Source organism: Paenarthrobacter sp. 10L420, assembly GCF_056395385.1.
In genome coordinates, this window is record NZ_JBFTJK010000020.1 from 1 (window position 1) to 56,722 (window position 56,722).

Consider the following 56,722-nt stretch of genomic DNA (forward strand, 5'->3'; position numbering starts at 1 on the left):
TTGTTCTGCGAGGGCCTGGGCCCGTTCCGCTGGGTTGCCCTGTCGGGGGATCCGGAAGATATCGCCGTGACGGACAAGGCCATCAAGGAGCTCTTCCCGGAGAACACGCACCTGCACAAGTGGCTGGACGCCGCGGCGGAGCGGGTGGAATTCGAGGGCCTGCCGGCCCGTATTTGCTGGCTCGGGTACGGCGAACGCGCCAAGGCCGGGCTGTTGTTCAACCAGCTGGTGAAGGAGGGCAAGGTCAAGGCCCCGATCGTGATCGGCCGTGATCACCTGGACTCGGGTTCGGTTGCGTCCCCGTACCGGGAGACCGAGGCCATGGCCGACGGCTCCGACGCTATTGCTGACTGGCCGTTGCTGAACGCCCTGCTGAACACCTCCTCGGGCGCTACCTGGGTGTCGATCCATCACGGCGGCGGTGTCGGTATCGGCCGGTCCCTGCACGCCGGGCAGGTCTCCGTGGCTGATGGCACTGACCTCGCAGCCGAGAAGCTCGAACGGCTCCTGACCAACGACCCCGGCATGGGCGTCATCCGCCACGTCGACGCCGGCTACGACCGCGCCGTCGAAGTCGCCAACGAACGCGGCGTCCGCATCCCCATGAATGAAGGCAAGTAGGCAAGAACCACAAAAGGAATGGCAGGTGGTCCACGGACTACCTGCCATTCCCCTGTCGAACGACTGAACCGTCTAAAAGTCCAGCAGTTCCTCAGGACTTAGTGGGCCGGGACAGATTCCTTGGCTGCTGCCTTCGGGTCCATGAGCTTCTTGTTAGGCAACGCGAAGCTGATGAGGAAGGCGACGAGCATCAGGCCAGCTGCCGTGAGCATCACAGTGTCAATTGACTGCGCGAAGCCCTCGGTGATGGGCCTGGTGAGGGTGCTGTTGGCTGCGTGAAGCCAGCTGGTGTCGTTCAGGGAATCGTTGTTGGCGCCATTCTTGAAGAAATCGAAGAGCTTGGCATTCGCGGGATCTGCCGCCACGGCCGGATCCTTCATCACCGCTTGGTAGTCCGGGCTGGAAGCAGCGGTCTTCATGCCATCGGCGATCTTGTCCGCGGCCAGGCTGAACAGCATGGAGATGAACACAGCCGTGCCCACAGCTCCACCCATGGAACGGAAGAATGCCGCCGTGGAGGTTCCGACGCCCATGTCCTTCGGGGGCACCGATACCTGCATGGCGAGTGTCAGCGGCTGCATGCAGAAGCCCAGGCCGACACCGAAGAACACGGCAATGAGTCCGGGAACCCAGAGACCCGTGTCCACGCCGAGCACCAGGCCCATGACGAGTGCGGCTCCAGTCAGGGTTGCCGTACCCAGGATGGGGAAGATCCGGTAAACGCCCGACGAGGAGATGGTGCGCCCGGCGCTGATCGAACCGAACAGGATGCCCACGGTGAACGTGATCATCATGAGCCCGGCTTCGGTGGGGGTGAGCCCCTTCACCAGCTGCAAGTACATGGGGAGCATGGCGATGGCGCCGAACATGCCGATGCCGATGATGAAGTTCAGCAGGGATGACAAACCGAAGGTTGCGTTCTTAAAGAGACGCAAGGGGATCAGCGCGTAGTCCCCGGCCCGCATCTCGGCGAACAAGAAGGCCACGATGCCAACGACGCCAAGGCCGTAGCAGATCCAGGATGAACCCGATGCCCAGCCCCAGGACCGGCCTTGCTCGGCGACAAGAAGGAGCGGAACGATTGCCAGGGTGATGGCTGCCGCGCCCCAATAGTCGATCTTTTGTTTCACGTGCCGTGCAGGGAGGTGAAGGAACATAAAGACCACGGTGAGTGCGGCCAGGCCAATGGGAAGGTTGATGAAGAATACCCAGCGCCAGCCGTCGAAGCCCAGGATGGTCGATGTTCCCGCGAAGGCGCCGCCGATGACAGGGCCAAGGACGGAGGAGATGCCGAATACGGACATGAAGTAGCCCTGGTACTTGGCCCGGTCCTTCAAAGCAACGATGTCGCCGATGATGGTCAGTGCCAGCGCCAAAAGGCCACCTGCGCCAAGGCCCTGAACGCCACGGGCGATTGCAAGCTCCGTCATGGAATGGACCGACCCGGCATAGAGGGATCCGGCCAGGAAGATCAGGATGGCTGCCAAGTACAGCGGACGGCGCCCGAAGATGTCGCTGAGCTTGCCGTAGAGCGGCGTACTCACAGTAGAAGTGATGAGGTACGCGGTGGTGGCCCAGGCCTGGAGTGACAAGCCGTCGAGGTCGTTGGCGATGGTGTAGATGGACGTCGACACAATGGTCTGGTCCAGTGAGGACAGGAACATGCCGAGCATGAGTCCCACCATGACGGTGAGCGTCTGACGATGGGTCAGGACCTCGCCGGCGGCCCGGACGGGCGCAGATTTGGACATATCTTCTCCAGAGGTGGCAGAAAAGTGGATTTAAGCAGGATAGTTGCTTTCAGTAACTATCCTAATGCCTGTTTGATTCCCGGAAGAAGAATGTTTCTTGAACAACCTTCGTAAGTCGGCCAGTCCCCGGGGTCAGCGCTCCACAAGAATGCCATCCGGATCGCTGTAGATCATGACACCGGGTTGGATCCTCACACGGTCAATCACCAGCTGGACATCAACCTCACCTACGCCCGTCTTAGCGCTCTTCTTCGGGTTGCTGCCCAGCGCCTTGATGCCCAGCGGCAGGCGGGCAAGGGCTTCGCGATCCCTGACGGCTCCGTTAATAATCACGCCTGACCAGCCATTGGCCACAGCACTTTCAGCGATCATGTCTCCCATGAGGGCAGTCCTCAATGATCCCTGTCCATCAACCACCAGAACGGCTCCTTCGCCGGGCGTCCCAAGGACGGTCTTCACCAGCGCGTTGTCCTCGAAGCACCTGATGGTGCGTACCTGTCCGCTGAAGTGCGTGTGACCGCCCAGGTTCTGGAACTGGACTGCAACCGACTCCAATTCCTCGCCTCGATCGTCATAGAGATCAGCCGTATTAATCTGCTCGCTCATGTCCTTCTCCTCCATACGTTTGAGGCCACACTAACGCGTGCGCCACGTGAGCGGCACGGGCACGTCGTGGGCTATGTGGATAACTGAGGTGAACTTCGGTTCCATGCCCTTCACCCGCGCTAATCTGAATCCAGACGTTCAATCTAGGGGGAACCTGCCATGAGCCTGTCCGACCTGCCCGGTCCTGTACCGGACCCCGCCATAGTCCGGGGCGGCACGGCCACAGCTCTCGCCGAACCAGTGGACCGGGTCCGCACCCTGTGGATTACTGGCGTCGTGCTCATCAACGTGGGCATCAATGCCGCATTCTTCGGCCCCATCCAGGTGCTCCTTGGGCAGCAGGCGGCGCACTTTGACGAAGCCCAAAAAGAAGCGATCCTCGCTCTGGTCACGGGCTGCGGCGCAGCCGTCTCCTTGGTGGCCAACCCCTTGTTCGGCGCTTTCAGTGACAGGACTGTGTCCCGCTTCGGACGCCGCGTTCCGTGGGTCCTCGTGGGAGCGATCCTAGGGGCAGTGGCACTCGTAGGACTGGCGGGAGCGCCGAACGTCGCAGTCATGACGGTGCTGTGGTGCTTGGTGCAGACCGGGTGCAACGGCGCTTACGCTGCCATCACGGCAGCGATTCCAGACCGCGTTCCAGTGCCCCAACGCGGCACTGTCGGTGGTTTGGCAGCCATGGGACAAACAGTTGGCATCCTGGCAGGCGCGGTGATTGCCGCCGTCGTGGCTGGAAACTTTGCCGCAGGCTACCTGGTGTGTGCAGCGGCGCTGCTGGCCGGCGTCGTGCTTTATCTGTTCAAGAATGACGACCAGCCGCTTCCAGCCCAGGCGCGTCCACCGTTCAGTCTTGTGCGTTTTTTCCAAGGCTTCTGGGTCTCCCCGAAACGCTACCCGGATTTCGCCTGGGCATGGCTCACGCGCTTGCTGGTGAATATTGGCAACCACATGGTCACGCTCTATCTGCTGTTCTTCCTCAGCGATGCCGTGCACGTGAAGGAAACCGAGGGCATCGAACCTGCATTCGGAGTGCTTATCCTGACCGGTCTGTATGCGGTCATGGTGATTATCACCAGCGTGATCGGGGGAACATTGAGCGACCGGATGGGCAAGCGGAAGCCTTTGGTGATCGCGTCGTCCGTGATCATCGCTATAGCGTCATTGATCCTCGGGTTTGCACCGACGTGGGCCGGCGCCATTACGGGCGCCATTGTCCTGGGCATCGGTTTTGGTGCCTATCTGGCCGTTGATTTCGCACTGATCACTCAGGTCGTGCCAACGGCGCTGGACCGTGGCAGGGACCTGGGTGTGATCAATGTGGCGAACTCGCTGCCGCAGGTGGTTGCCCCGCTGATTGCTTTCCCGTTTGTCACGTACTGGGGCGGCTACGTCTCGCTGTACGTAGCCGCCGCAGTCATCGGATTGCTGGGCGCCGTGTTCGTGGTGAAGATTAAGAGCGTTGTCTAGAAGACGGCGGTGAAGTTGCCCCAGCCCCAACCGACGACGGAGGACCCACTCCATCCACCCGCGCCGTTTCCGTAGTACATGTGCATTCGACCGGAATAGTCGATCCCATAAACATCCTGATGACCGTCTGCGTTGAAATCGCCGGCCGCTCCAACTCTGGCCATCACCTGCCACCCAACCCCTATGACCTGGCGTTGATCGATGGTGGAGCCATCGACTTGGTAGCTATAGAGCAGCCCGGAGGGAGTTCGGCCCATCAAGTCCTCGACGCCGTCGCCGTTGAAGTCGCCGGCTGGGAAGACCGTGTTGAACATGTTCCAACCAGTTCCGATCGGGTATCCACCGTAGGTCAGGCCACCACCGCTGTAGCTGGCGAATTGCCACAAGGTTCCGTTGGCGTCGCGGCCGTAAATGGCGCTATGGCCACCGTCGATGTTCGTACTGGTTGCTGAAAAGATGGTGTTGAAGACATTCCAGCCTGTGCCGATTTGCCGCGGTTGGAGCCATCCGCCTTGGCCGTCTCCCGGATAGAGGAAGAGGCGGCCCTCGGTATCCCGGGCCACGACATCGTTCTTGGCATCGCGGTCAAGATCGCCTGTCTTGAAGATGGACGTCATCCCAGACCATCCCTGCCCGACAGCGCGGGGCGCCTGCCACCCGCCCTGTGCTGACGTGGGATACATGCTAAGGATGCCGGACCGGTCGCGGGCCAGGAAATCCGTTGTTCCATCGCCATCGAATCCACTGGACCAGTGGGAATCCTTGATATTTTCCTTCCATTCGCTGGTCACAACCCGCAAAGTGTCCCAGCCGGACGAAACGGTGACCTCAGCCGCGACAAAGTGCTCGGAGTAGGCATGAGCCTGGTCCTGCGGAGTCGGACGATAGGTTGCACCGCTCGGTCGCTCCGCATAGGGAGGTCCGACCCAGCGGTACTTGACAATTGGGCTTGCCCCGGGCGGAATGGATACCTCGGAAAGGCTGAAGTCAGTTCGCAGAATGGAGCCAACAGCTCCTTCACCCAATACCTTGGGGCGACGAGGCTGAATAACGGGGCCTGCCGATTTCGAGACGACCATCGTGGGCAGAAATCCAGGTGAATAGACCTTCGCTCTGAAGGAAACCATCGAGCCTACGGCAAAAGAGGACAGGTAATAGTCATAGGACTTGTACTCGAGGTCCACCCCGTCAAGCATCCACTGGTAGTCAGCATGGGATACTCCGCCTTTCCACGTTCCAAGGTTGGTTCTCGCCCAAATCCCGGTTTCAGGCGGCCCCTCAATGTAGGCAGGCGTCAGGTTAACGTTTGGCTGAAGTTTTATAGCCGGGTTACTGACGGTGAACGTAGCCTGCGGAAAGTCATCCGTCACAGACGAAGCCCCGCTGTATTTTCGGGGGTCTATTGTCGCGGATGAACCGTCAGCAAAGCGAACCCTGGCCTGTCTGAGTGTGTATTTTCCGGTTGCCTCGCTTGCCTGCACGGTGCGAACTGCTGTCCCGTTAAGTTGTGGCTGGGCATCAGGAGAGAGTTTCCAGAACATGAAGCTCTCCGTTGCCCCGGATTCATCCAGCATTACAAAATCTACCGAGGTTGCAGGTCGTGCAACCGTGAAATTCAATCGGAGCTCACCACCCACGGGAACGGTTGCCGTGCTTGCTGCGCTGATGCTCAAGAACGCCGGATCCGGCGGCCATACGTAGGACTTCACGGCTGACGAACGAGCGCCTATTGGCGCTGCCTCAGCAGTTGGGGTGTGCAGAAGAAGACTCGCCAGCATGACCGTTGACACTAGTGCCAGGATACGCAGATGGCGGCCTGAGAATCGGGTCGAACAATTCGTCATGTCCAAGTCTCCTAAAGAGAAGCTGCGTTGCCAAAGGGCGGAAGAATGCGCCTAGAAGACGGCGGTGAAGCTACCCCAGCCCCAACCGACGACGGGTGAACCCTTCCACCGATAGCCGTAGATGCCGGAGTGGCGTATGCCCGAGGTATCGCCCAGATACATTGTCAGGCGGCCGGCGTTGTCGATTCCGTAGACATCGGAGTCTCCGTCCCCGTTGAAGTCGCCGGCTACGCCGATGCGTGCCAGTGATTCCCAGCCCCACCCGATGGAGCCGGCAAAACCTCCAGGCAGGCCATATTCTTCGAACCACCCGTTTCGTTGCGTGGTTCGCACTTCCAGGTTTCCCCAGAAAGGGCGGGTGAGAACAACAAGGTCCGAAGTGCCAAGGAAATGTCCGGCACCGACGACATAGTAGCTTTCCCACCCCGGCCCGATCTTGTATGGGGAGAGCCATCCACCCCGGCCGTTCCCTGGATAGAGGAACAGATTGCCCGCGTTGTCCTTTGCCAGGATGTCGTTTGTACCGTCACCGTTGAAGTCGCCGGGCGCCACAAGGTCCTTGAATCCCTGCCATCCCTGGCCGATCTGGAAGGCCTTCTTCCACCCTCCAGAACCATTTCCTTGGTAGAGGAAGAGACGTCCCTGGGGGTCCCGGGCTATGACGTCGACTGTGCCGTCGCCGTCGAAATCACCGGGAGAGACCAACAGGTCGAAGTTGTTCCAACCCCAACCGATCACTTGGGTTGCCTGCCAATTGCCGTGCCCGTCCGTGGGGTAGAGCAACAAACGGCCGGAGGAGTCACGGGCGAAGATATCAAGTGTGCCGTCGCCATTGAATCCGCGGGCGCGCGCCGCTGCTGCAACCCGCAACGGGTTGGCCGCCTGGACCGTGAGTTGCGAGTCGGCGTCGTAGACGATGGTAACGCTCGCAGCTATTACGCGTCCCAAGTCAGCTGATGTTGCGCGATACGTTAGGCCACTTGCGCCCGGAATCTCCACTCCATCCCTGGTCCAGGAGTAAGAAACGGACGGAGCTCCTCCCTCAGGTGAAACATGGGCAAACGTCTGCGAGATGTCCACCTTTAGCAAACCGCCGACGGTTGGATCGCCGCCCAGTTGGGGTGTGCCGTTGATATATACCAAGCGGGAAGGCACTCCAAGCGCCGGTACGGAACCATGTGCAGGCAGGGCCGGAGCCACAAGAAGACCCGCCACCAGGGACGCGGTCAGGATTGACAGTAAACGGCGCAGCCGTGGCGCGACGCTGGGTGAAGGAGTACAGGGCTCCAAGGGATCCTCCAAGGGAAGGGTTGGGCGAGATCCAACCGGCGGTAGTAAGGGTCATGCAGTGCTAAAGCAGGGACCCCGCCCAATCAATCCGGTCGGGGCCCCTTCCAACGAGATAAAGCCCTAGAAGACAGCGTTGAAGCCGCCCCAGCCCCAGCCAACTACAGCGGAGCCCTTCCAGCCGCCTGAGCCGTTGCCGTAGTACATGCGCATCTGACCCGAAGTGTCGATGCCCCAGACGTCGTTGGCGCCATCGCCGTCGAAGTCGCCGGCGCCGCCGAGCTTGGTGATGGCGTTCCAGCCCTGGCCGATCACACGGCTGGTGGTCCAGCCGCCATGACCATTGCCACCGTAGAAGACGAGGTTTCCGGCGCCGTCACGGGCCAGCACATCAGGCTTGTGGTCGCCGTCGAAATCACCCGGGGAGAACAGCGAAGTCATGCCGCCCCAGCCCCAGCCAATCGTCGAAGCAGCCAGGAATCCGCCTTGGCCGTTGCCCGGGTACAGCACGAGCTCACCGGAAGACTTGCGGGCAAGGAGGTCGTTGTTGCCGTCCCCACTAAAGTCGCCTGCCGCGAAGATGGTGCTGAAGATTCCCCAACCCCAACCGATCTGTTGTCTCGGGTACCAACCGCCGTGCCAGCCGGCTGGATAGAGGAAGAGCGAGCCGGCGCTGTCACGGGCGATCACGTCATTCTCGCCGTCGTTGTTGAAGTCGCCGGCAGCGAACATCGTGTTGAAGATATTCCACCCCGAGCCGACTTCATATGCCTGCTGCCACGTGCCATTTCCACCGGTGGGGAACAAGCCGAGGCGGCCCCAGGAGTCCCGGACGAACAGGCTCATCGTGTACGAATCCCAATACTCTGCGCGGTAGAAGCCAGACGTGTGGGGACGATCGATGTCTACGGGAGTCACGTAGTTGAAGTCCAAGGCATCCAAGGCCACAGCCGCAGTTCCGGACGAGGGGAGGTTGCCGGGGTTGTGGATCAAGGAACCGTCGCGCCAGTAGCCAACTTCCTGACCAGCGGCGGTTTGAATCTGCATGTACTGGGCAAGGTATGTTCCCGGCGGTGTCCCCTGTGCAAAGAAGACGTCGAACGAGTACGTCGAATCAGCGGAGCTGTACGAGCCCTGCGTCATCGTCGTGTGGAGTTTACCCGTTGCTGTATTCCGGAACAGGACGTACACGTCGGTAATCGGACCGGATGCCTGGAAGGTAACGTGTGATGTTGCCTGCCCTCCAGTGCTGATCGCGTCTGGCGTCGTGGAGACCGCTACAGGTACCGGTGCGAACGTGTCATCGGCATGGGCTGCGGGTGCCAAACCCAGACCGCCGACCAAAATAACGCTGCCCATAAATGCGGCCAGCCAACTGCGCACGCGGCGCAGAGGAGTGCTCCCCATGTTTCCCCCAAATCAGACCGGTCGCAGATGGCCAGCGCGTGTAAGTGACTTGAGAGTACATGGAGACGCGGACAGTCTGGGAATTTGCTGGCAAAAATTCAAGCAAAAGACAAGTCAAACCCAAAACGCAACCAAAATCGGCTTAGAAAACCGCCGTGAACCCGCCCCAGCCCCAGCCAACAACGCCGGCGCCTTTCCATCCTCCGATGCCGCTGCCGTAGTACATGTTCAGTTGGCCGGCGGTGTCGATGGCCCAGACGTCGTTGAAGCCATCTCCGTTGAAATCGCCGGCCCCACCAATGCGGGACATGACGTTCCAGCCTGTGCCAATGGACCGGGCGGTTGTCCATCCGCCGTTGCCGTTGCCACCGTAGAGCCGCAGGTTTCCGGTGCTGTCGCGGCCCAGGACGTCAGGGTTGCCGTCGCCGTCGAAGTCCCCGGGCGAGAAGACCTGGCTGAGGGCGTCCCACCCTTGGCCCACGGCGCCGGGGGCTTTGAAGCCGCCCGTCCCGTTGCCTGGGTACAGCACCAAGGCGCCCAAGGGAGTGCGGGCGAGGACATCGTTGTTGCCGTCGCCGGAGAAGTCGCCTGCGGCGATGATGGAATCGAAGACGTCCCAGCCCCAGCCGATTTGCTTGCGTGGAAGCCAGCCGCCAGTCCCGTTGCCCGGGTACAGGAACAAGGCCCCGTCGTGGTCCCTGGCGATGACGTCATTGAAACCGTCTCCGTCAAAGTCGCCCGCGTTGAAGACGATATCGAACACGTCCCAACCAAAGCCGATAGTCCGGGGAGTTTGCCAGTGGCCAGCGCCGTCAGTGGGGTAGAGGAGCAGGTTCGCCGCAGCATTCCGCGCGAACAGGTCCATGGAGGCCCCGGCGTCGAAACCTGCTGTGTGCGGCTTGTTCCGAATCACGGTGCGGCCGAAAACCGTAAACGGGCGGGTGGCCGTCACTGGATTACCCGCCTGGACTACTGCCCGGAAACCAACGACGGCGCCACGATCCGCTGCCTGTAGCGTGTAAGTCTTCGTCGTCGCACCGCTGATCAACGTACCGTTGCGCACCCATTCATACCTGACGCTTACGGGCCCGCCGGCTGTCCCACTGGAAACACTGCCTTCGTTGAAGACGCCGGTGAGCTTCTCGCCCACGATCAGCTTGCCCTGGAGGGTAGGAGCGGTTGCTGTGATGGGTGACGTGGGAGTCAGTGGGAGCGAGGATGCCGACACAGCCCGGTAGCCTGCCCGCGTGGCCGTGACCCGTACTGACAGCGTCTGGTCCAGGTCTGCTTCTGCAATGCGGTAAGTGTTGAGCGTGGCTCCAGGGATCGGCTGGCCATTGCGCAGCCACTGGTAGGCGAAGCCGGTGGGCGTTTGGGTCCAAGAGCCGTTGTCCGTCGTCAACACTTGGTCGTAGCGGGCTACGCCGGTGATGGTTGGCGGCTTGGTATTTGGATTGTCCACCAGCGGGAAATTGGGATTGTTGACGGCGAAGTCGACGCCGTCCAAGGCCCCCGGCCGCTGGGTTGGTGCTTCCAGCCCCTGCGAAAGGAAGAGGATGTTGCCGTCGCGGCCGTAGCGGACAACCCCCTGGCCCACGGGGAGCAGGATGTTGACGCTGAGGAGTTTGTAGCGCCCGGTTCGCTGGAAGGCGCTCCCGTCCACGGGCACTTTGGCTTGCGCACTGTAGGGCCCGGACAGCTGGCTGGTAGGTCCGTAGAGGGTGGCCTGCTCCAAGGTGTCCTCATTGACGTAGGTGAAACCTACTTCCTTCGCGGGACCGCTCAGGGTGAAGGACAAAGAGATAACACTCCCGGGACCCACCGTGGCTGGCGAAGTACGGGTGACCACTGTGGGAAGAGGCACGTTTGGTCCCGCAGCCGTAGCGCTGGGAGGCGGGACTGCAATTGCCAGCGCAGAGCACAGGAGGATGGCTAGAAGGATGTGAAAACCCGTCCGTACTGAATGCACAAAAGCTGAATGCACAAAAGCCCCTGGCCGCACAGATGAAAAAGTCGTCATGGTATCCCCCAATCCCTAGAACAAGGCGTTAAACCCGCCCCAACCCCAGCCAATGGTTTGGGCGCCGTTCCAGCCGCCGTCGCCGTCGCCGTAGTAGGCCAGCAGCTGGCCGGATCCGTCCACTGCATAGACGTCTACATTGCCGTTACCGTCGATGTCACCGGCGGCGCCAATAGCCGCCATGCCGTTCCAACCTTGCCCGATCACGGCCATGCCTGCCCAGCCGCCAGCTCCGTTGCCCTTGTACAGGCGCAGGGCACCTGAGGTGTCGCGAGCCAGGATGTCCACGTTGTGGTCGCCGTCAAAGTCGCCGGGCGTGACGATCTTGTTGACCACGTTCCAGCCGCTGCCAACAAGAGATCGGCTGAGCCAGCCGCCGTCGCCGTTTCCGGGGTAGAGGTAGAGCAGGCCGCCGGAGTCGCGGGCGAGGATGTCGTTGTTGCCGTCCCCATTGAAGTCGCCAGGGGAGACTATCGAGTTAAAGCCATTCCATCCCGAGCCTATTTGGCGGCCTGCGGAGAACCGGCCATCTCCGGTTCCTGCGTAGAGGAAGAGGTTCCCGGCCGAGTCCTTGGCGAGAATGTCGTTGTTGCCGTCCCCAGTGAAGTCGCCGGGGGAGAGGACGGTCCCGAAACCATTCCAGCCCGGACCCACGGTTCGGGCGGATTCCCAGGCGCCGCCAACGCGGGGATACAGCATGAGGGTGCCGTCTGCGCGGCGGGCAAGCAATTCGAAGGTGCCACGCCCGGTAAAGCCGTTGGCCCGGTTGGAGGCGGAGATCTCTACAGTCTCGGCGCTGCCAACTTCCATGGGGTCACAAGGATAGTTCGAGGCGACGTAAGCGGCGATGGTCTTGCCGCGGTCCTCTTCGGTGAGCCTGTAGTTCCACCACTCCGTGTGGTCGTCAGCGTGCTCGCCGTCACGGGTCCAGTAGATGTGGTAGTCGGGGCCAGCGGCCTGGCCGCAGCCCCGGTAGGAAGCAGGATCGATCTCCACGCTGAGCGTGGAGCCAACAAACGGCGCACCGTGAACCACGGGATCTGTGGGGTCCATGGTTGCCATGGCAGGTGCCGGGGCGAAAGCGACGGCGGCAATAAGCGCGGCCGCAATCCCGGCTACCGCTCGGCGCACGCCTGATGCACGGCATGATAGAGCGTTCATTGTGTCCTCCCCAGACTTATGCGCCTAATCTTACCGCGGCTGGGACTCCGCTAGAAGATTGCTGTGAAACCGCCCCAGCCATTGCCGACGACCTGGGATGTGCGCCATCCCGTCCGACCATCGCTGTAATAGATCACCAGGCGGCCCTGCTGGTCCACGCCGTAAACGTCCGGGAAGCCATCATTGTCGAAATCACCGGCAGCACCAGCGGCTTTGAGGACATTCCAGCCGACGCCGACCAGCCACGACCGCGTCCAGCCGCCCGCCCCGTTCCCGCCGTAGAAGTACAGGTAGCCGTTGCGGTCACGCGCCAACACGTCCACCTTGCCATCGCCGTTGAAATCGCCGGGCGTCAGCAGGGTGTCCATCACTTGCCAGCCCTGCCCGACGGCGGTCCTCGCCAGCCAGCCTCCGGAACCATTGCCCGGGTACAAATAGAGGGCGCCGCCGGGTTCCCTGGCCAGGATGTCGTTGTTGCCGTCCCCATTGAAGTCGCCGGGACTGACGATTGAGTCGAAAATGTTCCAGCCCTTGCCGATGGTCTGGGCCGGCTTCCAACCCCCGGTTCCGTCACCGGCATAGAGATAAAGAGTGCCTGCTGAATCCCGTGCGATCACGTCGCCCTTGCCGTCACCGTTGAAGTCTCCGGGGGAAAGGACAAGGTTGAAGACGTTCCACCCCCAGCCCACGGTGCGGGCGGCATCCCACGCGGCGCCCGTCCTCCCGTACAGCATCAACGAGCCGTCGCTTCCACGCGTCAGGAGTTCGAAGCTGCGGCCCGTGAATCCGTTGGCCCGGTTGGGTGCAGCGACGGGTCCGGTCTCGTCGCTGTGGAGGGTTTCGCCTCCGCAGGCGGTTTTGCTGGCGGTCAGGTGCACGGCCATCCGCGCGCCCGTGTCATCCTGCTGCAGGAGGTAGCTGCGCCCGGTTTCGCCCGCCACAAGGAAGCCGTCCCTTGTCCAGTAAACGGTGAAGTCCGGGCCCTTTCCGCCGCCGCAGCCATAGAAGGTGTACGGGCCGATTTCCGTTGTTAGCGTCTTTCCAACAAACGCATCGCCGATGACTACGGGGTCCGGTCCGTTGCTGGATGCGCCCGACGCCGGCAGGGGGCTCAGTGCCACCGCCGCCACAGCGGCGGTCAGCAGCGCTGCTGCCATCCGACGTCGAAAATTCCCCATAGTGGTCTTCCTCCCGCGCGTGCCAACCCAACTGAGTCGCCGTTGATGCCGTTTTGAGCGCCCAGAACGAGCTGATCTGCGACTCAGTTGTTTGTCCGTAATCTTCCTGCAGTGTATGTGTGGCACCCGCCCTTTCCCGGGAGCGGCATGGGATGCGTTCAAAGCGGGGCGCTCTCAGGAAACGGTCATTTTGCTCACGTATCATTGATGCGATCGGCCTGCCGCGGGTCTTGTGACCCAAGCCGGCCGTTTCCTTGCCAGCCTGCCAAGAGATCGCCGGAAATGCCCGAACCGTTTTCCCTGGAACCGTACTCCCTTGATCTGACGACGGGGTTGCCCCGTATGGCTGCCGCACCGACCACGCCGCGGCAGCAGCTGCGCTATGCCCGCATCCTGAAGACAGCGGCGGGCTTTGCCCAACGTCAGTTCGACACCTTGAGTTTGTCGGACGTTGCCGCCAAAGCGGACGTCCCGCTGGGCACGCTTTACCGCTACTTCCCCTCCACAGCGCACCTGATGTTGGCCGTCTACCGGCAGCAGTTGCGCGAGCTTCGCGACGGCGTGCGCCAGAGGAAGGGCAAGGGCCATGCTTTGTCAGGTCTGATGATGGAGATCTTCCACCTGAGGGTCATGCAGCCCGGCGTGGAGCACTGCCTCATCCGGCCTGCCGGGAAAGATAGCGATACCGCCCAGCTGCTGCGCGAGATTGATCTCTTGTCCGAAGAAGTTGTGGGTTCCTTGAGTAAAGAGCCCGGAAATGACGCCCCGAAGGCCAGGATTCTGTTGCATCTGGTCAGTGGTCTGGTCCAGGCCGTCCGGTGTCGTCGCTTGTCGCTCTTTGAAGCCGAAAAAGACCTCAAGAAGGCGTGCAGCCTGCTGACCGGAGAATGACGATATAGGTCTTCCGGTCTAGACCACCGGCTCTTAAGAATGCGTTTTTTCGCGTGAGCTGGATCACTTTTGAATCTGCCCAAACGTTTTACTCTCGAATCGTCTCTCTTGGTATTGAATCTTGTACCCTCCATGCTTCCCTACGCTGGAAGTACCGAAGCGGCTAGCAGCCCATACCTGCAGATGCACCTTCCGGGCCAGCCACCCTTGGTCCGAACCAGCAGTTCTGTTCCTGCCCGAATCATGCCGTGGGTCCACGGCTAGCCTGAGGAGACAAAGACGTGTCCATTGAGACAATCGCTACTGACAATGACGCCTTGGTACTGAGCGAAGAAGAGATCTTCGCAGCACACGAGGGCGGCAAGCTCACGATTTCCAGCACCGTTCCCCTGAACAACAAGCGTGACCTTTCCATCGCGTACACCCCGGGCGTCGCCCAGGTCAGCCGCGCGATCCACGCCAACCCCGAGCTCGCCCGCACCCACACCTGGGCTGAGCGCCTGGTTGTTGTTGTCAGCGACGGCACCGCCGTACTGGGCCTGGGCAACATCGGCCCCAGCGCTTCCCTCCCGGTCATGGAAGGAAAGTCTGCCCTCTTCAAGTCCTTCGGCGACCTCGACTCCATCCCGCTGGTTCTCAACACCACCAACGTGGACGAGATCATCGAGACCTTGGTCCGCCTCCGCCCGAGCTTCGGTGCAGTGAACCTTGAGGACATCTCCGCTCCACGTTGCTTCGAACTCGAAGAGCGCCTCATCGAAGCACTCGACTGCCCCGTCATGCACGACGACCAGCACGGCACCGCCGTCGTGGTTCTCGCTGCCCTGACCAACGCTGCCAAGGTGACCAAGCGCGAACTTTCGGGGCTCAAAGTCGTTGTCTCCGGCGCAGGTGCCGCCGGTATTGCGATTGCCGAGATTCTTCTGGCTGTTGGCATCAAGGACGTCATCCTGCTCGACTCCAAGGGCGTAGTCAACGCTGAGCGTGCCGATCTTGTGGCCGATCCCGGCAGCGTCAAGGCCCGCATGACTCAGCGCACCAACCCCCGCGGCATCACAGGTGGTCCGGGCGAGGGCCTGACCGGAGCCGATGTGTTCGTAGGCGTTTCCTCCTCCAAGCTGGATGAAGAACACCTGAAGCTCATGAACGATCAGTCGATCGTGTTCGCCCTGTCCAACCCGGACCCTGAAGTTCTCCCCGAGGTTGCCCAGAAGTACGCGGCCGTAGTTGCCACGGGCCGCAGCGACTTCCCGAACCAGATCAACAACGTGCTGGCCTTCCCAGGCATCTTCCGTGGCGCACTGGACGCCAAGGCCCGCCGCATCACGCCCGCAATGAAGATCGCCGCTGCACGCGCAATCGCTGAGCTGGCCGAGGAAGACCTCTCCGCTGACTACATCGTGCCGAGCCCGCTGGACGCCCGAGTGGCACCGGCAGTCACCGCGGCTGTTGCCGCAGCAGTGACCGAATAGCGGTTACGACTAACCAACCGACGACGGCGACGCCTCCCATGCTGGGGAGCGTCGCCGTCGTTGTTCGTTAAGGAGCAACGCGGGGTCACTTGTGGCCCATGTTGGCCTCCCAAAGGGGCCAGAAGTGACCCCGGGTTGCTGGCCCATAGACTTGGGGCCATGAATGCCGAACTCGTCGTGACTATCCTGTGCGGCCTGGCCATTGCGGTTGGGGTTGCCGGGACCATCATCCCTGTCCTTCCGGGAAGCATCCTCATTGGTGCGAGCCTCCTCGCGTGGGCAATTTGGGGCGGCGCCGGAACGCTCGGCTGGGTGATCTTCGCCATCGGCGTGGTGTTCGTAGTGGCCGGAATGGCTGCCAGTGCTGTGCTCACAGGGCGAAAGCTGAAACAGCACGGGATTCCCAACAGGTCCGTTGTGATTGGGATAGTTCTCGGCGTGGTGGGAATGTTCGTGATTCCGGTGGTCGGACTCGTGGTGGGGTTCGCCGTCGGGCTCCTGCTGAGCGAGGTCCAGCGGACCCGTGACTTCCGCACCGCTGTCCGTACGAGCGGCGCCGCGCTCAAGGCGACCGGCATCGGGATTCTCGTGGAGTTCGGTCTTGCTTGTGCCGCCGCGAGCACCTGGATCATTGGGGTTTGGATCAACGCCGTAAGCGCTTAAGGACCTCCGCCGAGATGGCAGCAGACCCCCATGTGCAGCCAGAACATGGGGGCGTGCTGCCATCTCGGCGAAGTGTTAGCTGAGGGTGGGTACCCGTACCTGGGCCGGGCGGAAGGAAGCACCGGCTCCTGGGAACAAGGGGACGTCGATCCGGGCGTGGGTGTGGATTTCCTGAACCGTATCCTTCGTGTGCTGTGCGATCTCGGCAAGAGTGGTGACCCACATGCCCTCAAGTCCCTTGACCCGTTCGATCAGCTGCTCCAAGGCGACGGCCCTGGACGGCCGACCGGAGATGAACGGGTGGTTGGTCAGGACGAAGCAGCTGCCCTGGGCATGGTGCGCCTGGGCGTCAAGAGTCCACATTTCCAAGGCCTTGGCCGGGCTTTCGATGACGCCGCTGCCCGTGATGCCGGGGTAGAACGCGTACTGCTCCCAGTCATCCAAGGCCCAGTCAACGGGAATCTCCACGATGTCCCGGGGGTCGTCCTCGGCCACTGACATACGGTAGGGGGCATCGCCGTCGAGCAGGCTTGAGTCGTAAAGGAAGCCTCGGTCCGCGAGCAGCGCGGGCGACTGCCAGTTCAACTCCCACCACGGAGCCCGGTAGCCCACTGGCCGAACACCGGCAACGTTGGCCAGTGCTTCCAAACCCCGGTCCAGGTAACTGGCCTCGGTTGCGGCGTCGATGGCCTGCATTGGCTCGTGAAGGTAGCCATGGTGGGCTATTTCGTGCCCACCGTCAGCGATCCTGCGCACTACATCCGGGTAGCTCTCCGCAGTAAATCCAGGGATGAAGAACGTTCCCTTGATGTCCTGGCGATCCAGGATCTGCAGGAGCCGCGGGACGGCGATTTTGGGACCATACGACTGGTGGCTCATGAGGGACATGCGCCGGGTGCTGGAGGGATCGTGGGCGATGGTGCAGGACTCGGCGTCGACGTCGAAGGTGAAGGACGCTGCGGCTTTGAAGCCCTCTGGCCAGGTGATCGGGTGGAGGGAGTCCGCGAAGGCGGGCTGGCTCATGCTGTGGTCCTTTCGGAAGCTACGGGAACTGCCGGAGCGCCCGGGGCAGCTTGAGTGACGGAGACGTGATTCGAATCAGCAAGGACAAACTTTCGGTGTGCCCGCGGCCCGAGGATTGCGTAGGCTGCGGCGCTGGTAAGTCCGCCGGCCAGCCATGAGAGATCCCAGCCGCCAAGTGCCACCGCGATGGGGCCTTGCATCACTGGTATCAGCCCGTACATGAACAGCCAGGTGCAGAAGATGCCAACCAGCAGGGAGACGATACCGGCCCAGTTGATCACAGGGAGGCGCTTGGTGCCGACCCCGTCGAAGAGCCGTTCAACCTTTCCGGGCCAGCGCTTCTCCAGCCAGAAGTAGTGCACCAACATGACGCCGCCCCATGCAGCTACCCACGCAACGAGGCCGATCAGCCAGGCGTCGAGCACCGAGGCGAAGTCCTCCTGGAAGATGAAGAACACCACGGCGAGCAGCGAGAAGACGCCGACGAACAGGTTGAGCTTGCGACGATTGATATTGATGTCCAGGGCCTGTGTGGCCACTGAGAAGGTGTAGATGTTCAGGATGTTGGTGGCAATGGGGCCGTGCAACACCATGAGGAGGACAGGAAGGGCAAGGACTCCGAAGTTCTGAACGATCAGTTTGCCGGGGTCGATCTCGCCGCTGTTGGTCGCAAGGCTCGCGCCGAGGACGCCGAGCCAAACCACGGGAATGAACTGGCCAAGGACCGAAGCCAGGTAGACCTTGCGCTTGGGAACGGAGGTGCTGACGAAGCGCGAGTAGTCCGCGGCGTACGTGAACCAGGTGATGCCCCAGCCGATGCCAATGGCGGTCATTACGGCGCTCATTGCAGCGATCCGCTCGGATCCCTCAAGGATGTGGCCAGCTGGACCGGCGTAACCCCAATCGATCTTCATGCCGATCCATGCAACGGCGGACATGACGGCCAGGATGATGATGGTGGGCGGAACAGTCCACTTTTCGAAAGCAGCGATCGCCTTGTAGCCGAACCAGGCAATGGCAACCTGGGCGGCCATGATGACGGTGGCGACGCCGATCTTCCAGACGTAGTTCTTTGCGGTGGGATCCACCCAGCCCAGCGTTCCGAAGAGAGCCATGACAAGGTCCAGAATGATCCACGTATTGACCGCGCACCACCCGATGACCAGGAGTGCCTGGATTGCGGCGGGGAGGTAGTTGCCGCGCCGGCCGAAGGCGGCCCGGGCCAGGACCATGCCTGTGGCGCCGGTCTTTTGGCCAAGGAGGACGAAGCAGCCAAACAGCAGCATGCCGATCAGGTTGCCCAGGACGAGGACAAAGACGGTGTCGGCAAAGCCGAGGCCGAGGTGGATTCCGAGTGCGCCCAGCACCCAGTTGATGGGAGCGAGGTTGGCGCCGGCCCAGATCCAGAACTGGCCTGAGACCTTGCGCGTACGGTCTGACTCGGGGATGGGCTGCAGCCAGGCTTCGCTGTCATGGGCCGGCGCCGTTGCCGGACCTGACTGCGCTGAGCCTGGCCGCGCTGAAGCAGGCTGCTGTGACGCAGGCTGCGATGACGCAGGGGAGAGGTTGTCTTGCATGAGGGAGATCCTCCGTGTGTGAAAGGGACTCCTTCAGCGTATGTGCCACACATCACAGCAACAAGATACGATGTGTCTAAAGAAACTGTATTCCACCTTACGGAGTGTCATGTCAATCCTTCTGGGCCAAGCCTTGGAACGTGAAAGCCTCAAAGCCGCCGAGCCCCGTCTCCTTAACTCAGTGGCGGATGCCCTGACCCGGCCCGTCCGTTGGGTGCACTCCAGCGAGGTTTTGGACATCGCTCCGCTCCTCAGCGGTGGCGAACTGCTCCTCAGCGGCGGCCAGGCGCTTGCCCTTGAGAGCGCCGAACGGCAAGCCCAATACGTCCGGGCGCTAGCGGCCCGTGGCATAGCTGCACTGGCACTCGAAACCGGATCGACACTGCCCGAAGTTCCCGGTCCCATGCTGGAGGCTGCCGAAGCCGCAGGCCTGCCCGTTATTGAATTGCGTCACGTTGTTCCTTTCGTTGCCGTCATGCAGGAGATCAACTCGCTCCTGGTCAGCGAGTCCGTCGAACAGCTTCAACGCGGCGATCAAACCAGCCACGCGATGGCCGCCGAACTCGCCCATGGCGGCGGACTTGACCAACTTCTGGCTGTTTTGGCAGAAAGGACAGGTTCCAGCGCGCGGTTGGTATCGCCGTCGGGCCTCACCCTGGGTTCCGCGGCGAGCTCGGCAGCAGGGTCTGCAGCGGGTCCAGCGGCCGGCTCGGATTCGCTGGCGGAGGACAGTGGGCTCATCACGGTTGATGTGCCGGTGCGTGGCGTCCTCGCCGCCCGCTTGGAGCTGCACGTGCCCGACGACGGCGATAGTGGCCTCGCGCGCGTGGCGGGAGAGCGGTCCGTGGACATCCTTGGCCTGGCCCTGTTGCAGCGGATGCCGCCAGGATTGAAGGAGTTGGCGGGCATTGAACTGATGCGTGCCATCAATTCCGGGAGCCAATCGTGGCAGCTCCAGCAGCTTGGGCCGGCGTCGGGCTTTCCCGTGAACGGCCAGGTTGCTGCGCTGGTGATCCGCTCCACCGGTGCAGGGCATCTTCGCTCGGCCCTTGATGCACTGCTGCGTATACACGTGCCGCACAGTGCCAGCTATGCGGATAATGCGGAGCTGATCGCGCTCGCTTCCCTTGGGGATGGCGCAGCAACCCGGGCAGCCCTGATGGATGCTCTCCGGGCCTTGGAGACGCCAGCCGGATCTGCGATAGCGCTTGGCCCCGTGGGCAAGGGGATCGATGAGGCTCCCTGGTCGCTGGCCGAGGCGCGACGGACGCTGGACCTGGATTTAGTGGGTGGTGGAGTGGTGGATGCTGAAGCCTTCGCCGTGGAACGCCTCGCTGAGGAACATCTCGACCCAGCCACCCGGGAAGGGTTCGTGCAGCGGCAGTTGGGTGCCGTCGTCGAGCATGACCGGCTGCGGCGATCCCAGCTTCTGCGGACGCTGACCGTCTGGCTGGACACTGGCTGCAACACAGCCCAGGCTGCGCGCGAACTGCACCTGGAACGGCAGTCCATGCACCACCGGCTGCAGCGGATCTTCGAGCTGTGCGGGGGAGACCCAAGGGGAACGGGCAGGCTCGCCGCCCTGCATTTGGCGGCGCGGCTGGCCCGTTTGCAGCTCCTTTAAACGCCAATTCGATGGTTCCCTGCACACACCGCCGTTCGCAACAGCGTCTGTGCAGGGAACCATCGAAATGGGGCGCGCAAGGCCTTACTTCAGCACAATCGTCCTGTTCCCATTCAGGATGATCCGCCCCTCGCAGTGCCAACGAACGGCGTTGCTGAGGGCCTTGCACTCCGTGTCCCGACCGGCGGCTACGAGATCGTCCGGTCCGAACGTGTGATCCACCTCAACCACCTGCTGGGAGATGATCGGGCCCTCGTCCAGCTCGCCGTTGACGTAGTGGGCGGTGGCACCCACGGTCTTCACTCCGCGGGCGTAGGCCTGGTGGTACGGCTTGGCACCCTTGAAGCTCGGCAGGAATGAGTGGTGGATGTTGATGGCGCGCCCGTCGAGCTTGCGGGCGAGATCGTCGCTGAGCACCTGCATGTACCGGGCCAGCACAATGAGTTCCACGTCCAGTTCGTCGATGATGTCCAGCAAACGTGCTTCCGCCGCAGGCTTGGTGGCAGCCGTAACGGGGACGTGGAAGAAGGGAATCCCGTGCCACTCAGCCAAGCCCTGGTGATCGGTGTGGTTGGACACGACGCCCACCACATCGATCGGAAGCTCACCGATCCGCGCACGGAACAGCAGGTCGTTCAGGCAGTGCCCAAACTTCGACACCATGATCAACACGCGACGCTTGGACCCTTGGCGTTCCAGCTGCCAGTTCATCGCGTACTTCTCGCCCACAGGGGAAAACGCAGCACGCAATGCATCCACAGTGGTCTCGTCACCGGAGGACGCGAAGTGAACCCGCATGAAGAAGTGGCCCTCGGCGCGGTCACCGTACTGCTTGTTGTCGATGATGTCGCAGCCATGCTCCAGCAGGAAGCCGGACACAGCGTGCACGATTCCGGGACCTTCAGGGCAGTCCAAGGTAAGGACGTGCTCCACGGTGGTCCCGGTGGAGGAATCGGTAGAAGATTCGGTTTGGATGGCAGTCATGGCTAGCACTCCACTACGTTGACGGCGAGTCCTCCGCGGGAGGTCTCCTTGTATTTGGATTTCATGTCGGCGCCTGTTTCGCGCATGGTCTTGATGGCCTTGTCCAGGGACACTTTGTGGCTGCCATCTCCGTGCAGGGCAAGGCGGGCAGCGTTGATCGCCTTGACGCTGGCGATGGCATTGCGTTCGATGCACGGGATCTGCACCAGTCCGCCCACGGGATCGCAGGTGAGGCCCAGGTTGTGCTCGATGCCCACCTCGGCGGCGTTCTCCACCTGCTCCGGCGTTCCGCCCAGGACTTCGCAAAGGCCTGCAGCGGCCATGGAGCAAGCGGAACCCACCTCGCCCTGGCAGCCCACTTCGGCACCTGAAATGGAGGCGTTGATCTTGAAGAGAATCCCGACGGCGGCCGCCGCGAGCAGGAACCGCACGACGCCGTCGTCGTTGGCTCCTGGAACAAACTTTGTGTAATAGTGCAGCACTGCAGGGACAATTCCCGCGGCACCATTGGTCGGTGCAGTGACGATCCTGCCGCCAGCCGCGTTCTCCTCGTTGACCGCCAACGCGAACAGGTTCACCCATTCCATGGCGAGGAGCGGGTCCGCCGAGCTGGCCCCGTTCAGGTCCGCGTCCGTTTCGGAAAGCTTCTTAAACAACGACGGCGCCCGTCGCCTGACTTTCAAACCTCCGGGGAGGATTCCCTCGGCCGAACAGCCGTTGTCCACGCATTCACGCATGACAGCCCAGATGCCCAGAAGGCGCTCCCGGAGCTCCTCCTCGGACCGCCAGACGAGTTCGTTGGCCAACATGACATCGGAAATTGACATGCCCTCGCGTGAGCAAATGGCAAGCAACTCGTCGGCAGTGGTGAACGGGTAGGGGAGGACGGTGTCATCGGCTACTACTTTGTCCGTGCCTGTGGCGTCCCCATCCACCACAAAGCCGCCACCGATCGAGTAGTAGCTGCGCTCACGCAGTACTGCGCCGGTGTGGTCAAGGGCCCGGAACGTCATGCCGTTGGGGTGTGCCGGAAGGGACTTGCGGCGGTGGAGGACCACGTCCTCGTCCCAATTGAAGTCCACCCGGTGATCGCCGCCCAAGCGCAGTTCGGCGTCGAGGGCTGCTGCTGCCACTTGGTCGTCAGCGGTTTTGGTGTCGACGGTTTCGGGTGAGTGGCCCTGCAGCCCCAGCACCACGGCTTTGTCGGAGCCGTGGCCCCGCCCGGTGGCGCCCAGCGAGCCGAAGAGCTCAGCCTGGACGCGCACCGTGGCCGGAAGCTGGCCGGACGATTCAAGACCGTCCGTGAACTGCTTTGCCGCCCGCATCGGGCCGACCGTGTGTGAAGACGACGGCCCGATGCCAACAGAAAACAGATCAAGCACACTCAGTGCCATTAGGGGACCTCGGGGGAGGCGTACTCCCGCATGGCGTCGAGGAGCCAGCGTCCCAGGAAATCGGCAAACGAGGCCCGGGGAAAGATCCGGTAGTTCTCGTCCGAGGTCTTCCACAGCATCACGGGGATGTGTGCGAGCTCCGTTGAGACAGCTGTGCCGGCCTTGAAGACGCGGGGGTGAAGGTCCAACGAGCACGTCTTTTCGAGCACAGCGCGGGCGTGGCTGCCGGAGAGCTCGAACGTGGTGCGGTTGGCGGACAAGTCCACCACCTGACCTTCATCGCTGCCCAGTGCCGTGGTCAGGTCACTGACCAAGGAGCCGCCCAGCGAGTCGTGGGACTCCTCCGGAGCGACCACCAGGAACTCGGTAGGGCCAAGCCAGAGTGCGTTGACTGCTCCAGAGCCCGTCACTTCACCGCAAGCGGCCGGCAAGCCGCCGGTGATGGACGCAACGCGGGTTCCGGCGTCGGACGTTCGCTCAACCCGGATACCCACCATGGCCTGGTACGGGATTTCCTTGAGCGTCACCGTGCCCGGCACTGAGCCGGAGGTGAAGGCGTCAGCCAGGTGCTCGGCCGGGCTGCGGCGGGCACCCCGTACGCGGTCGACGTGTGCGGTTTCTGCTGGTGTTGCTGTTTCAGCCATCTTTGCGGGTCCCTTCAGCATCGAAAAGTACGGTTTCGCCGACAACCACGTCCACCAATTGGTCTCCCACCGAGGCCACGAGGGTCTCGCCGATGCGGTTGCGGCCGTTTTGGATCAGGGCCAGGCCGAAGGAACGGCCCAATGCGGCACTGTGGTAGCTCGAGGTTACGAAGCCTTCCATGGGGACGGGTCCGTACGCCGGGTTGACGGGGATGCCCTTCTCCACAAGCTGCGTGCCTTCCGGCAGCCTCAGCGAGTGATCCACGGGAAGGACGCTCACCAGGTGCTTGCGGTCCTCGCGGCTTGCGTCCTTGCGGAGGTAGGAGCGCTTGCCGATGAAGTCCTTGGCCTTGGAAACAATCCAGTCCATGCCGGCGTCCTGCGGGGTGACCGTGCCATCGGTGTCCTGCCCGACGATCGGGTAACCCTTCTCAGCGCGAAGGACGTGCATTGTTTCGGTGCCGTAAGGGGTGATGTTGAACTCGGCACCTGCGGCAGCAACGGCTTCCCAGGTGTTGAGCCCGTACCACGACGGGATGTTGATTTCGTAGGCCAGTTCGCCGGAGAAGGAGATACGGCAAACGCGTGCCTGCACTCCGGAGGCCAGGGTGGTCTCGCGGAACGTCATGAACGGGAAGGCTTCTGCGTCCAGGCCACCGTTTTCGGCGAGCTGGGGAGCAACCTTCGCGATCACTGCACGCGACTTGGGACCGACGACGGCGATGGTGCTCCACTGCTCCGTCACGGAAGTGCAGACTACATCGAGTTCCGGCCACTCCGTCTGGTGCCACTCTTCCAACCAGTCCAGCACCTTGGCAGCGCCGCCGGTGGTGGTGGTCATGAAGAAGCGGTCGTCGTCCAGGCGGAGGGTCACGCCGTCGTCGAAGATCATGCCGTCCGGGGTGCACATGACGCCGTAGCGGGCGGATCCCAGTGCGAGCTTCTTGAACGCGTTGGTGTACACGCGGTTCAGGAATTCGCCGGCGTCCTTGCCACGGATCTCGATCTTGCCGAGCGTGGTTGCGTCCATGAAGCCCACGGAATCGCGGACCGCTGCGCACTCACGCAGGACTGCCGTGTCCATGTCCTCGCCGGACTGCGGGTAGTACCAAGGGCGCTTCCACTGTCCAACGTCTTCGAACAGAGCACCCTGGGCAACGTGCCACGGGTGGATGGAGGTCACTCGGGCGGGATCGAACAGCTCACCGCGCTGGCGACCAGCCAAAGCGGCGAATGCGACCGGGGTGAACGGTGCGCGGTAGGCGGTGGTGCCGATCTCGCCGACGCCCGGAACGCTTTCCGCGCCGCCGAACTTCAGCGCGGCGGCGATGACGCCGATCGCGTTGACGCCGGAGGTCTTGCCTTGATCGTTGGCGGTGCTGATGGAGGTGTACCGCTTGACGTGTTCCACCGAGCGCATGCCGGCCCCGGTGGAGCGGAGGACGTCAGCCACGGACTGGTCGCGCTGGAAGTCGACGAAGTGGTGGTGCCACTCGCCCGGCTCACCGGTCTGACCGGGGACAAGCCACAGCTGGCGGGTCGGGGCGCTCGCGATGGGTGCCTGCAGGTCCACCGGGGTGGTTGCGGACTCAAAGCCAGCAGCGATGGATGCTGCCGCTCCGGCCGAGATGCCCTCTGCCAGGCAGTCCTGGAGTTCGTAGCTGCCGCGGCCTGCGCCAACAACCTGCTGGTCCCTTACGGTTGACGCCGGAATGAAGGCAGCCAGCTCGTCATCCCAACGCAGTTTGCCCTGGCGCTGGCTGTGGAGGTGCACCACAGGGCTCCAGCCACCGGAAACAGCAAGCAGATCGGCGGCGATGTGCTCGACGCCCGAGGTGAGTTCGCCGTCGTCGTTAATACTGCGGACGGTGACGCCGCTAAGGCGGCCCTCGTCATCGGCGCTCGTGTCGGCAACCGCGCTGCCAATGAGGACCCGGATACCGGACTCGACGGCGGCAGCGGCCTTCGCGCTGATCTGCGGACGGGCATCGACGACGGCGGCAATCGCCACGCCTGCTGCCTTCAGGTCCGCGGCGAGCAGGTAAGCGGAGTCGTTGGTGGTGCTGATGACGACGCGTGATCCGGCGGCGACCGCGTAGCGGTTGAGGTACGTGCGGACAGCCGAGGCGAGCATGATGCCCGGGCGGTCGTTGTTCTCAAAGACCAACGGACGCTCGTGGGCACCCGGTGCCAGGACAACCTGCTGTGCGCGGATGTGCCAGATACGCTGGCGCGAAACGCCAGGAGCGGCGGGAACGGTCAGGTGATCCGTGCGGTTCTGGGCTGCGATGAAGTAGTTGGAATCGTAGGAACCGAAGGCGGTGGTGCGGTTCAGCACGGTGCATTCTTCGGCGGAGACCAACTCGGCTTCAACGTCTGCAACCCATTCCAGGGCAGGCTTGCCCTCGATGGTTTCCTGCAGGCCTTCGGCCGTGGAGCCGGAGAGGAGCGAACCGCCCAGTTCCGGCTGGTCGTCGATCAGGATGACGCGGGCGCCGGTGCGGACTGCTTCGCGGGCAGCTGCCAGGCCGGCAACACCGCCACCGACCACCAGGACGTCCGTGTGGACGTACTTCTTGTCGTACTCAGCCTTGTCCTCGGCAGGGTCAAGCTTGCCCAAACCGGAGAGCAGTTCGACGTTCATTCCGTCCACGAGTGAAACGGCAGTGGCGGGGAGCATGGATTCGGCGACATGGCCCGGGAAGCGGGCGGCAATCTTGACCAAGGCGTTGGACTCTTCCACACCGGCTGCCATGATGCCGCGGTGGCGGTCCTCGTAAAGGGAGTTGCCTGCGTTGATGTGGCCGTTAGCCAGCAGAGCCGAGGCGATGGTGTCGCCGGGGTGGCCGGTGAATTCCTGGCCGTCCACGGTGAAGCGCCAAGCGATGCTGCGGTCAATGCGTCCGCCGGTGGCGAGGCGTGCGTTCTTGCTGGTCACTTCTAGACTCCTTCCGAGGAGGTGGGGGCTGTGGCGCCTGTTGTTGCGGCGCCGGGAGCGAGGCCTGGTTGAGTATCCGGGCGCGGCTGGCCCATCGCGTAGATGGACTGGATGTCGTAGGTCACGGTGTCCCGCAGCATGTTGAACCACTGGCGGCAACCCGTGCTGTGGACCCAGCGTTCAGCGAAAGAACCCTTGGTGTTCTCGCGGTAGAACAAGTATTCAGCCCACTCGCGGTCCGTGAGGTCGTTCGGGTTCTCCGGGTAGGCAACGTGTGCCTGGCCGCCGTAGTGGAATTCTGTTTCGTCGCGTGGCCCGCAGTTGGGGCATGAAATGAGTAGCATGTCTTTCCCGTCCTTCCTAGTGGGCCACGGCTGCGGCGCCGTGTTCGTCGATCAGGGCGCCGGTCTCGAAGCGTTCCAGGGCGAAGGGCTTGTTGAGCTTGTGCGGGGCACCGGTTGCGATGGTGTGCGCGAAGGTCAGGCCAGCCGCAGGAGTGCCCTTGAAGCCACCCGTTCCCCAACCGCAGTTGACGAACATGTTCTCTACGGGGGTGAGGCCAACAATCGGCGAGGCGTCGAGAGTGGTGTCCACGATGCCGCCCCAGGTCCGGAGCACGTGTGCACGGGCGAAGATCGGGAAGAGCTCCACGGCGGCCGCCATCTGCTCCTCGATCACGTGGAACGATCCGCGCTGGCCGTAGCCGTTATAGGAGTCCACGCCAGCGCCCATCACCAGTTCACCCTTGTGTGCCTGGGACACATAAACGTGGACGTGGTTGGACATGACCACCGTGGGGTGGACCGGCTCGTGCAGTTCAGACACGAGCGCCTGGAGCGGGTGGGACTGGATGGGGAGGCGGAAGCCGGCCATCTCTGCGAGGACCGAGCTGTGACCGGCGGCGCAAAGGCCTACCTTTTCGGTGTTGATGGTGCCACGGCTTGTCTTGACGCCGGTAACCCGGTTTCCGTCCTTGATGAAGCCAGTGACTTCGCAGTTCTGGATGATATCCACGCCGAGTTCATCGCACTTGCGGGCGAAGGCCCAGGCCACGTGGTCGTGCTTGGCGATGCCGGCACGTGGCTGGTAGGTAGCGCCCATGACCGGATAACGGATGTTGTCGCTGGTGTTCAGGATGGGGCAAAGTTCCTTGACCTGGTCAGGGTCCAGCCACTCGGCGTCCACGCCATTGAGGCGGTTGGCACCCACGCGGCGCATGCTTTCGCGGACGTCGCCCAGGGTGTGGGCGAGGTTCATCACGCCCCGCTGGCTGAACAGGAAGTCGTACTCCAGCTCTTCCGGCAGGATTTCCCACAGTTTGAGCGCGTGCTCGTAAATCGCAGCACTCTCGTCCCAGAGGTAGTTGGACCGGATGATGGTGGTGTTGCGGGCCATGTTGCCACCGGCCAGCCAGCCCTTTTCGAGGATGGCGATGTTGGTCATGCCGTGGTTCTTGGCCAGGAAGTAGGCCGTTGCCAGGCCGTGCCCGCCGCCGCCAACAATAACGGCGTCGTAGCTCTTCTTTGGGTCCGGGTTGCGCCAGAGGAAGTCGGGGTGTTCGGGGAGGTGGTCCGCGCTCACTGGGCTGCTCCAATCATTTCTTCGAGTTCAGTTGCGGCGTCGTTGCCGTTACTGAGGTGTGGGTAAAGCGGGAATTTGTCCGCCAGTGCGGTTACGCGGCGGCGGAGTTCTACGGCGGTGGCTTCGTCCAGGGTGACGTCACCTTCGGTGCCGCTTGCCTCGGTGCCGCTTGCCTCGGTGCCGCTGTTCGCTGCGGCGATCAACGCCGTCGCAATGATGTCCGAGACTTCGGTGAAGTCCTCAGCGCCGAAGCCGCGGGCGGCGAGGGCGGGGGTACCGATGCGCAGGCCCGAGGAAACCATCGGCGGGCGGGGGTCGAAGGGGACGGCGTTGCGGTTGACCGTGATGCCGATGCGGTGCAGCGTGTCCTCGGCCTGCTGTCCGTTAAGGACGGAGTGGCGGAGATCGGCGAGCACCAGGTGGACGTCGGTCCCACCGCTGACCACGGAAATGCCAGCTGCGGCTACGTCGTCCTGGAGGAGGCGATCGGCCAGGATCTTGGAACCCTCGAGTACGCGGACCTGGCGTTCCTGGAACTCCGGCTCGGCAGCCATCTTGAAGGCCACAGCCTTTGCTGCGATAACGTGCTCCAGCGGACCACCCTGCTGTCCCGGGAAGACGGCGGAGTTAACCTTCTTGGCGATGTCGGCGTCGTTCGTCAGGATGACGCCACCGCGGGGACCGCCCAGGGTCTTGTGCGTGGTGCTGGTGACAATGTGGGCGTGCGGGACCGGGCTCGGGTGCAGTCCAGCTGCGACCAGGCCAGCGAAGTGAGCCATGTCCACCATCAAGTAGGCGCCCACCAGGTCCGCGATGCGGCGGAACTCCGCGAAGTCCAACTGGCGGGAGTAAGCGGACCAGCCAGCGACGATCAGTTGCGGCTTGCTCTCGAGGGCGAGGCGCTCAACTTCAGCCATGTCTACGGTGTGGGTGTCCTCGCGGACGCCGTACGGGACCACGTTGTAGAGCTTGCCGGAGAAGTTGATGCGCATACCGTGGGTCAGGTGGCCGCCGTGGGCCAAGTTCAGGCCCATGATGGTGTCGCCAGGGGTGATCAGTGCGTGCATGGCCGAGGCGTTTGCCTGGGCGCCGGAGTGGGGCTGGACGTTGGCGAACTCTGCGCCAAACAGGGACTTCAGGCGGTCGATGGCCAGCTGCTCGATCACATCAACGTGTTCGCAGCCGCCGTAGTAGCGCTTGCCCGGGTAACCCTCGGCGTACTTGTTGGTAAGGACCGAGCCCTGTGCTTCCATGACGGCCGTGGGGGCGAAGTTCTCAGAGGCGATCATTTCCAGCGTGGACTGCTGGCGGATGAGTTCCAGGGCGATCGCCTGATCGACCTCCGGGTCCGCCTGTGCGAGCGGGCGGATCAGCGGTTCAACCATGGTGTTCTCCTTCAAAAGCTTGTCTAGTGGCCGACTGTTAGGCAACTGATATATTAGAACTATTGCCATAGTATGTTGAAGATCACATGGTCGTCAACAGGACTGCGGTAACTCATCCAGCAGACTGAAGTACGAGCAACGGGAGAGAGCAATGAGCGCCGCATTGGAAGCACTGGAATCAACTCCGCAGGGTTCGTCCCTGGCGGAGAACGCCTATCTGCTTCTGCGCGACAGGCTCATCATGCTGGACATCAAACCCGGCGACCCCATCAACGATGGCCAGATTGCTGCAGAACTGGGCATCGGACGCACGCCCGTCCGCGAGGCCATTAAGCGTCTCGAAAGCGACCACCTGGTGGTCTCCTATCCGCGGCGTGGGACGTTCGCCACTGGAGTGGACATCACCCAGCTCGCTGAGGTCTCCGAGATCCGCGAGCTCCTGGAGCCACTCGCCTCCAGGAAGGCTGCCCGCATGGCCAGCCCTGCCATGCGTTCAGAGCTCCGCGCTGTCGCTGGTGCAATCCGTGACCTTGAAGGCCAGGACAACTCCTCCCAGGAACTCATGCGCTACGACATCCAGGTTCACCGCCTGATCTACAAGGCCTCGGCGAACGCACACCTGGAAGACGTCCTGATCCGGTATGACAACCTCGCCACCCGCATCTGGTGCTACATGCTGGAAAGGATGCCCTCCGTCTCAGGCCACATCTCCGAGCACGCGGAACTGCTGACCGCCATAGCCGACGGCGACGAAGATCGCGCCGCCGAGCTCGCCCTGCACCACGTGGTCAGCTTCGAAGAGACGATCCGCAAGGTCCTCTAGGGTCTCATCTGCTCGGCCTTGCTGCCTCCGGCGGCGGGGTCATCCTCTGCGCGCTCGCTCGTACCTCGCTTAGACGCGCGCTGCCGGATAACCCCGCCCCCTCCCGATGCTCTCTCACATCCTGCGGTCTTTTTGCGGTCGTTCTCTCACGTCCTGCCGTCTTCTGGCGGTCCTTCTCTCACGTCCTGCGGCGGCGGTTGAATAGCTGTCACGTGCTAAAGCCCGACGTCGGCACTCGCCTGGGGTGGCCGACGTCGGGCTTTCTTCGTGGAAGTGAGAGAACGTTCCGAAATAGGCTGCAGGATGTGAGAGAACATCTGCGGAAGGGTTGTGTGTGAGAGGTGATCAGTGGGGTCCTCCAGGTCTCCGCTCCTTCGTCGCTTAGACGCGCGTTGCCGGATTAACCCTGCCCCCCGATGCTCTCTCACGTCCTGCGCCGGCGGTTGAATAGCTGTCACGCGCTAAAGCCCGACGTCGGCACCCACCGCGGGTGCCCGGCGTCGGGCTTTCTTCGTGGAAGTGAGAGAACGTTCCGAAATAGGCAGCACGATGTGAGAGAACATCTGGGTCGCCGTCGATTAGACGCGCCCTGCCCGATACCCCCGCGCCCTGCCCGGTACCCCCCGACGGTCTCTCACGTCCTGCCGTTTTTTGGAGGACGTTCTCTCATGTCCTGCGGCGGCGGTTGAATAGCTGCTTCGCGCTAAAGCCCGACGTCGGTGCTCACCTGGGGTGCCCGGCGTCGGGCTTTCTTCGTGGAAGTGAGAGAACGTTCCGAAATAGGCCGCACAATGTGAGAGAACATCCGGGGGTTTGGGGCGGTTGATGCAACTCGGTCTTCCTGACTGCAACATCGATGAGATCTGGCTCTCCGTCGCTGGATACGTCTGGAGCGGCCCGGAGAGCCTTGAATGACTTTTGGAAACGCTCTTGACCGTGACGCGGCCCACACGTAGTCTGGTGCAACAGCGTTGCTTCTAATGCAACCCCAAATATTCTTGGTGGACACATGAGTAATGAACTTTCCTCTGTGGCAGCCGCGCCGGGAGATCGGTCCAATGACGGACACAGCACTTCTCCCAAGCCCGGCCCCAATCACACAGTCAGCAAGGACACGCGCCGACGCGTTGTCATTGCAAGCTTCATCGGCAACTTCGTGGAGTGGTTCGACTACGCCGTCTATGGTTACCTGGCCGGCATTATCTCGACCGTTTTCTTCCCGGAATCCGATCGTCAAACGGCCCTGCTCGCGACGTTCGGTGTCTTTGCAGTCAGCTTCTTCGTAAGACCGCTTGGCGGATTCATCTGGGGCCACATCGGAGACAGACTGGGCCGAAAGCAAGCGTTGTCGCTCTCCATCGTCCTGATGTCAGTGGCCACGTTCTGCATCGCCTTGATCCCCGGATACGCCACTATCGGCGTGATGGCCCCCATCCTGCTGCTGCTCGTAAGGGTGGTCCAGGGCTTCTCCGCTGCAGGGGAGTACGCCGGCGCGTCCGCCTTCCTGGTGGAGTATGCGCCGTCGAATCGCCGCGGACTCTACGCCGCCGTCGTGCCTGCCAGTACGGCAGCGGGTCTCCTGCTGGGCTCCTTGCTGGCCGCCCTGCTGAGTTCAGTCCTGACGCCGGAACAGCTGAACGAATGGGGTTGGCGTCTGCCGTTCCTGTTGGCTGCGCCCATGGGCTTGATCGGCAGGTACATCCGCACCAAGCTCGAGGACACGCCTGCGTTCCGTGAGCTGTCCGAGAAGGAGCCCGCAGTCAAGGCTCCCGCCCTGGCGATGTTCAAGACGTACCGTAAGCAACTCATCATCGCCACCGGCGCAGTGCTGCTGAACGCCGTCGGCTTCTATGTGATCCTCAGCTACATGCCCACATACCTGTCAGTGGAACTGGGCTTCGGAGCGGCGGAATCGTTCCTGGCTACCACGATCGCCCTGGCCAGTTACATCGGCTTCATCTTCCTGACCGGCATTGCGTCGGACAAGTTCGGCCGTAAACGGATGCTCATCACCGCGTCTGTCCTGTTCGTGGTGCTGACCGTCCCTGCGTTCATGCTCCTGGATACCCGCAACTTCCTGGTGATCGTGCTGGTCCAGATCCTGCTGGGCGGAATGCTCACCCTCAACGACGGCACGCTACCCAGCTTCCTGGCCGAACTCTTCCCGACGAAGGTCCGCTACACCGGCTTCGCTGTCAGTTTCAACCTCTCCAACGCGTTGTTCGGCGGCACCGCGCCGTTCATGGCAACGCTCCTTATCGGCATGACCCACAATCAGCTGGCCCCCGGCTGGTACCTCGTGGCTGCCGCCCTTGTTTCCCTCATCGCAGTCCTGTTCGCCGCCGAGACTTCCAAGAAGCCACTGCAGCAGGTCTGAAACCAACCAACCCATTGAAAGGAACCACCATGACCATCACCGAGAACGAGGCCATCAACGATGTGGCCAAGCTCGATCGACTCAAGGTCCTCAACAACGGCGAGAAAGTCCCCCTGACTTTCTCGGATGCAGAGTTTGAGCGTCGCCTGACCGGCCTTCGCAGCATCATGGCCGATAAGGACCTCGACGCCGTCATCCTCACCAGCTACCACTCCATCAAGTACTACTCCGATTTCCTCTTCACCTATTTCGGCCGCTCCTACGGCATGGTGGTCACCAAGGATGACACTGTCACCATTACGGCAAATATCGACGCCGGTATGCCTTGGCGCAGCAGCTACGGCGACAACCTGGTGTACACGGACTGGCGCCGGGACAACTACATCCACGCTATCCAGGAAGTCCTGCGCACCCGCGGCATCAACCCGCGCCGCATCGGCGTCGAAGATGACTCCCTGCCGCTGGACAACCGCAACAAGATCCAGGCCGCATTCTCGGGAGCCACGCTGGTGGATGTTGCCCAGGCTGCGATGCGTCAGCGCATGATCAAGTCGGACGAGGAAATTGCAGTCATCAAGCACGGCGCCCGCATCGGCGATCTTGGCGGAGAGGCCATCCGCAGCGCGATCACCGCTGGAATCACTGAGTACGAGGTCGCCTTGATCGGCACCGAGGCCATGGTCCACGAGATCGCCCGCACCTTCCCGGACTCTGAAATCCGCGACACGTGGGTCTGGTTCCAGTCCGGAATCAACACCGACGGCGCGCACAACTGGGCAACCACCCGCAAGATCCAGGAACACGACATCCTGTCCCTGAACTGCTTCCCGATGACCAGCGGTTACTACACGGCTCTGGAACGCACCCTGTTCTACGGCGAACCGGACGCGCGCTCCTTGGAACTGTGGAACATCAACGTGGAGGTTCACAAGCGCGGCCTGGAACTCATCAAGCCCGGCGCAGTCTGCAAGGACATCGCCGCCGAGCTCAACGAGATCTACGTCGGTCACGGGCTCCTGGCGAATCGCACGTTCGGCTATGGCCACTCGTTCGGCGTCTTGAGTCACTACTACGGACGCGAAGCAGGCCTTGAACTGCGCGAAGACATCGACACCGTGCTGGAACCGGGCATGGTGGTTTCCATGGAACCGATGATCACAGTCCTGGACGGCCAACCAGGTGCCGGCGGCTACCGCGAGCACGACATCCTCGTGGTGGGCGAAGACGGTGCGGAGAACATCACCAAGTTCCCGTTCGGCCCTGAGTACAACATCATCGGAGCCTAGGTGACCGGGCCGGTGGGCGCAGTGCACGGCGTCCACCGGCCAAGCCCGGTCACTGTCCGCAAGCCTCAGCCAAATATAGTGAACCCATGACTCCCACGGAATCCAACGACGTTTCAGGCAACGGCGAAGCCAAAGGTACCTCGGTCATTGTCAACGCCATCGCGGTCCTGCGGAGTTTCAGTGCAGAAGAGCCGCTATTGGGGGTCACTGAAATCGCAGGGCGCATTGGCCTGCACAAGAGCACAGTTTCCCGCATCCTGGCGACCTTGGAGCAAGAGCATTTGGTGGAGCGCGACGTCGATTCGCGCAGGTTCCGCTTGGGGTTGGGAATGATCGCCATGGCGGGCCCACTCCTGGCGGAACTCGAAGAGCGGCGCGTGGCGTATCCGGTACTACGGGAACTGACCGAGCGCACGGGGGAGACCAGCGCGCTCATGGTCTGGAACGGCACCGAATCCATGAGTGTGGAGCAGATCCCCAGCCGGCACCAGGTCAAGCACCTGGCCCCTTTGGGAGTCCGTTACAACGAGGCACTCAGCTCATCCGTTCAGGTCTTCCTTGCCGCGGAGGACAAGGACCGCGTCCGGAATCTACTCCGGAGCGGTGCGGTCACTCTTCCTGGCCTCGATGAGGAAGCCATGGAGGCGTACTTGCAGCGGCTGGAGGATTCCACGAAACGCCGCTGGGCAGTGAACTTTGGCGAGACGTCAATCGAAGAAGTGGGCGTGGCCTCGCCCGTCTACGACCACAGGGGAAACATTGTGGCGGCCGTGCTCATCCCCGCACCAAAGTTCCGGGTCTCGCAGGACACGCTGACCAGTCTCGGCGAAGCTTGTGCCGACGCCGCGGCCAAGGTCACCACACGCCTTGGTGGCCGCGCCCCACGCTGAGCTGCAGGATCACCGAGATGGCACTTAAGACCAATCGCAGGCCCAAACATTGGGGTCAAATGCCAACTCGGCGCGGAATGGCGAGACAAAAATAACGGCGACCGTCCCCACTAAGGGGCCGACCGCCGTCGTTCGTTGAGCCGACGTCCGCGACGTTACATCCTCCGCCGTGCCGTCGTTGTCTCGTCCATGGCATCCCTGCCCAGCCAAGCACCCAGACCGATCATGGCCACGCCAAGAACAAAGTGCAGCCAGTTGTCAGCGGTGTTGAACGGAACAAAGTTGGCGCCCGTTTCCTGGTTGATGATTAGGCCGTAGATCCAAAGAACGAGATATACGGCGCCGCCACCAATGAGGAAGAGGCGAGCCATGCGTCCTGTCCTGGCCATGGCCAAACCGGCCACGCCAAACAGCAGGTGGACGATGTTGTGGAGAATGGATACTTGGAACACTCCAAGCAGCATGGCGCCGGATTCATGTCCCGCGAAGGTCATGGCGCCGTAATTGGTGGTGATACCCGGGATAAAGCCCAGGACGCCTACCAGCAGAAAAACAATGCCAACGCCCATGGCGGTGTTGTGAAGCGACAACCCCATCGCATGATGGTGTTCGGTGGGGTGCGAAGCGGTGGTCATGAAGTCCTCCCTTTCACGCTGTTACACGGCTCTTCTCATGGAGAACCGTCCCGCGGCAAGGGGTGTCGGAAAACCTTGCCGACGCCGCCATAATACTCCTGAAATGCCTCCAAATGCAGGGGAAAGGCCGCTCAGGTGCCAGTTAGCATGGGTTCATGAGCCAGGCTCCCAACGGCGACTTCCAATCGGTCTTCCATGACACCCGGGATCTCACTCCCTTCCGCGAAGGATACGTGCGCACAACGGTCCGCGGATTGGCCGATGGCGTGGGTGAAGTGCTGTCGGGCGTCCTGAGTGGCCGCGATCCTGCCCGACTTTCTGTGCTGGGCGATGTCCCCCGGTTGAAGCGCCTGTCCACCAAGCAAGCTAAGGCAATGCATGAGGCCGTTTTCACCTCGACCGAGCCTGATCGGCTTATCTCCCTGGGTCGCCTCTACCCAGGGTGGGCTGGCTTGTGTTACGTGATGGCGGGATTGCTGGCGTACAAACAGGGCGGCTATCTGCGGGCGTCGGAGTTGCTGCGGCGCGGCTTAACAACAAGGATCGACGACGACGCGAGCCAGTTCTCGGCTATCTACCTTGGGCAGGTGGTCACCAGGGTTGAGGTGGCCGAACGTATTGAAGTCCCGGTTTTGTTCAGCGAGGAGTCCGTGTTCCTGGCCTTGGCACATTGCCTTCGGGAGATGGGAATGATCGAGGCCGCGTTGGAAGCAGTGGTGGGTTTGCCGCCGTCGTTGCCTTCAGCCCTGGCCCGCTGCACCGCGGCGTTTGCGCTGGGCCGGCACCGCGACGTGGTGATGTGCACAGAGGGTTTGTTGAATACGGATGACCTCTCGGCAGCCTTGCTTCTGATCCGGGCTCGATCGCAACGGGCGCGTGGCGATTTTGAATCGGCCCAGGCAGCGCTGAAAGAGGTCCTTCGCAGGAGGAAGACCAGCCTGGCATTGCGCAATGATGCCCTCACGGATCGTGCCCTTCTAGCCCTGGACCAGGGACGGCGGACGCTAACTCCCCGTTCCAAGCGACCCGCCCCGCCGGCAGAGCTGGAGACCCTGGAAGTGATCCGGAAGGACGCAGAGATGCGTCGTTTGTGGGAGAACGACTTCAGGCAGCTCAGCGGGGAATAAGTCATTGTGCAGACGCTGATGCAAGCGTAATCTTGTAATCAACCAAGTGATTGATAAAGGATTTGGTTGACAAAGAAAGGTTGCGCAGGGTTATGGATCCAGACGCTCTGGACAAGGCGTTCATGGCCCTTGCCGATCCCGTCAGACGGGGAATCGTTGCCCGGCTGGCACGGGGAGAGGCAACGGTCAACGAACTGGCAGAGCCCTTCGCGATCACCAAGCAGGCCGTTTCAAAACACATCCAAGTCCTGGAGCATGCAGGGTTGGTGACCCGCTCCCGCGACGCCCAACGCAGGCCAGTGCACCTGGACGCAGCCGCCCTCGAAGAGCTGACGGCATGGATAGACCAATATCGACTGATCGCCGAGCGTCGCTACCGGCTACTCGACGAGCTCCTGATCGAATCCGGCCCCGGGGTCCCCCAGAGGTCACAACAAAAAGAAGAAGAGGAATTGAAATGAGCAATCCAACGGCAATCACTGCTGATGACGGCGTTCCGTTCGTAGATACCGTCCGCGAATTCGATGCACCGGTCAGCGCGGTGTTCAAGGCGCACGTGGACCCCGATCTCCTGGCCAAATGGCTTGGTCCGCGGGACGCCAAGCTCAACGTCACCGAATACAACGCGACCACGGGCGGCAGCTGGCACTACGAAAGTGGCCACGAGGACGCAATGTACGGATTCCGCGGGGTCTTCCACACAGTAGACACCGACGAGCTGATCATCATGACCTTCGAATTCGACGGCGCACCGGGGCAGGTGGGCATCAGCACCACCAGGTTCGAGGAAATCGACGGGCGCACCAGAATCGTCGTCCGCGAGGTCTACCCTTCAGTGGAAGCGCGTGACATGGCGCTTGCCACAGGCATGAATCATGGCGTAGTCGAAGGCTACGAGCGACTTGACGAGGTTCTTGCCGCTTAGCCCCGCACCACGACAGGAAGGATTTGCTCTGTCAACAGCACTGCTCCCAGCCCAACCATGATGATCCCGCTGGCCAGCGTCACCACGCGCGCGGCGCCCGGACGTGAAGCGAGCAGCTTCCGTGAAGTCAACGCCACCCCGGTGTACACCAGGCCGGCGAGGATCACGAACGTTAGCCCCAGCAACCCGGATTGAACAGCGACAGGAAGCGCAGCCTCAGAGCTGACGAACTGAGGTACCAGAGCCACAAAGAACAGCAGGCCTTTGGGGTTGATCCCGCTGGTGCCCATGCCTTGGAAGAACGTACGGAGCTGGTTTCCGGACTGCACGACGGCGCCTTCCGCACTAAAGCTTGCCCCTCGCCATGAGCGGATGGTCACGAAGCCGAGCCACAACAGGTAGGCGGCGCCGGCAATCGTGAGCCAGCCAAGCAGGCCCGGAACTCCCGCCAACAAGGCTGCCAGTCCTGCCGTCATCAGCACGGTGTGAATCACATAGCCGCTGCACAATCCCGCGACAGCAGGCACGAAGCTGCGCTGACGAAGTCCGGCCGAAATCGAATACGCCCAATCCACGCCGGGTGTGCAGGCCAACGAGACTGCGACGAGCATGAAGGCGAGGAACAGCTGTGGGTTCACGATCTCTCCAGGAATGTAGTGGGTAGGAAAACTCTAGGGAAAATCGCCCGATAAGTGTTCCCTGATTTATCCCTGAAACCGGCTATTTGGGTAAGATCATTGCGTGATTGACCACATTGATAGAAGTATTTTGCGCCACCTCCAGGAAGATGGTCGAATGACCGCTACTGCCTTGGCATCGAAGGTGGGATTGACGGTGGCGCCGTGCCATCGAAGACTCCGGGATCTGGAGTCTTCAGGGGTAATCCGGGGCTATCGCGCGGACGTCGATCCAGCTGCCGTAGGACTCGGATTCGAGGCAATCGTATTCGTCACCCTTCGACAGGTGGAGCGCACCATCATGGCGGAGTTCGAGGAACGTGTGACCGCAAGCCCGAACATCGTTGAGGCGCAGCGGCTGTTCGGCTCTCCCGACTATTTGTTGAAGGTCATCGCGGCTGACCTACCTGCCTATCAGCGCTTCTATGACGACGAACTGGCAGCCCTGCCGGCGGTCGAACGTCTCACTTCCACGTTGGTGATGAAGAACCTGAAGACCAACATAGGGCCGCCGGTCTGAGGACTATTCCTTCCAGGGACTATTCCTTGAGCAGCCCGGTAGTCCGGTAGGGAATCACTTCGCGTAGGAACATGCTAGTGGACGTACGCACGATTCCCGGGCACAGTCTGATTTCCTCGGAGACCCGGTAGAGGTCATCCGGGCTCTTGGCTACCACCCTGATGATGAGGTCGGTATCGCCGGCAGGGGCGTGGCATTCGAGCACCTCAGGGATCTCCCGGAGCGCGGCGATGGCTTCATTGAGGTGGCTTTGGTCGAGTTCGGCGCTCACAGCAGCGGCCACACCTCGCCCAAGTGCCGAGGGCAGCACGCGGCTGCTGTTGGGGCGCAATGCTCCCGACGCCGTCATCCGCTCCAGGCGCGACTGGACCGTGCCGCGAGCCAGGTGCAGTTTCTGGGCAAGGACCATGATGGGAACGCGGGGATCCTCATCAAGTGCGGCGATGATCCTGCGGTCCGTCGTGTCGAGTTCCTGCAAAATGACCACTTCCTGTCTGCAATTTCAACTCTGATTAGTCAGATCGACCACTCAATGCCACGTCTGTTGCACCAACTGTATGCGTACTGCTGAAATGGTGACAACGAAGCAGGGCGAGGCTACCGCCGGATCCCGCAGGCAGCAGGCACCTGGAACACCACCCGGACCCCTGTACAGGTTTCCCGCAAGGAAGCAGCCGCTGATTGACTCTTGTTCACAGCATTGTCATTCTGCACCCGCCCGTCCTGACGGGCAGCACAGCAAGAGCCCCTGAGCCACCGGATCGTTGCGGTAGCTGAGGGGCTCTTGTGTTGTGTGCCGACGCATAGGCTTGGACCATGACGTCTGCAGGCCGCTTCGCCCCGAGCCCTTCCGGGGAACTGCATGTAGGCAATCTCCGTACGGCGATCCTCGCGTGGCTCTTCGCCAAATACACTGGGCGCGACTTCCTGCTGCGCGTTGAGGACCTGGACCGGGCGCGGTCCGGCGCAGAAGCGGAGCAGCTCCGCGACCTGAAGGCCGTCGGCGTCAGTTGGGACGCCGCCGTCGTACGTCAGACTGAACGCGGAGCGCTGTATGAGGAAGCGATCGGCCGCCTGGCTGCCGAGGGCCGCACTTACGAGTGCTTCTGTACCCGCCGCGAAATCCAGGAAGCGCCCTCGGCCCCGCACTCTCCACAAGGCGCCTATCCAGGTACGTGCCGGAGGCTGTCCGAGGCCGAGCGCGAGATCCGCCGGGCGTCGCGTCCGGCATCAATCCGCCTCCGATCGGACGCCGCTGAGTGGGCTGTTGAGGACCAGTTGCACGGCCCCTACGTGGGTGTGGTGGACGACTTTGTGCTGCGCCGCAACGATGGGGTCACGGCCTACAACCTGGCAGTTGTAGTAGACGATGCCGCCCAGGGAATCGACCAAGTGGTCAGGGGCGACGACCTCCTTCCGTCCACTCCTCGGCAGGCGTACTTGGCCACCCTGTTGGGCTTGCCAGTCCCGGAATATGCCCACGTTCCGCTGGTGGTAAACCACGACGGCGTGAGGCTGGCAAAGCGGGACGGTGCAGTAACGCTGGGCGACCTCGCCGCCGTCGGAGTTTCAGCGGAGCGTGTACGCGACTTCCTCCTTGAATCGTTGGGATTACCGGCAGGACCCTTGCAGGATGCAGTGTCGGAATTCGACCCTAGAAGGCTGCCGAGGGAGCCTTGGGTGTGGAAAACTCCGAGGGGGTGAGTGCGGGCCAAGTAGGCTGTCTGGATGCATTCACAGGTGATCGCCCCAGGTTTCGAATCCGTAGCCGAGCTGTTCAGTAGGTTCCTCGAACGAGACCCTGAATATTCCGCCCAAGTGGCGGCGTACCATCGGGGCGTCAAAGTGCTGGATCTCAGCGGCGGGCCTCACATCCGTCCTGATTCAGTCACGGGTGTTTTCTCGTGCTCCAAGGGCATGGCCGGCCTTGTCATAGCTCTGCTGGTTCAAGACGGCGAACTGGATCTCGACGCGGAAGTGGTCAAATATTGGCCGGAGTTCGGTGCCGAAGGAAAGGCCTCCATCACTGTTTCCCAACTCCTTTCGCACCAGGCCGGACTGTTGGGCGTCGAGGGAGGCGTGAGCCTTGAGGAAGTCAACAATTCCGAACTCGCGGCCGCGAAGCTCGCCAAACTTCCCCCGCTGTGGAAGCCGGGTGCGGCGTTCGGTTATCACGCCCTGACGATCGGCATTTTCATGGAGGAGCTGTGCCGGCGAGTCACGGGTTCCACGGTCCAGGAGGTCTTCGAACATCGCATCCGATCCGTGACGGGTGCCCACTTCTACCTTGGCCTACCGGATGCTGAGGAAGAACGCTTCGCGCCTTTCCGCTGGGCGGCAGATCCCACGTGGCCCTGGGTGGACCCCGCCAGCCATTTCGGCTTGTCGGCCAACGCTGCAGAGGGCGACATCCTCGATCTTCCGAACATCCGCGAGGTCCGCGCCGCCGGTATGAGCTCGGTAGCGGGCGTTTCCAGCGCTGAGGGCATGGCCAGGATCTACGCTGCAGCGGCGACAGGGTTGGCGACCGGCGGCCAGGCCGCCGTCGCACCCCTCCTGACGGAGGAGACCATCCGCAGGGTTTCCGCTGAGCAGGTGTTTGGGATCGATCGCGTCTTCGGCGAGACCGGCTGCTTTGGCACGGTTTTCATGAAGTCGCACAGCCGGATGCCGTTCGGCAGCTACCGCGCGTTCGGGCACGACGGCGCCAGCGCGTCTTTGGGGTTCGCGGACCCGGTGTATGAACTTGGCTTTGGATACGTTCCGCAACAGGCCGAGCCCGGAGGAATTGGTTGCCACAATCTCCTGCTCAGTTCAGCCGTGCGAGAGGCGGTTGCAGGGCTCTCGGCGTAGTCCCGCGAGTGCCTTGGCTTCTGGTTAGGAGTCCGCTGTCTGTGAGAGCTGCGCGGCTGGAACTCCCGCTGCCATGCCCGCCCACAGGGTGTCAGTGGTGGCAGCAACGACGTCCTCAACACTGTTGCCGTCCAACTGCTTGCCTGCCGCCAGGAGCGCGGCGCCATGCAAGCTCACGAAGCACACCATGGCCAGGGTTTCTGTGTCGCCCGGGGCCAAGGCTCCGTCATCCTGTGCCTCTGCAATGAGGGCGCGGGCCACGTGGATCCCTTGCTCGCCGATGTTCCGCAACTCCGTGCTGGACCCGGGGTGATGCTTGGTGGAGTACATGACGGTCAAAAGCGCCGGGTGGGAGACCGCGAAGTCCACATAGGCGTTGGCCACGCTGGCAAAGCGCTGACGAAGGTCATCTCCGGCATGGGCAGCCGCGAGTATGCGCTGGTTCATCAGCTCAAAGCCAGCCAACGCCAAGGCGTCGATGAGGGCTTGCTTGTCGCGGAAATGTTTGGCCGGCGCACCGTGGCTGACATTAAGGTCCCGGGCCAATTGCCTCAGGGAGAGTCCGTCGACGCCGGCTTGCTCAATGGTTTCCATAGCGCGCTCCAGTAGAGCCTCTCGCAGCTTGCCATGGTGATAGGGCTGGTCCGTCATACCTCAAGTCTAACTGAAAGTAGTCATTGACAACAATGTAGACAGTGCCTACGATGTTGGCATTGACTACATCGAGTCGACGGGATTCATCCGGCGTCGGCGTTTACAGATTGGAATTGCCATGACCATGACCTATTCGGGTACTACTGCATTGATCACAGGCGCAAGCTCCGGGCTTGGCGCTGAATTCGCAAGCCGCTTCGCCGCCCGAGGTTCCAACTTGATCCTCGTGGCCCGCCGCGCAGATCGCCTTGAAGAACTGGCCGGGAAATTGCGCGCCGAGCACGGCGTAGCCGTCACCGTGCTTCCCATGGACTTGGGCCGTCCTGGTGTTGGCAAGGAACTCGTGGACGAAATGGCCAAGCGCGGAATCACCGTGGACACCCTCATCAACAATGCAGGCTTCGGAACCCGCGCCGCCTTGGTGGAGGAAGACCCGGAGGTCATCGCTTCCGAGATCGCACTCAATGTGGCTGCCTTGGTGGACATCACCCGGGCCTTCATGCCGGGCATGCTCTCCTCGGGCAAGGGTGCCCTGGTGAACGTCGCCAGCACCGCAGCGTTCCAGCCCATTCCCGGCATGGCCGTCTATGGGGCAACCAAGGCGTTCGTCCTCAGCTTTACCGAAGCCGTTGCCCACGAAGCCAAGAGCTCGGGACTGCGTGTGCTTGCCCTCTGCCCGGGCGCCACCCGCACCGAGTTCTTCGATGTCCTCGGCAGCGAATCCGCGGCAGTCGGGCGGATGCAAACCTCAGCGCAGGTTGTGCAAACAGCGCTCAAGGCGCTGGACCGCACCGGAACGCCGGCAAGTGTTGTGTCCGGCTGGGCCAACCGGATCGCAGCAGGTCTTGCGCAGCGAGTGCCGAGGGCGCTCGCTGTGGGCATCGCCGCCCGTGCTGTTCAGGAGTAGTCGCTGTTCAGGAGTTGAGTAGTACCAGGGCAGGAATAGCGCCTGTGCAGGAGTGGTTACGGTGCCCGCATAGGCGGCGCGCACGACTTTGCGGATAGCCTGAAGAAAGGTCCGATCCCTGTTCGGGGCCTACATCAATCCGGAGGCCAGCATGACCGAACCACGCTTCACCGTTGAGACCGCGAAGATACTCGCCGAGGTGGCCCACAACCGCCAAAAGGACAAGCTCAAGCGTCCTTATCGGGAGCATGTCCTGGCGGTGGGGGACGCGCTAGCCGACTTTGACGAGGACATCCAGATTGCGGGCTACCTTCACGACATCGCCGAGGACACTCCCATCACACGGCAAGCCTTGTTGGATATGGGGGTATCCGAGCGCGCCCTTGCCATCATCGAACGTGTCACGCGCCGCTTCCACGATGACCCCGACGACTATGAAGCAGGGATCCGGTTTGTGGCCGAAGACCATGACGCCACCTTGGTCAAAATCGCCGATAATGCCCACAATTCCTTGCCCGAACGCGTACAGGCGCTGGCGGAGAAATGGCCCGACAAGCCGCCCATGACCCGCTACGCCGACGCCCGTCCAGTGCTTTACAACGCCGTGCCGCGGGAAGAAGTGGAGTTGATCCTGCAGAGGGTAAACCCGTATCTACTTCCGGAGCTCGACGACATCGTTCCTGACTAAGCCGGCCCTGAGTAGCCACGGCGCGTCAGCCCTCCAGCAGGCGCCGACGATGCTTCAGCTCCTTGGTCCATTCCTTCGTTTGCCTCGCCGCGAAGGGAGAGGCGCCGCCGTCGAGGTCGCTGATCAAGGAGCCGGTTGCCTTCAGGGCAATGTTCATTGAATGCTGTGCCGCCCGTTCAGTCAGTCCAAGCTTCGCGGCCCAGGCGAGGAAGTGCTTGCGTGAGATGCCGGTCTTCTTCCCACCGACGGCCAACGCCAGCGTCTTGTCGCCGTAGACCACTGTGGACGGAATGTCGTAGACCGGGGCGATGGTGAATTCGCGGACGCCAAGAACCCCAGGCGCCTCCACCATCGAAACGTTCTTGGCGTGCAGGTCCCCGTTCCCTGTCAGCCAGGCAAACGCGAGTTGGATGACCAGATTTCGGAGTGCTGGAAGGCGTGCGGGGCAATGCCCGGCCAGCGCCGAACAGACTTCACTGAACGGAACACTGTACTTGTCAGCCGGGTACAGCCCCAGGATCTGGGCGCCGTCCTCCACAGCCAGCCGAAGAGGCGAACCGTCGGGGGCGGTGACCCGATCGAATCGCTCCACCAGAAGCCCCGCCCGGCCACCGACGTCGTGCACCAACTGCACGTTGCTCACAGGAATCCGCAGCCGACGCGCATAACGGAACATCAGGAACTCGTTTTCCACCACGGAGGGGAACTCCGGGGCGTTGAGCTTAAGGATGTATCGCTTGCCTGCCTGCGCCACGGGGAGTGAAATCATCCCGGCAGACAACTTGTCCTGCACACCCGCCAGCGCTACGGGATCGATCAATCCGGAATCGCCCAGCAACGCATCAAAGTCCAGCGGCAGTTTTGAATCAAGCACGACGGCGGCGCCCCCTTCCGCCAGTGCCTCGCCGTGGGGGACCGTCTGGACATCGCCCACTGCGTCGCCGCCCGCAGCCATGAGAAGGGCGAGTTCGTCGTCCGCGCTCGCCTTGACGCTGCGTCGCAGCGAGTTGAGGCGCCGACCCTCAGGCAGCAGGCCGGTGAAGTAGGGCGGGACTGCACCGCTGGGCGTGAAAACAGGCTCGGCCCTCACGGGGAGAGTCGTTGCCACGGCGGGTAGGCCGGCGTCGAGGTACTTCGGGAGGTAGCTGAACTTGGTGCCGCCCTCATGCCGCTCGAGGCGCGCCGCGAGGATGCCCTGCTTGTAGACGTCCGCGATACGGTGGAAGGTCATTGTGCTGTCTCAGAAGCTGTCTCAGAAGCGGTAGACCTGCCGGCCTGGCGGAGGGAAAGTTCCAGGCCGAGGGTGTCGAGCACCGCCAAAAGGGGCTCAAGCTGGACTGTGCTCTTGCCTGTTTCCACGAATCGGACGAACCGTTCGGAGACTCCCGCGAGATCGGCGAGGTCCTGTTGGCTCAGGCTCAACGAGGCACGGCGGGCGCGTACTTCAGAGCCCAAAGTTGTCATGAGGTTGTTCGCTGGCATGAGATCCTCCCCGCCCAGTGCAATCGGTACGAACGTGCCGATTACCTCAGTTTGCACCCGTCAGCAGGCAGAAACAAGGCGTTCCAACGAAAAACCGGCACGAACGTACCGCCTAAGTGTGCGGACCTTAGCCCGCGGCCGCCTCCAGTCGACGCAACGCTGCTGCCCGGCCCTTGTGTCCCCGGCGCTCATCGAAAATGATCGAGAGGCCGAGCACCACCATCATTTCCAGCATGCACACAGGCACGGATGCGCCCGCCGCGGCCATGGCGATACTGCCAGCCAGGCCTATCACCACCAGCGTTGAGCTCCAGAGAAGCTCGCGGTCCCAGCCCAGCATGATGCTGTAGAGGGTGCTGAGCGAGACCTTGAACAGAATGACCGGGATGGCGATCGAGGCGACCGCGCCCGCCGCCGGAATGTGTGCCTCATGATCAATGAAGTACGCGGCAACGTGAAGTCCGGCGCCAGTGGCGGCAATGGCTGCGAAAAGGGGAAGGTGCCCGTATCCGAATATCCATGAGCGGTGCCGTTGCACGTGGAGGGCCGGGCCCGAGGGCAGGATGAAGTAAATCCACCACAGGGCAAAGGCCAGCCCTGTCCCGCTCAAACCAACCAGCGCAGCATCCAACGTCCAGCCGTGGAGGGCAACGATCGCGCGCAGCGTTTCAATCGCGCCGATCAAACATTCGCCCAACGCAATGATGGCCAGGAGTCCGTACCGTTCTGCGATGTGATGGGCGTGCCACGGGGTGCGGATGTTCCGTTCCGCGAAGTACGGCGCCGCCATCTCCAGGATGAACAACGGGGCTGCCATGAGGAAGGTGGTGGCCACGCTCGCATCGATCAAAAGGACCCCCACCCAGCCGACTTGCACCACTGCAACGTACTTTGCATACCGCAAGCACGTTTCACGGCGTGCTGGGTCCTGGCGGGCAGCGCGCAGCCATTGGAAGATCAGGGCCACGCGCATGATGATGTAGCCCAGCACCATGGCCACGTTGTCCACGTGTTTGCCTTCGATGATCGAGTGGAACATCGGCTCTATGCCCATGGCCAGGATGAGCACACCCACCATTTGGACCATGGTTACGACGCGGAACACCCAGTCATCGGTGTCGTAGGCGCTGGCGAACCACGTGAAGTTGATCCAGGCCCAGATAGTTGCGAACATGGCGAACGCGAACGCAAGGAGCCCTGGCCAGAAATGCGCCTCCGCCACAGCATGGGCGAATTGGCTGCCGGCAACTCCGAAGGCAATAACAAACGTCAAGTCGAAGAACAGCTCCAGCGGAGTGGCCGTGCGGTGCTTTTCGTGCGGATCGCGGCCGCCCATGCGGGACAGCGCGTGGCGCAGGGGATTTGTGGACATGGGTCAAAGATTACCGGTGCACCTGTTCCCGCGGATGGAACCCTTACACGCGGCCCAGCACATCGATGTCTTCGAGGAACTCCTGGTACACCTCGTCACTCACGGTCGTGCGGGTATCGGCGATGGCGTCGAGGTAGTCCTGTGTGACCGGGCCCTTCCGTCCGTTCGACGAAACCGTGGACGACGCACCCGAAGTAGGTGCGTCGTCGTACACTGCTTTTTCCAAGGCACGCTGTGAGGCGCTGCGTGCCGCGAACTCGATGTCCGCCGGCGAGAAGCCCTGGGTGCGTTCCACCAACTGGGCAATGTCGACGTCGTCCACCACGGTGGCGGGGATGAACCGCTGCCACATTGCCTCGCGGGCGTGGACGTCCGGCAGGCCGATGGGGATGACGTAATCGAACCGGCCGTGGCGCAGGAAGGCTGTGTCCAGGGCGCGAATGAAGTTGGTGGCGCAGACCAGGAGACGGCCGGGCTGTTCGCGGAATGCCGGGATGATCTTGAGGAGTTCGTTGGTGACGCCCTGCAGCGGCGACGGCGGATCGCCCGCCCGCTGCGAGGCGATCTCTTCCACTTCGTCGATGAACACCACTGCGTGTTCCAGCTCGGCGATTTCCAGGAATGTCTCCCGCAGCGCCCCGGCCAGGCCCTTGGGATCAGACGCCAGGCGGGACGGGAACACCTCCACGAACGGCCACTCGAGCCGCGACGCGATTGCCTTGGCGAACGTGGTCTTGCCGGTGCCCGGAGGACCGAAAAGCACGACGGCGCGCGGCGGCACCACGCCGTACTCGTCGGCGAGGTCGGCCTCAGCCAGGGGGAGAACCAGACGGCGTTCCAACAGTTCCTTCTCGCGCTTCATGCCCGCCACGTTTTCCCACAGGTCACGGGCCAGGATCCGGCCACCCAACAGGCTTAGCGGTTCCAGCTCCTGGCGTTGCACGGGGATGGTCCTCTCGAAGTAGCGCAGGTTCTTCTTCACCACAAAGCCACGGCCCAGGAACGCTTCCACGCGCGTCTCGGTTTCCGGCATGAGCGCAGAGAGCTTGTTGAGTCCGTGCGGAGCCATGCGATTCTCGACGGCGGACAGCAGAGAAGTGCCAATGCCCCTGCCGCGGAACTCCGTCAGTGTCGCGAGGAAAACGACCCAGCCTTGGTCATGGGCCGCACGCCCAACGGCGGCGCCAACTACTTGGTCGCCCTGGACCGCCACCACTGCATGGTCCTTTTCGCACGAGGCCAGGACCTCGGAGAGTGCGTACACGGGCTCTACACCGTCAGCCTTGAGTGACTCCCAGAGGTGCAGAATGCCGTCAAGATCGGACGAGTGGAAGTCCCTGATACGCCAGTTGGTCATGGGGTTTCTCCTGGGTGTGCTTGGTGGATCGCCGTTGATTCCTTGGAGTTGAGCATAGGCGAACCACCCGCCCGGAACGTTGCGGGCCCGTTGCGTTACGGAGCAACCCACGACGGCGGCCTGTCGGCACCCGCTTTCGTCCCCTCACTTTCGCGTATTCGAAAGGCAAGCTTCCTTCTCCGAGAGTTTCCGATGCGAGGATCTCGAACTCGGTCTCGCAAGTCACCCGTCCGTGCATCAGGCATGCCATCGAAACTGTTCTTCAGCATGAAGACATGCTTCCCTCTTGCAGGGTTAGGAACTTTTTCCCGCTGCCACGATCCGTGGAATGTATTCACTATTCAGCCATTGGACGGCATCGCCGACAGTGGGAAGTACTACTTCTTCCAGGCCGGTTGCTGCATCGGAGTACAGGGTGTTCCACTCCTTAGTGGAGGCTGCCACAGCTGGCCAGGCGTGTTGGCGCCGGAATCGGAAGAGCCGTTCCACCGTCTCAGCTACCAAGACATCGTCGGCAAGTCCTGCCATCAGTTGCAAGTCGACCAGATCGTGGGCCCGCTGGCTGCCCGGTTCGGTGCATGCATGCAGCTTCTGTGATACCTGGTGGTGAAGTGGTAGGACGGGCACGGGATCCGGTCGGGGGAGCCCCAGGGCCATGAAGGTGTCGATCAATTCCGCCGAGAGTGCTGTCTCCGTGAGATCTTCGGTTGCTCCAAGTTCGTCGAAGCCGACTTCAAGCTCCACGGTGGTGAAGGATTTGTTTCGGTACTGCAGCTTCACGGCGAAAGGCTGCATGACGTACGCGGACGGCACGCTCGCTGGTCCGCGTGGAGTTCCTGACACAACTGCACCGGTGAATCCTCCCCACCCAGCTTCAAGGTTCTTTCGCAACTGCTCTTCAAAATTCTGCATGTCCCCGCGAAAGGCGGTGTCCAGATCAGGGGTTTGACGCGTAAGGTTCTCGCCAAGCCGCAGCTTCAGACCTGTGCCACCCTTCACGGCTGATGGGGGCAGCATCTGGCACACGGCCAGATTGGCTACCAGGGACTTGAGCTTGGCGACGGTCGAGTTCTCGGCCTTTGCGCGCTCCGCAATCCTGCTCTCCAGGTACCGGACATTCTTGGGCGGAGTGATTTCCTCCCGCTGATCTTCGTCGAGTGGTTCGCTCAAGATGTCTCCAATTCTCTGATGACACGGGCTGCAGCTGCTGAGTCGAGTAAACCACGCTGCTCCGCTTTGCGGGTCGCATCCGCCAGGCGTTCAGTCATGATTCGTCCTCGAGAACCTAACAGCGCACTTTCCACACTCATTGCCGGGATGCCTTCAATGTAACCGCGGTCCCAAAGGGGCACTTTCCGCTGTTCAATTTCGACCGTGTCCGGGAGTCGGCTGCGTACGCGCCGAGGAGTGGCTACCCTGATTTTGCGGAGGTTGACCTGGCCCAATCCGTAGGCTGCGAGCACCGATTCGTCAGCGAGTACCGCTTCCTGTCCTCCGAGCGCGACAGCTTCAGCAAACTCGTCGAGGTTCTTCGAAGGGACTTCGAGCATTCGGTACACACCGTGCCCGATGCGTCGCAGGGCTCCGCGCGCAGTCAGTTTCCGGAGCTCCACGGGCGGTACTCCTGCTTCGCCCGCATCGGCAACTGTGATGACGCCATGGGTGTCGTAAGCAAGTTCCCTAAGGATTTGCCGGTACGAGCTAGTCGATCTCATGGCAAAAGCGTACCGTTTTCGGTACGCTTTTGCCATACTTACGACCATTGCGTCACGACGGTCATCCTCATGACCTTCGTAGCCCTCGCCCTCCAGGCTGTCCTGGTCGCGGTCGACAGTACCGAGGCCCTGAATCTGTTTCAGCAGGGCGTTCAGTCAGCCTGGTGGGTTACGAAAGCTTCTGCGAGCAGTAGCCGAGTCATAGGCCAAGACGCAGCGAAAGCATCTTCCTACCCATCCGACGCTGGCAAACCAGCCCCAACCAAACCAGCCCCTACTGAACCGGCCTTAGCCGCAATCCCTGCATGCCGCCGTCGACGGCCAGGGAGGTTCCCGACGTCGAACCGGACAGGGGGCTCGCGAGGTAAGCCACCGCGCCCGCAACCTCAGCCGGGTCCACCATCCGCCCATGCGGTTGACGGGCATTGAGTGCGGCGCGCTCAGCTGCCGGGTCAGCGGCGGAATCCAGGAGGCGGCCCACCCAGGGCGTGTCCACAGTGCCTGGATTTACGCAATTCACGCGGATGCCCTCGCGAACGTGGTCGGCAGCCATGGCAAGCGTTAACGACAGCACTGCGCCCTTGGACGCCGAGTACAGCGCCCGCTGGGGAAGCCCGGCGGTCGCGGCGATTGAGCAGGTATTCACGATCGAAGCGGCCGGCGACTCGCGCAGGTACGGCAGGGCAGCCCGGCTGACCCGTGCAATTCCTACGACGTTGATGTTCAGGACCCGGAGCCACTCGTCGTCGTCGTTCGCGGCGATGTCACCTTGGGCGCCAATGCCGGCGTTATTGACCACGATGTCCAGGCGGCCAAACTGCTTGGCAACGGTTTCGACGGCGGTTCGCACCGAGGCGTCATCGGCCACGTTGCATTCCACGCCGAAGTGCGGGCTGGTTTCCGGTGTCAGATCCAGGACCGCAACTTGCGCGCCGCCGGCGGCGAGCCGGTCCGCGATGGCCGCACCAATTCCGGAGGCTCCGCCGGTCACGAGTGCTGCCAGGCCTTCGAATTCCTGGCCCACTGGGGATGCCATCAGGCGTTGACGTGGGCGGGGGCGGCGGAAACGGTCCCGGCCTTCGCGCGGTAGTATTCCTGCCGCTGGCATCCCAGGCCGTCGATCTCCAGTTCCACTACGTCGCCGGGCTGGATGTACGGGAAACGACCAGACAGGGCCACACCCTCGGGTGTGCCAGTGATGATGACGTCGCCAGGCTCCAGGACCATGTACTGGCTGAGGTGGTGAACGATCGTGGCGGGATCGAAAATCATGTCCGAGGTGTTCGAGTCTTGGCGGGCTTCGCCATTGACCGAGGTCCTCAGCCGGAGGTTGCTGGGATCCACCTCAGTTGCGGGAACCAGCCACGGGCCAAGAGGAGTGGAGGCGGGGAGTGACTTGCCCTTGGTCCATTGTCCCGCGGCTCCGGGGATCTGGTAGTCGCGCTCGGAGAGGTCGTTGGCCACTGCGTAGCCGGCGATGCATGCTTCGGCCTCGTCCAGGGAGGAAAGGTAGGACGCTTCCTTGCCGATCACTATTGCCAATTCCACTTCCCAGTCATACTTTTCCGACGACGGTGGGATGGGGGCAGCGTCGAAAGGACCGCTGATGGTGTTGGACGGCTTCAGGAAAACCACTGGTACCTCGGGCACCGCGGCACCGGATTCGGCGGCGTGTGCGGTGTAGTTCAGCCCGATGCAGATGACCGAGCCCGGACGGGCCACAGGCGCTCCGATGCGCACCCCGTCCGCGGAAATTTCAGGGAGTTCCGCGGATTCCAGGGCTGCGCGGGTGCGGGCGAAACCGTCCGAGGCGAGGAAAACGCCGTCGATGTCTTTGGTCAGCGGCGAGAGATCGAAGTACTTCTCTGTGCCGTCGGCGTCCTGGGCGATGACGGCCGGTTGTTCGTTTCCCGCCGTACCCAGCCTGGCGAATTTCAAGGTCATGGCTTCCTCCGTGCGTTTGGGACTAACATCCGAGCTCTAGTGTGCTGTTTCACTACATAATACGGAAATGTGACCCATTGACAAGGTAGACATCCGATGTTTAGCTCTACCTAGATCAACCGGCTGCCAAGCAAGGAGCGCAATGAGCGTCATCATCGCAGTGGACACTTTCGATATCCGCTTTCCCACCTCACAGGACCTCGACGGCTCCGACGCCATGAACCCGGACCCCGACTATTCGGCCGCATACCTGATCATTCGCACCGATGCCGGTGACGGTCACGAAGGCCACGGCTTTGTGTTCACGATCGGGCGCGGAAATGAGGTAGAGACGGCAGCCCTCGACGCTCTTCGGGACCACATCCTGGGCCGCAATGTGGAGGATCTCCTGGGAGACATGGGGGCCACCTGGAAATTGATGGTCCACGATTCCCAACTCCGCTGGCTTGGTCCGGAGAAGGGCGTCATGCACATGGCGATCGGCGCGGTGGTAAACGCTCTCTGGGATCTGAAGGCCAAGCGGGCGGGCCTGCCGCTTTGGGAACTGCTGGCAGACATGAGTCCGGAGGAACTCGTGGCATTGGTGGACTTCCGATACCTCACCGACGCCCTCACGCCGGATGAAGCACTGGCGATCTTCCGGGCTGCGGAGCCGGGCAGGGAAGTACGCAAAGTGGCTCTTCGCGCTGAAGGCTACCCCGCTTACACCACGACGCCGGGCTGGCTGGGTTACAGCGACGAGAAGCTGACGCGCCTGGCCAAGGAAGCCGTGGCCGATGGGTTTGCGCAGATCAAGCTCAAGGTGGGCGCCTCCTTGGAGGACGATATCCGGCGCGTGGGAATTGCCCGTGCGGCGGTGGGGCCGGACATCAGGATCGCGGTGGATGCCAACCAGCGCTGGGATGTCCAGGAAGCCATCGATTGGATGGCCCATCTGGCGCCTTATGACATCGCCTGGATCGAGGAACCCACCAGCCCCGATGACATCCTGGGGCACGCGGCCATCGCCCGCGGGGTTGACCCTGTCCCTGTGGCTACCGGGGAGCACGTTCAGAACCGGGTGATGTTCAAGCAAATGCTCCAGGCTGGCTCTCTCCAGGTCCTGCAGATTGATGCAGCCCGGGTAGCAGGAGTCAACGAGAACATCGCCATCCTCCTGCTGGCAGCCAAGTTCGGTGTGCCTGTTTGCCCTCATGCCGGCGGCGTAGGGCTGTGCGAGGCCGTTCAGCACCTGTCCATGTTCGACTTCGTTGCCGTTTCAGGCACAAAGGAAGGCAGGATGATCGAGTTCGTGGACCATCTGCACCAGCACTTCATCACACCCGTGGACGTCCGAAGCGGCGTCTACTGGCCGCCGTCGGCTCCTGGTGCGGGCAACGAAATGGTGCGTGAAACACTGGCCGAATACGCCTTCCCCGACGGCCCCGTCTGGGCCCGATAACGTACCGCGACAGCACACGTGCACGCTCACAAGGAAGTGATCGCATGACCCAGCAAGCGCCACCGCTGCTCTCCCTCCATGGAGTCAGCAAGAGTTTCCCCGGAGTCCGGGCCCTGAACAACATGGGGCTGGAGCTTCGCCACGGTGAAGTCCTTGCGCTCGTGGGAGAGAACGGTGCCGGAAAATCCACGCTGATGAAGCTTCTTTCCGGCATCTACACACCGGACAGCGGCACCTTCGAGCTGAACGGAACGGCCTTTGTGCCGGACAGTCCCAAGCACGCGCAGGAACTGGGCATCAGCATCATCCACCAGGAATTCAACCTGATGCCGGACCTCACTGTGGCCCAGAACATTTTCATCGGCCGCGAACCCCGGCGCTTCGGAGTGCTGAACGAGCGGGCCCTTAATCACCAGACGCAGGACCTGCTGGACAGGATCGGGCTGCAGCTGAATCCCCGCCAGAAAGTGGGGCAGCTGACGGTCGCCAAGCAGCAGATGGTGGAGATCGCGAAAGCACTCAGCCACGATTCCAAAGTGATCATCATGGACGAGCCAACGGCAGCCCTGAATGACGCCGAGGTGGCCGCCCTGCACCAGATCATCCGTGGGTTTATCTCGCCGGGCACAGGCGTCATTTACATCTCGCACCGCATGGACGAACTCAAGCAGATCTCACAGCGCATCACCGTGATTCGCGACGGCGAGTACGTAGACACAGTCAGCACGGCTGAGACCACCATGAAGGAAGTCATTTCCTTGATGGTGGGGCGCCAGATTTCGGGAGAACAGCGTCCGACGGCGGTCCCCGCCGAGGTGCCTAACGACGTCGTGCTTTCGGTTGAGGGGTTATCGACGCGAGCCCTGCTGCGGGATGTCGGCTTCGACCTCCGACGCGGCGAAATCCTTGGCTTCGCCGGACTCATGGGAGCAGGTCGGACGGAAGTGGCGCGTGCCCTGGTGGGCGCCGATCGTGCCACGTTCAACCGGCTACAGGTACGCGGCGCTGACGCTGCCATCGCCAACCCTGCTGCTGCCGCGAAACTGGGCATCGGCTACCTGTCCGAAGACCGCAAGCATCTTGGCCTCATGCTCGAGCGGGACGTGAAGGAGAACATCATGCTCTCTTCGCTGGCCGCGAATGCCCCTGGCGGGTTCATCAAGGATTCGGCGTTGCGCCGGACCGCTGAGGAATACAGCAGGAAGCTTCGGATCAAAACGCCATCCATCCACCAGCTGGCGCGCAATCTCTCAGGCGGCAACCAGCAGAAGATCGTGATCGCCAAGTGGCTGGTCAAAGACTGCGACATTCTCATCTTTGATGAACCCACACGCGGAATCGACGTTGGTGCCAAGGAGGAAATTTACAGGCTCCTTAACGAACTGGCCGCTGGTGGGAAATCGATCATCATGATCTCCTCGGAGCTTCCCGAGATCCTGCGTATGTCCCACAGGATCGCCGTCATGGCCGAAGGCCGGATCACAGGCTTCCTCAGCAACGCTGAAGCCACCCAGGAACAAATCATGGAGCTGGCCACCCACCGCGCCATCGCCACACCAGGAGCAATGACAGTATGAGCCTTGTAGAGACCCCCGCGTCCCGCAACCAGGGTACAAAGCCCGGACCCGCCGAACAGAAGCCCGTACGTGACCTGGCTACCCGGTTCCGTTCATCCCTTCAACAGCTCCTGGCCTTCGGTTCACTCATTGTCCTGGTGATCTTTTTCGGCGCAATGAACTCACGGTTCCTGGTGCCGAGCAATCTTTCGGACATCCTGCTCTCCACAGTGGTGATCGGTTTATTGGCCTTGGGCGCGACGTTCGTGATCATTACCGGCGGCATTGATCTCTCCGTGGGCACCGGGATGAGCCTGTGCTCGGTCATGACAGGAGTGGTCCTGACTTATCTCGGTCTGCCACTGTGGGCCGGCGTGATTGGCGGCATCCTGATGGGAGCCGTCATCGGTGCGGTCAATGGATTCCTGATCTCCTTCCTGAAGATTCCACCGTTCATTGCCACCCTGGCCACCATGCTCGTGGCACAGGGCATGGCACTGGTAGTTTCCGGAACCAAGCCCATCTATTTCACCAGCACTGAAGGCTTCGCCAACCTCGCCCTCGGCAAGCCCATCCCGGGCCTGGTGGTTCCTAACGCGGTATTCATCTTCTTCGCAGTGGCCGTACTGGCAGGGCTTGTCATGAGCAAGACGCTCTTGGGCCGCTACACCTTTTCCATCGGCTCCAACGAGGAAGCCACGGCACTTTCCGGCATCAACGTCCGGAACTGGAAGTTGTGGATATACACGGCTGCAGGAGCCTTCACAGGCCTGGCCGGCGTCATCATCGCAGCCCGCCTGAACTCAGCCCAGCCCGGGCAGGGGATGGGCTACGAGCTCCAGGCGATTGCCGCCGTCGTGATCGGTGGGACATCCCTGGCCGGAGGCAAAGGCTCCATCGTCGGAACAGTGATCGGCGCCCTCATCATGTCCGTCCTGACCAACGGCCTCCGCATCATCTCCGTGCCGCAGGAATGGCAGAACGTGGCAATCGGCGTCGTGATCCTCGTAGCGGTCTATCTGGACATGCTGCGCAGGAAGGAGACCGCTAAATAGCCTCTGCGCTTCCGCCCCAACCACCCGCATCCTCTCCAGAACGCATCCTCAGAAAAAGGGAGTCTTCAATCGTGAGCAAGTCCATCCACAACCGCCGTTCCTTCCTTACCCTCACCGGCCTCGCCCTCGGTGCCGTAGCTATCGCCGGCTGCGAGGCACCGGCCGGATCTGCCGGCGCCAGCGGAGCAGCAGCAGCAGGCGCCAAGCCGTACATCGCTGTCGTGTCCAAAGGTTTCCAACACCAGTTCTGGCAGGCCGTTAAGCAAGGCGCGGACAAGGCTGCCAAGGAATTCAATGTCGATATCACCTTTGAAGGCCCGAACACCGAGAAGGACGTGGACCAGCAGATCCAGATGCTCACCACCGCCCTGGGCAAGTCGCCTGCAGCTATCGGCTTCGCAGCGCTGGACTCGCAGGCCGCCACGCCCCTCCTGGAGCAGGCCAAGAGCAAGAACATCCCCGTCATTGCGTTCGACTCTGGCGTCGACTCCACCATCCCGGCCACCACGGCCTCCACCGACAACAAGGCTGCAGCAGCTGAGGCTGCCAAGCACCTTGCTGAACTGATTGGCGGGTCAGGCGAGATCGCCATCATCGGCCACGACCAGACGTCCAAGTCCGGCACCGACCGCCGCGACGGCTTCAAGGAATACATCGAGAAGAACAACCCCGGTGTCAAGATCGTCGCCATCCAGTACGCCGGTGGCGACCAGCTGCTCTCGGCAGACGCTGCCAAGGCAATCATCACCGCCAATCCGAACCTCAAAGGCATGTACGGAACCAACGAAGGCTCGGCAATCGGCGTCGTCAAGGCCGTGGAAGAACTCGGCCTCAAGGGCAAGCTGACGATCGTCGGATTCGACTCCGGCAAGGCGCAAATCGACGCCATCAAGTCCGGACTCATGGCCGGCGCCGTCACCCAG

51 protein-coding genes (1 of these 51 cut by a window edge) are annotated in these 56,722 nt (G+C 62.2%); 22 read left to right on the plus strand and 29 right to left on the minus strand.

Features of this window, described 5'->3' with window-relative positions:
* Positions 1-621 (plus strand): urocanate hydratase family protein (locus AC1DD5_RS21470; protein WP_477522739.1); only part of this gene is annotated, 621 nt, incomplete at its 5' end.
* A gap of 98 nt (positions 622-719) precedes the next feature.
* On the opposite strand, the gene AC1DD5_RS21475 is transcribed toward AC1DD5_RS21470, so the two are convergent.
* Positions 720-2,372 carry an MDR family MFS transporter gene (locus AC1DD5_RS21475; protein WP_477518701.1) on the minus strand — a complete coding sequence of 551 codons (1,653 nt, stop codon included), beginning with the start codon at positions 2,370-2,372 and terminating at the stop codon, positions 720-722.
* A gap of 132 nt (positions 2,373-2,504) precedes the next feature.
* A complete protein-coding gene (rraA, locus tag AC1DD5_RS21480) occupies positions 2,505-2,978 on the minus strand; it encodes a ribonuclease E activity regulator RraA (RefSeq protein ID WP_477515483.1) in 474 nt (157 codons plus the stop codon).
* A gap of 159 nt (positions 2,979-3,137) precedes the next feature.
* Here rraA and AC1DD5_RS21485 point away from each other — a divergent pair, with 159 nt between their 5' ends.
* Positions 3,138-4,442: an MFS transporter gene (locus AC1DD5_RS21485; RefSeq protein ID WP_477522740.1), complete on the plus strand. Its 1,305-nt coding sequence runs from the start codon at positions 3,138-3,140 to the stop codon at positions 4,440-4,442.
* On the opposite strand, the gene AC1DD5_RS21490 is transcribed toward AC1DD5_RS21485, so the two are convergent.
* The 6 genes from AC1DD5_RS21490 to AC1DD5_RS21515 all read right to left on the minus strand — a co-directional run bounded on the left by AC1DD5_RS21490 (position 4,439) and on the right by AC1DD5_RS21515 (position 13,339).
* A complete protein-coding gene (locus tag AC1DD5_RS21490; RefSeq protein WP_477518703.1) occupies positions 4,439-6,286 on the minus strand; it encodes an FG-GAP repeat domain-containing protein in 1,848 nt (615 codons plus the stop codon). The genes AC1DD5_RS21485 and AC1DD5_RS21490 overlap by 4 nt on opposite strands.
* A 51-nt stretch (positions 6,287-6,337) precedes the next feature.
* Complete coding sequence (locus AC1DD5_RS21495; protein WP_477518704.1) at positions 6,338-7,576, minus strand: FG-GAP repeat domain-containing protein; 1,239 nt, start codon at positions 7,574-7,576, stop codon at positions 6,338-6,340.
* Positions 7,577-7,696: 120 nt separating this feature from the next.
* On the minus strand, positions 7,697-8,980 hold the full coding sequence (locus AC1DD5_RS21500) for an FG-GAP repeat domain-containing protein (protein WP_477518705.1): 1,284 nt from the start codon (positions 8,978-8,980) through the stop codon (positions 7,697-7,699).
* Between the two features lie 142 nt (positions 8,981-9,122).
* Positions 9,123-10,844 carry an FG-GAP-like repeat-containing protein gene (locus AC1DD5_RS21505; RefSeq protein ID WP_477518706.1) on the minus strand — a complete coding sequence of 574 codons (1,722 nt, stop codon included), beginning with the start codon at positions 10,842-10,844 and terminating at the stop codon, positions 9,123-9,125.
* Positions 10,845-11,015: 171 nt separating this feature from the next.
* Positions 11,016-12,161 (minus strand): FG-GAP repeat domain-containing protein, encoded by a 1,146-nt coding sequence (locus AC1DD5_RS21510; RefSeq protein ID WP_477518707.1) that lies wholly within the window; start codon positions 12,159-12,161, stop codon positions 11,016-11,018.
* A 50-nt stretch (positions 12,162-12,211) separates the two neighbouring features.
* Complete coding sequence (locus AC1DD5_RS21515; RefSeq protein ID WP_477518708.1) at positions 12,212-13,339, minus strand: FG-GAP repeat domain-containing protein; 1,128 nt, start codon at positions 13,337-13,339, stop codon at positions 12,212-12,214.
* 282 nt (positions 13,340-13,621) lie between these two features.
* On the opposite strand from AC1DD5_RS21515, the gene AC1DD5_RS21520 reads away from it, so the two are divergent.
* From AC1DD5_RS21520 to AC1DD5_RS21530, 3 genes are all read left to right on the plus strand, one after another.
* On the plus strand, positions 13,622-14,230 hold the full coding sequence (locus AC1DD5_RS21520; RefSeq protein WP_442004505.1) for a TetR/AcrR family transcriptional regulator: 609 nt from the start codon (positions 13,622-13,624) through the stop codon (positions 14,228-14,230).
* Positions 14,231-14,511: 281 nt separating this feature from the next.
* Complete coding sequence (locus tag AC1DD5_RS21525; protein ID WP_477518709.1) at positions 14,512-15,702, plus strand: NAD(P)-dependent malic enzyme; 1,191 nt, start codon at positions 14,512-14,514, stop codon at positions 15,700-15,702.
* A gap of 159 nt (positions 15,703-15,861) precedes the next feature.
* Positions 15,862-16,365 (plus strand): DUF456 domain-containing protein, encoded by a 504-nt coding sequence (locus tag AC1DD5_RS21530; RefSeq protein ID WP_477518710.1) that lies wholly within the window; start codon positions 15,862-15,864, stop codon positions 16,363-16,365.
* 75 nt (positions 16,366-16,440) lie between these two features.
* On the opposite strand, the gene AC1DD5_RS21535 is transcribed toward AC1DD5_RS21530, so the two are convergent.
* Positions 16,441-17,388 carry a polysaccharide deacetylase family protein gene (locus AC1DD5_RS21535; protein WP_477518711.1) on the minus strand — a complete coding sequence of 316 codons (948 nt, stop codon included), beginning with the start codon at positions 17,386-17,388 and terminating at the stop codon, positions 16,441-16,443.
* Positions 17,385-18,965, minus strand: coding sequence for a purine-cytosine permease family protein (locus tag AC1DD5_RS21540; protein WP_477518712.1), 1,581 nt, complete (start codon positions 18,963-18,965; stop codon positions 17,385-17,387). The genes AC1DD5_RS21535 and AC1DD5_RS21540 overlap by 4 nt, the downstream gene beginning before the upstream one ends.
* A gap of 109 nt (positions 18,966-19,074) precedes the next feature.
* Here AC1DD5_RS21540 and AC1DD5_RS21545 point away from each other — a divergent pair, with 109 nt between their 5' ends.
* Positions 19,075-20,589 carry a PucR family transcriptional regulator gene (locus AC1DD5_RS21545; RefSeq protein ID WP_442004510.1) on the plus strand — a complete coding sequence of 505 codons (1,515 nt, stop codon included), beginning with the start codon at positions 19,075-19,077 and terminating at the stop codon, positions 20,587-20,589.
* A gap of 84 nt (positions 20,590-20,673) precedes the next feature.
* On the opposite strand, the gene purU is transcribed toward AC1DD5_RS21545, so the two are convergent.
* Genes purU through glyA form a run of 7 tightly spaced genes read right to left on the minus strand, consistent with a single transcriptional unit; the run spans position 20,674 to position 29,515 of the window.
* A complete protein-coding gene (gene purU / locus AC1DD5_RS21550) occupies positions 20,674-21,573 on the minus strand; it encodes a formyltetrahydrofolate deformylase (RefSeq protein ID WP_442018584.1) in 900 nt (299 codons plus the stop codon).
* A 2-nt stretch (positions 21,574-21,575) separates the two neighbouring features.
* On the minus strand, positions 21,576-22,967 hold the full coding sequence (locus AC1DD5_RS21555) for an L-serine ammonia-lyase (protein WP_477522741.1): 1,392 nt from the start codon (positions 22,965-22,967) through the stop codon (positions 21,576-21,578).
* Positions 22,967-23,611, minus strand: coding sequence for a sarcosine oxidase subunit gamma (locus AC1DD5_RS21560; RefSeq protein ID WP_477518714.1), 645 nt, complete (start codon positions 23,609-23,611; stop codon positions 22,967-22,969). Before AC1DD5_RS21560 ends, AC1DD5_RS21555 begins: the two co-directional genes overlap by 1 nt.
* Positions 23,604-26,549 (minus strand): 2Fe-2S iron-sulfur cluster-binding protein, encoded by a 2,946-nt coding sequence (locus AC1DD5_RS21565; RefSeq protein WP_477518715.1) that lies wholly within the window; start codon positions 26,547-26,549, stop codon positions 23,604-23,606. Before AC1DD5_RS21565 ends, AC1DD5_RS21560 begins: the two co-directional genes overlap by 8 nt.
* A gap of 2 nt (positions 26,550-26,551) precedes the next feature.
* The gene (locus AC1DD5_RS21570) at positions 26,552-26,893 is read right to left on the minus strand and encodes a sarcosine oxidase subunit delta (RefSeq protein ID WP_477518716.1); all 342 of its coding nucleotides are present in this window, start codon (positions 26,891-26,893) and stop codon (positions 26,552-26,554) included.
* A gap of 16 nt (positions 26,894-26,909) precedes the next feature.
* Positions 26,910-28,130 carry a sarcosine oxidase subunit beta family protein gene (locus AC1DD5_RS21575; protein ID WP_477518717.1) on the minus strand — a complete coding sequence of 407 codons (1,221 nt, stop codon included), beginning with the start codon at positions 28,128-28,130 and terminating at the stop codon, positions 26,910-26,912.
* The gene (gene glyA / locus AC1DD5_RS21580; RefSeq protein ID WP_477518718.1) at positions 28,127-29,515 is read right to left on the minus strand and encodes a serine hydroxymethyltransferase; all 1,389 of its coding nucleotides are present in this window, start codon (positions 29,513-29,515) and stop codon (positions 28,127-28,129) included. Before glyA ends, AC1DD5_RS21575 begins: the two co-directional genes overlap by 4 nt.
* Before the next feature lie 151 nt (positions 29,516-29,666).
* Between glyA and AC1DD5_RS21585 the strand changes: the two genes are divergently transcribed.
* The 4 genes from AC1DD5_RS21585 to AC1DD5_RS21600 all read left to right on the plus strand — a co-directional run bounded on the left by AC1DD5_RS21585 (position 29,667) and on the right by AC1DD5_RS21600 (position 34,891).
* On the plus strand, positions 29,667-30,338 hold the full coding sequence (locus AC1DD5_RS21585; RefSeq protein WP_442004517.1) for a GntR family transcriptional regulator: 672 nt from the start codon (positions 29,667-29,669) through the stop codon (positions 30,336-30,338).
* A 1,009-nt stretch (positions 30,339-31,347) separates the two neighbouring features.
* Positions 31,348-32,715: an MFS transporter gene (locus tag AC1DD5_RS21590; RefSeq protein ID WP_477518719.1), complete on the plus strand. Its 1,368-nt coding sequence runs from the start codon at positions 31,348-31,350 to the stop codon at positions 32,713-32,715.
* 29 nt (positions 32,716-32,744) lie between these two features.
* On the plus strand, positions 32,745-34,001 hold the full coding sequence (locus AC1DD5_RS21595; RefSeq protein WP_477518720.1) for an aminopeptidase P family protein: 1,257 nt from the start codon (positions 32,745-32,747) through the stop codon (positions 33,999-34,001).
* 86 nt (positions 34,002-34,087) lie between these two features.
* The gene (locus AC1DD5_RS21600; protein WP_477518721.1) at positions 34,088-34,891 is read left to right on the plus strand and encodes an IclR family transcriptional regulator; all 804 of its coding nucleotides are present in this window, start codon (positions 34,088-34,090) and stop codon (positions 34,889-34,891) included.
* 155 nt (positions 34,892-35,046) lie between these two features.
* Here AC1DD5_RS21600 and AC1DD5_RS21605 read toward each other — a convergent pair whose 3' ends face one another.
* Positions 35,047-35,526 (minus strand): DUF4383 domain-containing protein, encoded by a 480-nt coding sequence (locus tag AC1DD5_RS21605; protein ID WP_431117001.1) that lies wholly within the window; start codon positions 35,524-35,526, stop codon positions 35,047-35,049.
* Between the two features lie 155 nt (positions 35,527-35,681).
* Here AC1DD5_RS21605 and AC1DD5_RS21610 point away from each other — a divergent pair, with 155 nt between their 5' ends.
* The 3 genes from AC1DD5_RS21610 to AC1DD5_RS21620 all read left to right on the plus strand — a co-directional run bounded on the left by AC1DD5_RS21610 (position 35,682) and on the right by AC1DD5_RS21620 (position 37,578).
* Positions 35,682-36,653, plus strand: coding sequence for a tetratricopeptide repeat protein (locus AC1DD5_RS21610; protein WP_477522742.1), 972 nt, complete (start codon positions 35,682-35,684; stop codon positions 36,651-36,653).
* A 92-nt stretch (positions 36,654-36,745) separates the two neighbouring features.
* On the plus strand, positions 36,746-37,114 hold the full coding sequence (locus AC1DD5_RS21615; RefSeq protein WP_477522743.1) for an ArsR/SmtB family transcription factor: 369 nt from the start codon (positions 36,746-36,748) through the stop codon (positions 37,112-37,114).
* A complete protein-coding gene (locus tag AC1DD5_RS21620) occupies positions 37,111-37,578 on the plus strand; it encodes an SRPBCC family protein (RefSeq protein WP_477522744.1) in 468 nt (155 codons plus the stop codon). Before AC1DD5_RS21615 ends, AC1DD5_RS21620 begins: the two co-directional genes overlap by 4 nt.
* On the opposite strand, the gene AC1DD5_RS21625 is transcribed toward AC1DD5_RS21620, so the two are convergent.
* Entirely contained in the window at positions 37,575-38,216 is a 642-nt protein-coding gene (locus AC1DD5_RS21625) for a LysE family translocator (protein ID WP_477518724.1), read from the minus strand. The two genes, AC1DD5_RS21620 and AC1DD5_RS21625, sit on opposite strands and share 4 nt — an antisense overlap.
* A gap of 103 nt (positions 38,217-38,319) precedes the next feature.
* Here AC1DD5_RS21625 and AC1DD5_RS21630 point away from each other — a divergent pair, with 103 nt between their 5' ends.
* Complete coding sequence (locus AC1DD5_RS21630) at positions 38,320-38,775, plus strand: Lrp/AsnC family transcriptional regulator (protein WP_477518725.1); 456 nt, start codon at positions 38,320-38,322, stop codon at positions 38,773-38,775.
* Between the two features lie 19 nt (positions 38,776-38,794).
* Here the strand turns inward: AC1DD5_RS21630 and AC1DD5_RS21635 are convergent, their stop codons facing one another.
* A complete protein-coding gene (locus tag AC1DD5_RS21635) occupies positions 38,795-39,253 on the minus strand; it encodes an Lrp/AsnC family transcriptional regulator (protein WP_442018628.1) in 459 nt (152 codons plus the stop codon).
* Between the two features lie 338 nt (positions 39,254-39,591).
* Here AC1DD5_RS21635 and gluQRS point away from each other — a divergent pair, with 338 nt between their 5' ends.
* Both gluQRS and AC1DD5_RS21645 read left to right on the plus strand, forming a co-directional pair.
* The gene (gene gluQRS / locus AC1DD5_RS21640; RefSeq protein ID WP_477522745.1) at positions 39,592-40,479 is read left to right on the plus strand and encodes a tRNA glutamyl-Q(34) synthetase GluQRS; all 888 of its coding nucleotides are present in this window, start codon (positions 39,592-39,594) and stop codon (positions 40,477-40,479) included.
* 24 nt (positions 40,480-40,503) lie between these two features.
* Positions 40,504-41,628: a serine hydrolase domain-containing protein gene (locus AC1DD5_RS21645; RefSeq protein WP_442018600.1), complete on the plus strand. Its 1,125-nt coding sequence runs from the start codon at positions 40,504-40,506 to the stop codon at positions 41,626-41,628.
* A 24-nt stretch (positions 41,629-41,652) separates the two neighbouring features.
* On the opposite strand, the gene AC1DD5_RS21650 is transcribed toward AC1DD5_RS21645, so the two are convergent.
* The gene (locus AC1DD5_RS21650) at positions 41,653-42,279 is read right to left on the minus strand and encodes a TetR/AcrR family transcriptional regulator (RefSeq protein WP_477522746.1); all 627 of its coding nucleotides are present in this window, start codon (positions 42,277-42,279) and stop codon (positions 41,653-41,655) included.
* A gap of 121 nt (positions 42,280-42,400) precedes the next feature.
* On the opposite strand from AC1DD5_RS21650, the gene AC1DD5_RS21655 reads away from it, so the two are divergent.
* Entirely contained in the window at positions 42,401-43,189 is a 789-nt protein-coding gene (locus AC1DD5_RS21655; protein WP_477522747.1) for an SDR family NAD(P)-dependent oxidoreductase, read from the plus strand.
* A 151-nt stretch (positions 43,190-43,340) separates the two neighbouring features.
* Complete coding sequence (locus tag AC1DD5_RS21660) at positions 43,341-43,877, plus strand: HD domain-containing protein (protein WP_442018603.1); 537 nt, start codon at positions 43,341-43,343, stop codon at positions 43,875-43,877.
* 25 nt (positions 43,878-43,902) lie between these two features.
* On the opposite strand, the gene AC1DD5_RS21665 is transcribed toward AC1DD5_RS21660, so the two are convergent.
* From AC1DD5_RS21665 to AC1DD5_RS21700, 8 genes are all read right to left on the minus strand, one after another.
* The gene (locus tag AC1DD5_RS21665; RefSeq protein ID WP_477515513.1) at positions 43,903-45,108 is read right to left on the minus strand and encodes a type II toxin-antitoxin system HipA family toxin; all 1,206 of its coding nucleotides are present in this window, start codon (positions 45,106-45,108) and stop codon (positions 43,903-43,905) included.
* Positions 45,105-45,359 (minus strand): helix-turn-helix transcriptional regulator, encoded by a 255-nt coding sequence (locus AC1DD5_RS21670; protein WP_477515514.1) that lies wholly within the window; start codon positions 45,357-45,359, stop codon positions 45,105-45,107. The genes AC1DD5_RS21665 and AC1DD5_RS21670 overlap by 4 nt, the downstream gene beginning before the upstream one ends.
* A 127-nt stretch (positions 45,360-45,486) precedes the next feature.
* A complete protein-coding gene (locus AC1DD5_RS21675; protein WP_477515515.1) occupies positions 45,487-46,731 on the minus strand; it encodes a low temperature requirement protein A in 1,245 nt (414 codons plus the stop codon).
* 43 nt (positions 46,732-46,774) lie between these two features.
* Positions 46,775-48,088: an ATP-binding protein gene (locus tag AC1DD5_RS21680; protein ID WP_477515516.1), complete on the minus strand. Its 1,314-nt coding sequence runs from the start codon at positions 48,086-48,088 to the stop codon at positions 46,775-46,777.
* A gap of 294 nt (positions 48,089-48,382) precedes the next feature.
* Positions 48,383-49,258 carry a nucleotidyl transferase AbiEii/AbiGii toxin family protein gene (locus AC1DD5_RS21685; RefSeq protein ID WP_477515517.1) on the minus strand — a complete coding sequence of 292 codons (876 nt, stop codon included), beginning with the start codon at positions 49,256-49,258 and terminating at the stop codon, positions 48,383-48,385.
* A complete protein-coding gene (locus AC1DD5_RS21690) occupies positions 49,255-49,803 on the minus strand; it encodes a type IV toxin-antitoxin system AbiEi family antitoxin domain-containing protein (protein WP_477515518.1) in 549 nt (182 codons plus the stop codon). The genes AC1DD5_RS21685 and AC1DD5_RS21690 overlap by 4 nt, the downstream gene beginning before the upstream one ends.
* Before the next feature lie 274 nt (positions 49,804-50,077).
* Entirely contained in the window at positions 50,078-50,839 is a 762-nt protein-coding gene (locus AC1DD5_RS21695; RefSeq protein WP_477515519.1) for an SDR family NAD(P)-dependent oxidoreductase, read from the minus strand.
* Positions 50,839-51,747 (minus strand): fumarylacetoacetate hydrolase family protein, encoded by a 909-nt coding sequence (locus tag AC1DD5_RS21700; RefSeq protein ID WP_477515520.1) that lies wholly within the window; start codon positions 51,745-51,747, stop codon positions 50,839-50,841. Before AC1DD5_RS21700 ends, AC1DD5_RS21695 begins: the two co-directional genes overlap by 1 nt.
* A gap of 142 nt (positions 51,748-51,889) precedes the next feature.
* Between AC1DD5_RS21700 and AC1DD5_RS21705 the strand changes: the two genes are divergently transcribed.
* The 4 genes from AC1DD5_RS21705 to AC1DD5_RS21720 all read left to right on the plus strand — a co-directional run.
* Positions 51,890-53,188, plus strand: coding sequence for an L-fuconate dehydratase (locus AC1DD5_RS21705; RefSeq protein WP_477515521.1), 1,299 nt, complete (start codon positions 51,890-51,892; stop codon positions 53,186-53,188).
* A gap of 44 nt (positions 53,189-53,232) precedes the next feature.
* A complete protein-coding gene (locus AC1DD5_RS21710; RefSeq protein ID WP_477515522.1) occupies positions 53,233-54,765 on the plus strand; it encodes a sugar ABC transporter ATP-binding protein in 1,533 nt (510 codons plus the stop codon).
* Entirely contained in the window at positions 54,762-55,799 is a 1,038-nt protein-coding gene (locus AC1DD5_RS21715; protein ID WP_477515523.1) for an ABC transporter permease, read from the plus strand. Before AC1DD5_RS21710 ends, AC1DD5_RS21715 begins: the two co-directional genes overlap by 4 nt.
* 71 nt (positions 55,800-55,870) lie before the next feature.
* A protein-coding gene (locus tag AC1DD5_RS21720; RefSeq protein WP_477515524.1) for a substrate-binding domain-containing protein crosses the window boundary here: on the plus strand, positions 55,871-56,722 show its 5' portion. Its footprint extends 150 nt past the window's final position; 852 of the gene's 1,002 nt are visible here — the first part of the coding sequence; the start codon lies at positions 55,871-55,873; the stop codon falls past the right edge of the window.

What these genes read in the sequence shown, in the direction of transcription:
- AC1DD5_RS21475 (WP_477518701.1), bottom strand. Translation starts at nt 2,372, where the DNA reads ATGTCCAAATCTGCGCCCGTCCGGGCCGCCGGCGAGGTCCTGACCCAT.
- rraA (WP_477515483.1), bottom strand. Translation starts at nt 2,978, where the DNA reads ATGAGCGAGCAGATTAATACGGCTGATCTCTATGACGATCGAGGCGAG.
- AC1DD5_RS21485 (WP_477522740.1), top strand. Translation starts at nt 3,138, where the DNA reads ATGAGCCTGTCCGACCTGCCCGGTCCTGTACCGGACCCCGCCATAGTC.
- AC1DD5_RS21490 (WP_477518703.1), bottom strand. Translation starts at nt 6,286, where the DNA reads ATGACGAATTGTTCGACCCGATTCTCAGGCCGCCATCTGCGTATCCTG.
- AC1DD5_RS21500 (WP_477518705.1), bottom strand. Translation starts at nt 8,980, where the DNA reads ATGGGGAGCACTCCTCTGCGCCGCGTGCGCAGTTGGCTGGCCGCATTT.
- AC1DD5_RS21510 (WP_477518707.1), bottom strand. Translation starts at nt 12,161, where the DNA reads ATGAACGCTCTATCATGCCGTGCATCAGGCGTGCGCCGAGCGGTAGCC.
- AC1DD5_RS21515 (WP_477518708.1), bottom strand. Translation starts at nt 13,339, where the DNA reads ATGGGGAATTTTCGACGTCGGATGGCAGCAGCGCTGCTGACCGCCGCT.
- AC1DD5_RS21520 (WP_442004505.1), top strand. Translation starts at nt 13,622, where the DNA reads ATGCCCGAACCGTTTTCCCTGGAACCGTACTCCCTTGATCTGACGACG.
- AC1DD5_RS21530 (WP_477518710.1), top strand. Translation starts at nt 15,862, where the DNA reads ATGAATGCCGAACTCGTCGTGACTATCCTGTGCGGCCTGGCCATTGCG.
- AC1DD5_RS21535 (WP_477518711.1), bottom strand. Translation starts at nt 17,388, where the DNA reads ATGAGCCAGCCCGCCTTCGCGGACTCCCTCCACCCGATCACCTGGCCA.
- AC1DD5_RS21540 (WP_477518712.1), bottom strand. Translation starts at nt 18,965, where the DNA reads ATGCAAGACAACCTCTCCCCTGCGTCATCGCAGCCTGCGTCACAGCAG.
- AC1DD5_RS21545 (WP_442004510.1), top strand. Translation starts at nt 19,075, where the DNA reads ATGTCAATCCTTCTGGGCCAAGCCTTGGAACGTGAAAGCCTCAAAGCC.
- purU (WP_442018584.1), bottom strand. Translation starts at nt 21,573, where the DNA reads ATGACTGCCATCCAAACCGAATCTTCTACCGATTCCTCCACCGGGACC.
- AC1DD5_RS21555 (WP_477522741.1), bottom strand. Translation starts at nt 22,967, where the DNA reads ATGGCACTGAGTGTGCTTGATCTGTTTTCTGTTGGCATCGGGCCGTCG.
- AC1DD5_RS21560 (WP_477518714.1), bottom strand. Translation starts at nt 23,611, where the DNA reads ATGGCTGAAACAGCAACACCAGCAGAAACCGCACACGTCGACCGCGTA.
- AC1DD5_RS21570 (WP_477518716.1), bottom strand. Translation starts at nt 26,893, where the DNA reads ATGCTACTCATTTCATGCCCCAACTGCGGGCCACGCGACGAAACAGAA.
- glyA (WP_477518718.1), bottom strand. Translation starts at nt 29,515, where the DNA reads ATGGTTGAACCGCTGATCCGCCCGCTCGCACAGGCGGACCCGGAGGTC.
- AC1DD5_RS21585 (WP_442004517.1), top strand. Translation starts at nt 29,667, where the DNA reads ATGAGCGCCGCATTGGAAGCACTGGAATCAACTCCGCAGGGTTCGTCC.
- AC1DD5_RS21590 (WP_477518719.1), top strand. Translation starts at nt 31,348, where the DNA reads ATGAGTAATGAACTTTCCTCTGTGGCAGCCGCGCCGGGAGATCGGTCC.
- AC1DD5_RS21595 (WP_477518720.1), top strand. Translation starts at nt 32,745, where the DNA reads ATGACCATCACCGAGAACGAGGCCATCAACGATGTGGCCAAGCTCGAT.
- AC1DD5_RS21600 (WP_477518721.1), top strand. Translation starts at nt 34,088, where the DNA reads ATGACTCCCACGGAATCCAACGACGTTTCAGGCAACGGCGAAGCCAAA.
- AC1DD5_RS21605 (WP_431117001.1), bottom strand. Translation starts at nt 35,526, where the DNA reads ATGACCACCGCTTCGCACCCCACCGAACACCATCATGCGATGGGGTTG.
- AC1DD5_RS21610 (WP_477522742.1), top strand. Translation starts at nt 35,682, where the DNA reads ATGAGCCAGGCTCCCAACGGCGACTTCCAATCGGTCTTCCATGACACC.
- AC1DD5_RS21615 (WP_477522743.1), top strand. Translation starts at nt 36,746, where the DNA reads ATGGATCCAGACGCTCTGGACAAGGCGTTCATGGCCCTTGCCGATCCC.
- AC1DD5_RS21620 (WP_477522744.1), top strand. Translation starts at nt 37,111, where the DNA reads ATGAGCAATCCAACGGCAATCACTGCTGATGACGGCGTTCCGTTCGTA.
- gluQRS (WP_477522745.1), top strand. Translation starts at nt 39,592, where the DNA reads ATGACGTCTGCAGGCCGCTTCGCCCCGAGCCCTTCCGGGGAACTGCAT.
- AC1DD5_RS21645 (WP_442018600.1), top strand. Translation starts at nt 40,504, where the DNA reads ATGCATTCACAGGTGATCGCCCCAGGTTTCGAATCCGTAGCCGAGCTG.
- AC1DD5_RS21650 (WP_477522746.1), bottom strand. Translation starts at nt 42,279, where the DNA reads ATGACGGACCAGCCCTATCACCATGGCAAGCTGCGAGAGGCTCTACTG.
- AC1DD5_RS21655 (WP_477522747.1), top strand. Translation starts at nt 42,401, where the DNA reads ATGACCATGACCTATTCGGGTACTACTGCATTGATCACAGGCGCAAGC.
- AC1DD5_RS21660 (WP_442018603.1), top strand. Translation starts at nt 43,341, where the DNA reads ATGACCGAACCACGCTTCACCGTTGAGACCGCGAAGATACTCGCCGAG.
- AC1DD5_RS21665 (WP_477515513.1), bottom strand. Translation starts at nt 45,108, where the DNA reads ATGACCTTCCACCGTATCGCGGACGTCTACAAGCAGGGCATCCTCGCG.
- AC1DD5_RS21670 (WP_477515514.1), bottom strand. Translation starts at nt 45,359, where the DNA reads ATGCCAGCGAACAACCTCATGACAACTTTGGGCTCTGAAGTACGCGCC.
- AC1DD5_RS21675 (WP_477515515.1), bottom strand. Translation starts at nt 46,731, where the DNA reads ATGTCCACAAATCCCCTGCGCCACGCGCTGTCCCGCATGGGCGGCCGC.
- AC1DD5_RS21680 (WP_477515516.1), bottom strand. Translation starts at nt 48,088, where the DNA reads ATGACCAACTGGCGTATCAGGGACTTCCACTCGTCCGATCTTGACGGC.
- AC1DD5_RS21690 (WP_477515518.1), bottom strand. Translation starts at nt 49,803, where the DNA reads ATGAGATCGACTAGCTCGTACCGGCAAATCCTTAGGGAACTTGCTTAC.
- AC1DD5_RS21695 (WP_477515519.1), bottom strand. Translation starts at nt 50,839, where the DNA reads ATGGCATCCCCAGTGGGCCAGGAATTCGAAGGCCTGGCAGCACTCGTG.
- AC1DD5_RS21700 (WP_477515520.1), bottom strand. Translation starts at nt 51,747, where the DNA reads ATGACCTTGAAATTCGCCAGGCTGGGTACGGCGGGAAACGAACAACCG.
- AC1DD5_RS21705 (WP_477515521.1), top strand. Translation starts at nt 51,890, where the DNA reads ATGAGCGTCATCATCGCAGTGGACACTTTCGATATCCGCTTTCCCACC.
- AC1DD5_RS21710 (WP_477515522.1), top strand. Translation starts at nt 53,233, where the DNA reads ATGACCCAGCAAGCGCCACCGCTGCTCTCCCTCCATGGAGTCAGCAAG.
- AC1DD5_RS21715 (WP_477515523.1), top strand. Translation starts at nt 54,762, where the DNA reads ATGAGCCTTGTAGAGACCCCCGCGTCCCGCAACCAGGGTACAAAGCCC.